Here is a 54,824-nt window from a genome sequence, read left to right as displayed (position 1 = left end):
GTCCTCGGCGACGCCCTTGACCGGCTCGCCGCCGACCTGCACACGTCCATTGAGCTCCTGCAGCGTGACGAGATCGAGCTTGGCGAACACCGGCTTCAGCAGCGTCTCGATCTCCGGGTGCTCCTTCAGTACGGATTCGCGGATGATCGGCGCCGGCTGGTAGACCGGCTGCACGCCCTTGTCGTCAGTCAACACGACGAGGCCCGATGGCGCGATGCCGCCATCGGTGCCGTAGACCATGGCGGCATTGGCGCCGCTGGTCTGGTTGGCGGCCGCCGCGATGGTCGCTGCCGTGTCACCACCCGAAAGGGTGATCAGCTGGTCAGGCTTCAGCGTGAAGCCATAGGTGGTCTGGAAGGCCGGAAGGGCTGCCGCCGAATTGACGAACTCGGCGGAGGCCGCCAGCACCACCTTGCCGCCGCCGGAGACGTATTTGCCGAAGTCCGACAGCGTGACGAGCTTGTTCTCGTCAGTCACTTCCTTGCGCAGGGCGATCGCCCAGGTGTTGTTGGCCGGCGCTGGTGACAGCCAGACGATCTTGTTGGCGTCGTAGTCAAGCTTCTTGGCCGTCTCATAAGCCTTGGCGGCATCCTTCCACGCGGGATCATCGGCCTTCTCGAAGAAGAAGGCGGCATTGCCGGTGTATTCGGGATAGATGTCGATCTCGCCGGCGGTGATCGCCTTGCGCACCACCGGCGTGCCGCCGAGCTGGATGCGATCCGTGGTCTTGATGTTGTTGGCGTTGAGGACGAGCTGGATAATGTTGCCGAGCACGCCACCCTCGGTGTCGATCTTCGAGGAGACGACGACCTGAGCGCTCGCGGAAGCCGCCGTGATGACGAGCGCCATTGCCGCGCTGGCCAGAACCTTGACTGAAAACATTGTGAAACCCCTTGCTGTGAACCGGAATGCGGTGGGCGCATATGAGCATGGCTTCAACGGCCAGTCGGGGCATACGGTTTCATAAGAAGGGGGATCAGCGCAATATTTTTGTTCCAGACGCGCCGATTTCGGCGCGGCGGCAACGGCGGGCTGGCGATCAGACGCCATCGGGTGAATAATGCCGCGAGGGGTGGGCGGCAAACACGGAGAGCGTGTCATGGCCATACACAAAGTCGGTTATCTCATCGGCAGCCTTGCCCGGGAATCCATCAACCGCAAGCTCGCGAAGGCGCTCGTTCAACTTGCCCCTCCCGAGCTCGAAATGACGGAAATCGGCTTCAAGGATCTGCCGCTCTACAGTTACGACTACGACGCCAATTTCCCACCAACCGCCCAGGCTTTCAAAAAGGCGATCGCCTCCGTCCAGGCCGTGCTGTTCGTCACCCCGGAGTACAACCGCTCGATACCCGGCGGACTGAAGAACGCAATCGACTGGGCCAGTCGCCCCTACGGCAAGAATTCATTCGCGCGCAAACCGTCGGCCGTCATCGGAACATCGCCGGGCGCCATCGCGACCGCCGTCGCCCAACAAAGCCTGCGCAGCGTTCTGAGTTTCTGCAACTCGCCGCAGATGAATGCGCCGGAAGCCTATATCCAGTTCACGCCTGAGCTGATCACGGATGAGGGCGAGGTGACGGTTGAATCCACCAAGGACTTCCTGCGCAATTATATGGCTGAGTTCCATATGTTCATAGCGCGGGTGCTTCAGGTCCTGCCGCCGGACGCATAACTTTCAAATTGGCGTCAGGCCGGCCGCAAGCTTGTGATCTTCAGCGCGCCGAGTGCCACGAAGCAAAGTGCGGCGACAGGAAAGATCATCCAGTTGAGCATCGTCCAGCCCCAGGCGTTGTAGACCATGCCCGACATCAGCGACGCGCAGGCGACGGAGCCGAACAGGACAAAGTCGTGGAAGCCCTGCACCTTGCCCTTTTCGGACGGGTTGTAGCTGGCCGCCACCATGGCGGTGGCGCCGATGAAGGCGAAATTCCAGCCGAGGCCGAGCAGGATCAGCGCCGTCCAGAATTGCCACAGCGCCAGGCCCGACAAGGCAACGACGGCACAGCCGGTCAGCAACAGCAGGCCGGTGGCGACAACGCGCTCGGCGCCGAAGCGATGGATCAGCGAGCCGGTGAAGAAGCTTGGCCCGAACATCGCCATGACATGCCAGGAGATGCCCAGCGTCGCATCGTCCTCGGACAGGCCGCAGCCAACCATGGCGAGCGGCGCGCCGGTCATGACGAAACTCATCAGCGCGTAACTGCCGACGGCGCAGAAGAGCGCCGCGACGAAACGCGGCTTTGTGACGATTTCGGAAAGGGGCCTGGCATCGCCGTCGGAAACGTCCACCTTGCTCGCGGCCCTCGCCGGCAAGCGCAGGAACGACAGGATGATGGCTCCGACCGCCGCCAGCGGCAGGATCGATGCGAAAGAACCGGCAAACATGACAGGCGCGAACAATTCGCGGGTGAAGATGACGATCTGCGGCCCGAGAATGGCGGTGATGATGCCACCGGCGAGCACGAAGGAGATGGCGCGCGCCTTGAACGCCGGCGGCGCGTTGTCGGCCGCGGCAAAGCGGAACTGCTGGACGAAGGCGCCGCCGACGCCGATGACGAGCAGCGCGAACGCGAACAGCCAGAAGCTGCCGTGGAACAATGCCAGGGTGGCGACCAGCCCGCCGAGCGCGGTGACGACGGTTCCGGTCATGAAGCCGCCCCGCTGGCCGAGCCATCGGATGATGGCCGCCGCGGGCAAGGCCCCGAGCGCCACGCCGAGATTGAAGCCGGTGATCGGCGCCGTCGCCAGGGATTTGTCGGCGCCGAGCAGATATTGCCCGGCCAGCGCGCCCATGGAAATGGCGATAGGGGCGGCCGAACCGATGATCGCCTGCGAGGCGGCGAGGATCAGCGCGGTGCGCCGCGCCTCCTTGCCCGCCTCGACGGCAATGGCCGTCATGATGCGTCCTTGCCGCGGCCCTCGCCACGCACACGGCGTGACACACGGTCGAGCACGGCGTTGACCAGCTTCGGCTCGTCCTCCTCGTAGAAGGCCTTGGCGATATCGACATATTCGGTGACGATGACCGCGACAGGCACGTCCTCGCGCTTCATCAGCTCATAGACGCCCGCGCGCAGAATGGCGCGCAGTGTGGAATCGAGGCGCGACAGCGGCCAGTCGTCGGTCAGCGCCTGGCGGATGATTGGATCAATGGTCTTCTGGTTCTCTACGACGCCTGTCAGGATAGCGCGAAACCATTGCGCGTCCGCCTCGCGATAGAGCGCACCGTCGACTTCCTTGCCGAGGCGGAACGCCTCGTACTCGGCGGTGATCTCGAACACGCCGCTGCCGGCTACATCCATCTGGTAGAGCGCCTGCACGGCGGCCAGACGGGCAGCACCGCGCTTGTTGGCGTGGCGCACCGCGGGCTGTCCTGGCGAAGCGGGTTCGCTCACGATCGCGCTCCCCATTGTTCCTTCAGCGCGATCATGGTCAGCGCCGCACGCGCGGCAAAGCCGCCCTTATCGCCTTCCGAGCGCTTGGCCCGCGTCCACGCCTGTGCATCGTTCTCCGTGGTCAGGATGCCGTTGCCGATGCAGACCGAGTACTGCACGGACAGGTCCATGAGCGCACGGCTGGATTCATTGGCGACAATGTCGAAATGATAGGTATCGCCACGGATAATGGTGCCGAGCGCGACGAAACCGTCATAGCCAGTCCCACCTTCGGCGTCGAGCGCGAAGGTGATCACCGCGGGAATTTCGAGCGAACCGGGAACAGTGACGACGTCGTAAGTCGCGCCCGCTTCATCGAGCGCGCTTGTCGCGCCGTCGAGCAGCGCGTCGGCAAGGTCGTCGTGAAAGCGCGCCTCGATAACAAGAAGGTGCGCCTTCGTCTTGGGACGAATGAACGCCTTGCCGTGTTGGGATGTGCCAGCCATAAATGTCTCCGGGGTCGCCGGTGACTTAGGCCGAAGCCGGTTTGATCGCAAGCGGAAGATTGTCTGCAGGCGTATCAGATTGCCGTGGGCCGGCCTGTTCCGCAGGCTATCAAAGCCCCTCTTTCGCCGCCTCCGCCAGCCGCGCCGCGTAGCGCGCCATGGTGTCGATCTCGAGATTGACACGGTCGCCGGCCTTGCGCTCGCCCCAGGTGGTGACGGTCAGCGAATGATGGATCAACAGCACGTCAAAGCGGGTGCCCGCGACACTGTTGATGGTGAGCGAGGTGCCGTCGAGCGCGACCGAGCCCTTCGGCGCGATGAATTTCGCCAGATCGCGCGGCGCTTCCAGCGTGAAGCGCACCGCATCGCCCTCATCCCTGCGCTCCACGATCTCGGCGGTGCCGTCGACATGGCCCGAAACGATGTGGCCACCGAGCTCGTCGCCGATCTTCAGCGCCCGCTCCAGATTGATCCTGGTACCTGATTTCCAACCCGCCGCCGTCGTCAGCCTGAGCGCCTCCTCCCAGGCCTCGACCTCGAACCAGCGCGCATTCGAGCCGCTGTCGGGCAACGCCGTGACCGTCAGGCAGACGCCGCCGCAGGAGATCGAGGCGCCAATGGCGATGGTCCCGGGATCATAGGCGGTATCGATGCGCAGCCCCACCCCTTCCCGCAGCGGCTTGACGGCGGCCACGGTGCCGATATCGGTGACAATCCCGGTAAACATCGATCGCTATCCCTGAAAATCCCTGATCCATTCGGCGTAACCGTCTTCGCCGAACCGCATCTCGCGCAGCTTGCGAAAACCTGCCGGGATATGGTCGGCATCGACAGGCGATGCAATGCCGTCTTCGCCGATCGCTTCCGGTCCCTGGAACAGCACGATGCGGTCGACCAGCCCGTCGGCCAGGAAAGCGCTCGCCACCTTGGCACCGCCCTCGACCAGCACGCTTGCCATGCCGAGCGCCGCCAGATCCTCGAGCAGTTCGGGTAATGCGACGCCGCCCTCGTGCGTTTCCGTGCCGATGAAGCGCACGCCGGCGCGCTCGAGTGCCGCCCGGCGCTGCGGATCGGCCTCCAGGCAAGCCGCGACATAAAGCGGTACGCGGTCGACACCGGACACCAGCTTCGAGCCCTCCGGCAGCCTGGCCTGGCGGTCGAGCACGATGCGTGCGGGTGAACGGTTCTCCAGTCCGGGCAAACGCACCGTCAGCGCCGGATCATCTTCCAGCGCCGTGCCGATGCCAACCAGGATGGCGTCCGCCTCGGCGCGCATCAGGTAGACTTCGCGGCGCGCCATGTCGCCTGTTATCGCGACCTGGCCGGCGCCTTCCATGCCGATCTTGCCGTCGCTGGAAAGCGCAAGCTTCAGGATAACTTCCGGGCGTTTTCTCAGAGAGCGAATCAAATAGCCCGCCATCTGTTCGGCAGCTTCGGTGGCCAAGACCTTTTCCACCACTTCGACACCGGCGTCACGCAGGATGGCATAGCCTTTGCCGGAGACCCGCGGATCCGGATCGCTGGCAGCGCCCACGACACGCGCGATGCCGGCGTTGAGCAGCGCGTTGGCGCAAGGCGGCGTGCGGCCGTGATGGGCGCAAGGCTCGAGCGTGACATAGGCGGTGGCGCCCCGCGCGAGTTCGCCGGCCTCCGCCAGCGCCTCGGTCTCGGCGTGCGGCCGGCCCCCAATCGCGGTGACGCCGGTACCCACGATCATCGGGCCTGAGCCGTCGTCACGCACGATGATGGTGCCGACGGATGGATTGGTCGAGGTGCGACCGGCGTTCTTGCGCGACAGCCGCAAGGCAGCGGCCATGAAACGGCGGTCAAGGGCCGCTTGCTCGGCCTCGTTGCGTTGCGGTGCTGCCATGCTCAGCCGGCGTCCTCTTCGCTCTTTTCCTCGTCCCCCTTCAGCTCGCCGAGCAGCTCGTGGAAATCCTTGGCCTCGCGGAAATTGCGATAGACCGAGGCGAAGCGCACATAGGCGACATCGTCGAGCGACTTCAGTGCATCCATGACCAGCCGGCCGACCTCGCCGGAAGCCACTTCCGTTTCGCCGGAACTTTCGAGCTGGCGCACGATGCCGGTCACGGCGCGATCGATGCGCTCGGGGTCGACGTTGCGCTTGCGCACCGCGATCTCGACCGAGCGCAACAGCTTGTCGCGGTCGAACGGCACTTTTCGCCCTGATTTCTTGACCACGACGAGGTCGCGCAACTGCACGCGTTCGAACGTGGTGAAACGGCCGCCGCAATCGGGGCAGACACGCCGCCGGCGGATCGCGGCGCCGTCCTCGGCGGGGCGCGAATCCTTCACCTGCGTATCTTCGGACTGGCAATAGGGACAGCGCATGGAGAGCCTTGGGTTCGCGAATCTGGTGAGGTGAAAAGGCTTAGAGCCTTTCCGGTCCGGATTGAAGCAGTTCCGTTTCTTCGACGGCCTGCCGCGCCTCAGAGATAGCGAGGCGCGAGGAAGATTGCCAGCGCGGCAAGCAGCCAGACTGCGATGCCGCCGGCAACAGCCAGGCGATAGTCGACCTTGTCGATGAACAGCCAGCAGGCGCCGAGGAAGGCGAGATAGGCCGGAATCGTCTTCATTCCGGCAAGGCAGGCATCGCGGAATCCGCCTGGATCGCCCTTGGCGCCGACAGCGAGCAACGCGATGACGGCAAAGGTCGGCGCCAGCGGCAGGATCCCGGGTAAGACATTGCCCCGCTTGGACGCCCAGACGATCAGGGCCGTCACCAGCCCGCCGACCACGCCTTTCCAGAGAATGTCCATGGCCCCGCTTGCTCCAGCCAAGCCGTTAAGGCGCAACATCCTTGGTTGGGAAGCCGCAAGATGTGCCGAGATTGCGATAGGCCTTTGTGAAACCGTCCATCGGAATGCTGGCGACGGCCTGCTTGCCGAAGGTGACGTCGAGCGATGTGACTTTTCGCATGGCCCGCAGCAACGCCAGACTTGTCTTGGCCTGGTTGTCGATCGTCCAGCTGGGACGGCCATTGACGGCATCGTTGGAGTAAACCGTCGCGGAAACCTTGACGCCCGGATCGCCGAAGATGGCCGCGATCTTCTTGTCGGCCGGCAGGGTCCGGTTGTCGATGGTGATCATGATGGCCGGATAAGCATCGGGCGGCAGCGCGTCGCCGGTCGAGATCGACAATGTCAGCGTGCCCGAATTGCCACCCGCGTCGAAGAACGCCGTGGAGGCCGCGCAGGTCTTGTGCGCATCCTGGCCGGTGTCGAGCGTATCGACCATGGTCGTCCATCGGCCGAAACTGCTGGTGGCGGGCATGTCCGGAGCGGGCTGCGTCTGCGCCAAAACGGACCCGCAAGCAGCCAGCCAACCGAAGGCGCCAAGTGAGGCAAGACAAAAATCGCGCATCATCAATTCTCCAGTTCCATGCGTCACCCGATCAGGGGTGACGCACTGCCGGCGGATAAAAGATGACGCGTCGCGCCCGGTCAACCGAGATAGGATGGTCAAGCGGGATGGTCAACCGAGATAGGGATAGAGCGGGAATCGATCGGTCAATGCGACGACCTTGGCCTTGACCGCCGCCTCGACCGCGGCATTGCCTTCGTCGGAATTGGCGACCTTGAGCCCATCCAGCACCTCGGCGATCAGCTTGCCGATTTCACGGAATTCGGCCTGGCCGAAGCCGCGCGTGGTGCCGGCCGGCGTGCCCAGCCGCACGCCCGAAGTGACGAAGGGCTTTTCCGGATCGAAGGGGATGCCGTTCTTGTTGCAGGTGATGTTGGCGCGGCCAAGGGCCGCTTCGGCGCGTTTGCCGGTGGCGTTCTTGGGCCTGAGGTCGACCAGCATCAGGTGGTTGTCAGTGCCGCCGGAGACGATATCGAGGCCCGTTTCCTTGAGGCTGGAAGCCAGCGCCTTGGCGTTGGCGGCGACGCTTTCGGCATAGACTTTGAAGCTCGGCTTCAGCGCTTCGCCGAAGGCCACCGCCTTGGCGGCAATGACATGCATCAGCGGACCGCCCTGTAGGCCGGGGAACACCGCCGAATTCATCTTCTTGGCGATGTCCTCGTCATTGCACAGGATCATGCCGCCGCGCGGGCCGCGCAGCGATTTGTGCGTGGTGGTCGTCACCACATGGGCGTGCGGCAAGGGCGAGGGATGCACGCCGCCGGCAACGAGGCCAGCAATGTGCGCCATGTCGACCATCAGATAGGCGCCGACCGCGTCCGCGATCTCGCGAAAACGCTTCCAGTCCCAGATGCGCGAATAGGCGGTGCCGCCGGCCAGGATCAGCTTCGGCTTGGTCTCGTGCGCGGTCCTCTCGATGGCGTCCATGTCCAGCAGATGGTCGTCCTTGCGCACGCCATAGGAGACGACCTTGAACCATTTGCCGCTCATGTTGACCGGCGAGCCGTGGGTGAGATGGCCGCCGGAATTGAGGTCGAGGCCCATGAAGGTGTCGCCGGGTTGCAGCAGCGCCAGGAACACCGCCTGGTTCATCTGGCTGCCGGAATTGGGCTGGACGTTGGCGAAGTTGCAGCCGAACAGCTTTTTCGCGCGCTCGATGGCCAGTTCCTCGGCCACGTCGACGAACTGACAGCCGCCATAGTAGCGCTTGCCCGGATAGCCTTCGGCATATTTGTTGGTCATGATCGACCCCTGCGCTTCGAGCACGGCGCGAGAGACGATGTTCTCCGAAGCGATCAGCTCGATCTCGTGGCGCTGGCGACCGAGTTCATTGCGGATGGCGCCGAAGATCTCCGGATCGGCATCTTCCAAAGTGGTTTCGAAAAAGGATTCGAATTTGTTGGACGCCGCCGCTGCTGTTGCCATGGCCTGAGTTCCCCGGGGTTGGAAGGGCAAATTCGTGGATGCAGTCGTCCCAAACCACTGGGCGGTTCTGGGCGACATGCATTGCGTTCGCCGGCCATTAACACAGTTGTTTTGGGCTCGCCACGTTTGCGGCGCGAAATTTGCTGGCCGGTTTGCGGCAAAGGATCGGGGCGGACCGCTATTTCCTGTCCCGCCGCTGCTTCAGCAAGGCCTCGGCCAATGTGATTTCGGAAAACAGGGCGCGCATCGTGTGATCATTGATCTCTTGGCTGCGGAACATGTCGCGTAGCGCGGATCGCTCGGCTTCGATGCCCGCCGCCCTGAGTTCGAGCTCCAGCCTGCCGGCCTCACGGGCCTCTGCGCGGGCCTCGTCGGCTTCGTCGGAAGCCGCGATGCGCCGCCGGTAGCCGGCCACGATGCTGTCGGCGACGGCCAGCCGGGCCTCGACCGCCTCGCCCTCGCCTGCCTCGTTGGCGATGCTCTCGATCCTGGCGATCGCCGCACTGGCGGCGCCGACGCGCGCCCGGCGCTCCTCCGCGGCGGCCGGATTCTCGCCTGGCTCGACCAGTCCCCGCGCGATCCTGGGCAAGGCAAAGCTGGCAATGACGAGCGAGCAGATGATGACGCCGGCGGCGAGGAAGATCACGACATCGCGTGCCGGAAAGGGCGAGCCATCCTGCAAAGCCAGCGGCAATGACAGGATGCCCGCCAATGTGATGGCGCCGCGCACGCCGGCCACGGAGCCGGCGAGCCGGACGCGAAATCCGAACGGCTCGGCCTTGCGCTTGCCCGCACGCGCCGCGATCGCCTGGGCGATGTCCCCGACCCAGATCCACAGGAAGCGCAGCCCGATCAGGCAGAGCGTCAGGATCAGCACCGTCGCCACCGGCTCGATCAGCCAATGCCGGCTGGACAATTCCGGCGGGATCTTGCGGATGATGTCGGGAAGCTGCAGGCCGAGCAGAAGGAACAGAGCGCCATTGAAGACGAAAGTGAGCGTCGCCCAGAGCGACAGGATCTGCATGCGCGCCGACACGCCGAGGAAACGGAACATGCCGCTGACCCCGGTCAGCAGGCCGGCGGTGACCGCCGCCAGGATGCCCGAGGCTCCGACATGTTCGGCGCCGAGATAGGCGACGAAAGGCAGCAGGATCATCACGAGAACCTGCGCCTCGGCCGGCACGCCGCCGATGCGGCTGAGCAGTTGCAGCGCCTTGGCGGCGATGAACAGGGCCGCGACACCGGCCAGGATGCCAGCGGCGACGGCGTAGAGGAAGCTGAGCGAGGCTCCCGCGAAAGAGAAGCTGCCGGTCAATGCCGCCGCCACCGCAAAGCGGAACATGACGAGACCCGACGCGTCGTTGAGCAACGACTCGCCCTCCAATATGTGCATCAGCCGGGCCGGAACCACATTCCTGTCGACGATCGAGGACACCGCCACGGCGTCGGTCGGCGACAGCACGGCGGCCAGCGCGAAAGCGACGACGAGCGGAATGCTCGGCACGAGCCAGTGCAAGGCATAGCCGAAGCCGACAATGGTGAAGAAGACCAGGCCGATGGCGAGATCGAGTATGGGTCCGCGCAAGGCGACGAGTTCGCGCTTGGGCGCCGCGAGGGCGTCACCGAACAGAAGCGGCGGGATGAACACCAGCAGGAAAAGTTCGGGATCAATCTCGACATGCAGGCCCCCGGCAGGCCAGGCCAAGGCCGCGCCGATAGCGATCTGCAGCACCGGCAACGGCACCCGAACCAGCCGGACGAGCGCGCCGGAAAGCGCCACGGAGACAAGCACGACGAGAATGAAGATGGCGACGTCCATGGCACGATTCCGGCTGTCTGCCGACCATGCGCAATAGCCGGAGCTTCGTCCAGCCGGTCGAACGGCTGGAAATGGCGACGTCCGCAACAAAAAAAGCCGCCCAGTGAGCGGCTTTTTTGCAAAAATATCAGCTCGTTATAGCGACGACGTGATCTGCAGTTCGCTGGCGCCGTCGAGCGCGTAGACGTCGTCGCGGAACTGGACGACGCCGGGTCCTGTCGACCACGCCGAGAGATAGAGGAAATGCACCGGCACCGGGTTGGTGACTTGGATCGGCGTGTTCTGGCCGGTCTTGATAGCCGCCTCGAAATGCTGGCGGTCCCAGCCGGGCGTGTCGCGCAGGATCCAGGTGACGAGATCGCGCACGTTCTGGACGCGCACGCAGCCCGAGGAATCGAAGCGCATCATCTTGCCGAACAGGCTCTGCTGCGGCGTGTCGTGCATGTAGACGCCGTCCGGGCTCGGGAAATTGATCTTGACCGACGCCATGGCGTTTTCCGAACCGGGATCCTGACGGAAACGGTACTTGGCGGCATCGTCGGTCGACCAGTCCACATTCATCGGGTCGACTTCGCTGCCATCGGGCGCGAACAGGCGGATATGGCTGTTCTTGAGATAATCGGGATCCTTCCGCATCAGCGGAATAATGTCCTTGCGCACGATCGAGACCGGTGCGTTCCAGTACGGATTGACGATGATCTCGTTGATCTTGGAATTGACGATCGGCGTCTGTCGATCGATCTTGCCGACGATCGCGGTGTGGCGAAGCACGACGCGGTCGTTCTCGACCGCTTCGATCTGTGCGGCAGGAATATCGACCAGCACATAGCGGCTGCCCAGCGTGCCGGCCTTCTCTTTCAGCCGCTGCAGATTGGTCTGCAGCTGGCCGAGCCGGATTTGCGCCGAAACATTCATCGCGGCGTAGGTATACTTGCCCATCGAGCCGTCAGCCGGCAGGCCATGGCGCAACTGAAAGCGCTTGACCGCCGAGTCGACATAGGAATCGAAAGCCGTCGAAATGCCGGCGCTCTGCGACAGGTCGCCCGCCATCATCAGGCGCTTGCGCAACGGCACCACGTCCGGGTCATCGACGCCGAGTTGCAGTTTCTTGGTCGCGGGAACGTCCGTCCAGCCGCCCTGGGAGACGATGTTCTGATACTGCGCGACCGCCTGCTCAGTGAAGGCAACGGTCTGCAGGCTGAAGATCGGCAGCGTCGAGGCCACCTTGCCGCCTTCGCTGGCGCGGGCATCGAACTGATCATCCCAATTGCCGCGGGCCGAGGATTTCAGGATATCCCCGATCACATCCTGCGCACTGGCACGGCCGGCCACCATGGCGGCGGCGAGCGCGGAGGCTCCGGAAAGGAAAAAGCGGCGGCTGGTTCTCATGGACGTTCCAGACATTCTTGTAGCGTTCGATCACTTGCTGCGTCGATCATCGCGCGATCTCGCCCGCACTCTAAAATCGGCAATCTTAACAATTAGCCAACCATGGTCCGTATCACATTGGCGACAAAGGCAAGAGGCGCGATGCGGTTGCGGGTGGACGCATGGTCTTCACCACAGCATCACTGCCACTCTCGGTTCCACTGGAATATGGCGGCAACGTGGCCTTGGCCCGTAATTTGCTTTGGCCGGACGCAAGAAAGAAAAGACCGGTGCTTTTCGGCACCGGCCCTGACTGGAGGTCGCTGTTATGGCCACGCTTCTGCGGCGCGGCTCCGTTTCCTGGATGGTCTTACATCCGGTAGGCGATGGTGTCGTTCCAGAAGCGGTCGAGCCGCTGCAGGGCGCGGTTCATCTGCTTGAACTCGTCGGTGTTGATGCCTCCGACCTGTTCGATCGAGCCGACATGGCGTTCATAGAGACCGGCGACCACATCAGCCACTTCATTGCCTTTCGGCGTCAGCGAGACGCGGACCGAACGGCGGTCGATGCGTGAGCGCTGGTGGTTGATGAAGCCGAGATCGACCAGCTTCTTCAGATTGTAGGAGACGTTCGAGCCGAGATAGTAGCCACGTGAACGCAGCTCGCCGGCGGTCAGTTCGGAATTACCGATGTTGAAGAGCAGCAGCGCCTGGATGGCATTGATGTCGGAACGGCCGTTGCGGTCGAATTCGTCCTTGATGACATCAAGCAGACGGCGGTGCAGACGCTCGACCAGCTGCAGCGATTCCATGTACAGGGAACGGATAGCCTCGCGGCGATCGTCGGAAACGTTGGCGGTCTTGGCCGCCGGACGCGAATTGATCATTGTCTTTGCCTCTCGTTTGTCGCCCTGGTGATTTTTTGTTTTTCACCTTGATCGCGACACTATCGAATACTCATAAAATTCGACTTAAACGCTAGGGCTAACAAGAGCTTACCGGTAAGAGGTTTCGGAAGACGCTTAACGAACGGTCACCCGGGCAAGGATGATTAACCTAAAGATTTAGGCAATGATCGCCGGGGCGGATTCGAGCGGTCGCCAGGTCGTCAACACGTACAATGGCTTAGTGTCGTGCCGGGCGTTTCTGCAGATAGATGACGACGCGAAAGACGATGTAGAGCAGCGCCACGCAGGCATGCGAGACGATGATCAGGAGACGGTGGCCGAAAAGCTCGGGAAAGCCGGCATACATGACGGTCTCGGTGACCGCGCATATGAACCAGATCACCGGACCCCAGGACGCCAGCATCCACAACCCGGCCGCGGCGAAGGGAAAGAACACGGCGAGCATCACCGCCGCCACCTGCCAATGCACCGGCATAAGATCGAAGCGCCACAGCGAGCCCGGATAGAATCCGATCAGCTTGATCCAGTACAGGATGCCGAACATCAGGCAGTAGCCCGCGATGACGCGCTGGAACCAGGCGAAGATCACCTCGACCGTCGAGGGCTGCAGGACGACGCGTCTCGATGTCACTTCGCTCACAGCCCAAGCTCCCGATCGCCGAGCGGAGCGAAATAGGCCTCGACATCCGCCTCGCTGACGGCATCGATCTTTGCCGGCCGCCATTGCGGCTTGGAGCCCTTGTCAATGATGGCGGCACGGATGCCTTCGTAGAAATCGTGGCCGGCCAGCATGCGGTTCAGGATACGGAACTCCATCCTCATGCAGTCGTCCATCGACAATGTCTGCCCGGCGCTGATCTGCCGCCAGGCGACGCGAAGGCTGGTCGGCGAGCGCATGCGGATCGTCGCCAGCGTCCTGGCCGCGAATTCGTCCTTGTCCGCGCGATCCAGGCTGTCGATGAGGTCCGGCAGCGAGGGTTGGGCGAAATGGCGGGAGATCGCCTCCAGGATGGGCCTGTCGGTCTCCCGCTTGGCCGGAACAAAGAACCCGCGCAGCACCGATTCCGGATCGCCCGTCAGCGCCAGCCGGTCGAGGAAGCTCGGCTGGTCCTCGGCCTTGATGGTGTGGGTGGCCAGCCCCGACCACAGCGCATCGCCATAGCGGATGCGGTTGCCGGTCAGCGCCAGATACATGCCGAAGGAACCGCCAAGATCGGGCAGCAGATGACTGGCGCCGACATCGGGGAAAAAGCCGATGCCGACCTCCGGCATGGCGAACTGGGCATTCTCGGTCATCACCCGGTGCGAACCGTGGAAGGAAATGCCGACCCCACCGCCCATGACGATGCCGTCGATGAGCGCCACATAGGGTTTCTTGAAACGGGCGATGTAGGCGTTGAGCCGATACTCGTCGGCGAAAAACTCGACCGGCGGTTTTCCGGCCCGGCCGGCTTCGTAGATGTGCAGGATATCGCCGCCGGCCGAAAACGCCCTGCCCTCGGCCTTGACCACGACGACATCCACGCCGTCGTCCCGCTCCCAGGAGCGCAGGGCCTCGCCCAGCGCCTTGACCATGCGATGGGTGACGGCATTGAGCGCCAGCGGCCGCGTCAGGGTGACGACGCCGGCCCTGCCCAACCTTTCGAAGCGAATTTCGTCGCCTCCACCAAAATCCATCGCCAGAGAATCCTTCCCCGCGCCTGCGGGACTGAAGTGCTAAAGGCGGCGCATGGGTGCGTCAATGGCAGCAGTCTGTCCGCCGCGGTCTTGGCGGCAAGTGGCGGCCGATGCTAGACGTTGGCGGCCATTACGGCAGGCCAAGAGCCGGATAGTGAGCCATGCCGCAGTTTTTGCGCCTTGTCCTTGTTCTGAGTTGCCTGTCTGCGTTGTGGGCAACCAATGTCCCCGCGGGGGCAACCGACCTTGGCGATCTTTACCAATCGCAGACCATCGTAACCGGCCAGGGTGAAGAAAACCGCCAGCTCGGCTTCAGGACTTGCCTCGACAAGGTCCTCGTCCGTGTTTCGGGCGATCAGCGGCTGCTTGCCAGACGCGAAATGGACGCGTTGCGCGACAAGGCCGGCAGCTTTGTCGACTCGTTTCGCTACCATGACCGGCTGGAGGGTATTCCGATCCATGACGAGCAAGGCACGCATGACCGGCCGCATGACCTCACCTGCCTCTACAAGCCCGATGTGATCGACAAGGTGCTGGCATCGCTCGGCAGCAGGCCCTGGCTTGGCGAGCGGCCCGCCCTGTCGGTACTTTTGGCTGTGGAACGCGCAGGGCGTGGCTTCGTACTCGCGAGCGACGGGGACGAGAGTCCCTATATGCGGGACTCGTTCGAGGCGGCCGCCAAGCCCATGGCGATGTCGATCGTCATTCCAAACAAGGCCACGCTCACCAAAGGTGGGTTCATCTTTGAAGAGGTAAGCGCTACCTCGCCTGAACTGCTGGGCGGCATTGCAAGAGACCTTGGCGGCCGACCACTCCTTTTCGGCAACATCTGGTGGCGCGACAAGGAATTGGGCTGGATCGTGGACTGGTGGCTTGCGATCGATGGCAAAACCTATGAATGGCAAGTACGCGGCGTCAGCTTCGACGAGGCGTTCCGCGTCGCGATCCGTGGCGCGGCACAGATCCTGTCCGGTAATGGTCAACCCGGCTGACAGCGCGACCGACACTGGCACAAACGTGTCGCATTGGTCAGCACCAAGGGCTCGTGCTAAAAGCCGCCGATCCGGAGTTTTGGCCATGAACAAATTCACCCCAGCGAAACCTGCCGGCGCGCGCAGCGTCGACGACGTCACCGGCAGCCGCCGCCTGCGCCGCATGCGCAAGGCCGACTGGTCGCGCCGGCTCGTGCAGGAGAACAGGCTTTCGGTCGACGACCTGATCTGGCCAATCTTCGTCGTCGAGGGTAGGAATGTCCGCGAACCGATCGCCGCCATGCCCGGCGTCTTCCGCCTGTCGGTCGACCTTGCCGTCAAGGAGGCCGAACGCGCGGCCAAGCTCGGCATCCCGGCTCTTGCCACCTTCCCCAATGTCGACCTGGGCCTGCGCGACCAGACCGGCTCGCACATCCTCGACCCGGAAAACATCATCAACCGCGCCACCCGCGCGATAAAGGAGGCGGTGCCCGAGATCGGCATCATCACCGACGCGGCGCTCGATCCGTTCACCAGCCATGGCCATGACGGCATTCTGCGCGACGGCATCATCGTCAATGACGAAACCGTGGAACAGGTCGCGGCGGCGGCCGTCATTCAGGCGGCTGCCGGCGCCGACATCATCGCGCCATCAGACATGATGGACGGCCGTATCGGTGCCATCCGCGACGCGCTCGACGCCAACGGTTTTCAGGACGTGGCGATCATGTCCTACGCCACCAAATTCGCCTCGGCGTTCTACGGCCCCTATCGCGAAGCAGTCGGCACCGCCGGCCTGCTCAAGGGCGACAAGAAGACCTATTATATCGACCACGCCAATTCGGACGAGGCGGTGCGCGAGGCCGAACAGGACATCGCCGAGGGCGCCGACATGCTGATGGTGAAGCCCGGCCTGCCCTATCTCGACATCATCCGCCGGCTGAAGGACGAATTCCAGATGCCGACCTTCGCCTATCAGGTGTCGGGCGAATATTCGATGATCAAGGCGGCCGGCGCCAATGGCTGGATCGACGGCGAGAAGGCGATGCTGGAATCGCTGCTCGCCTTCAAGCGTGCCGGCTGCGACGGCATCCTGACCTATTTCGCTCCCGAAGTGGCGGAAATGCTGAAAGGCTAGCCTCAACGTCCCGGGCAAGGCCTTTCAGTAGATGTCACCGCTCTTCGATCGGTCGGCAATTGCTTCGAATTCCCGCTGACAAAAACCGGCAGCTGCAGCTACAATAACAGCACTGCCGGAGGCTGCCGGCAGCCCGCACCTCGGCCAAGAGGTATGGCTAACGCCTCCAGAGGATGCTTCCTGACCCGGTTCCCTGTCGGGGTCGGGCGTCGTCAATGCGGGCACCACATCCGCTTCGTGAAATTTACAGGCGAATGAGTTGATATTGCGGCTGACTCGACGGCCGCCACTGGCCGTCCGTGCCGACCGCTACACAACAGTCTGGACATCGCTTGGTGCAGAGGTCTGGATAGATGTCTTTCGATCCGAAAAAATACCGCTTGCAATTCACAATCAGTTTGCTAGAAGAAAACCACTTGCAAAATACAACTGGTTATCGAGGAGGTCTTCATGTCCAAGCTTCGCGTCAACGCTTTCAGCCTGTCCCTCGACGGCTACGGCGCCGGGCCTGATCAGAGTCTGGAAAATCCGCTCGGCGTCGGCGGAATGGCCCTGCACAAATGGGCTTTCAGCACCCGCACCTTCCGCAAGATGTTTGGCGAGGAAGGCGGCGAGACAGGCGTCGACGAGGACTTTGCGGCGCGCAGCTTCGAGAACCTCGGCGCCTGGATCCTCGGCCGCAATATGTTCGGCCCGATCCGGGGTGAATGGCCTGACGACAAGTGGAAGGGCTGGTGGGGCGACAACCCGCCCTATCATGTGCCGGTGTTCGTGCTGACCCACCACGAGCGGGCGCCCATCACCATGAAAGGCGGAACGATTTTCCATTTCGTCACCGGCGGGATCCATTCGGCGCTAGAGCAGGCAAAATCAGCGGCCAGCGGCAAGGACGTGCGGGTCGGCGGCGGCGTCTCCACCATCCGGCAATATCTCCAGGAGCGGCTGATCGACGAGATGCACCTGGCGATCTCACCGGTGCTGCTGGGCAAGGGCGAAAACCTTTTTGCCGGCCTCGACATGCCCAACCTTGGTTATCAGTGCACCGAACAGGCGGCAACGGCACTTGCCACACACGTGGTCATCAACAGGGCTTAGGCCGAGCGCTTTGGCGCAGCTCCTTTCTCCCCGTCACCGTACCAGGAGAAAGGTCCGGCAGGACAATGAGGGCGGTGCTGCCGAACGAAGATGATGCTGGCGTAGTCCTGCGAATGGCGGTCTAACCAGTTAGCCCTGCGCCCCTCTCATCCGCCCTTCGGGCACCTTCTCCCCGTGAAACGGGGAGAAGGAAAGGTTTCTCAATATTTCTCCGGCACGTAAAGTTCGCGCGGCAGGACCTGGCGTTCGTATTCGGGGTTGAAGACGCGCTCCGGCAGCGTGATCTCCTCGTGCGGCACGTCTTCGTACGGCAGCTGCTTCAGCAGATGATCGATGCAGTTCAGGCGCGCGCGCTTCTTGTCGTTGCCCTCGACGATGAACCAGGGCGCTTCGGGGATGTTGGTGCGGGCGAAAGTCTCCTCCTTGGCCTTGGTGTACTGTTCCCAGCGCACACGTGACTGCAGGTCCATCGGCGACAGCTTCCACTGCTTCATCGGATCATGGATGCGCATCAGGAAGCGCATCTGCTGTTCTTCGTCGGTGATCGAGAACCAGTATTTGACCACGGTGATGCCCGAGCGCACCAGCATGCGCTCGAACTCCGGCACGTCATGGAAGAACTCCTCCACCTGCTCGGGATTGGCAAAACCCATTACCCGTTCGACGCCGGAGCGGTTGTACCAGGAGCGGTCGAGCAACACGATCTCGCCGCCTGCCGGCAAATGCGGGACATAGCGCTGGAAATACCATTGCGACTTCTCGCGTTCGGTCGGCGCCGGAAGCGCCACGACGCGGCAGATGCGCGGATTGAGCCGCTGGGTGATGCGCTTGATGACGCCGCCCTTGCCGGCGGAATCGCGGCCTTCGAAAATCACCACCAGTTTCTTCTTGTGATAGGCGACCCAAGATTGCAGCTTGATCAATTCGGACTGCAAGCTGATCAGGTCGCGAAAATATTGCATGCGATCGATCGAAGGCGGATGCGAGTTCTTGTAGATCTTGGCGATCTCCATCGACAGCGCCGGCTCCGACATTTCGAGCTCATAATCTTCGTCGAGCGTGTCGGCGAGTTCGGCTTCGAGCCAGTCCTTGGCAGGGGAATTCTGTTTTAGCTCGGTCATATCAGCTGCTCCGCTTGCAAGCCCTGTCGGTTACCACTGGGCGCCCCCAAATTGCTGGCCGGTGGCCTGGAATGGAAACACCTGAGCCGACTTCAATATAGGCCGGCGGTGACGGTTTTATTGCAGCCCGGGCGCAATTGCCGCCACGGCGGATTCGGCGATGTGTGATCGATCCAACTCATTCTGCGGCGACAAGCCGGCCGAATTGTCCTACAAATCCGCGGTCGCGTTCCAGGCCTGCCCCTTGGCGGCACGCCTCTTCAACGAAATCGTGAGGATCTGACATGGAATACCGCACCCTTGGCCGTTCGGGCCTGAAGGTTTCGACACTGACGCTTGGCACCATGACCTTCGGCGGCGCCGGGCCCTTCGCCGCGGTCGGCAACAGCGATCTCGCCGAAGCCAAGCGGATGATCGACATGTGCATCGACGCCGGCATCAACCTCATCGACACCGCAAATGTCTATTCGAACGGCCTGTCTGAAGAGATCTTAGGCGAAGCGCTCGGCGGCAAGCGCAAGAACGATGTGCTGATCGCGTCCAAGGCGCGGATGCGGATCGGCAAGGGCCCGAACGACGAAGGCCTGTCGCGCCACCATCTGATCCGCGAATGCGAGAGAAGCCTGAAGCGGTTGAAGACCGATGTCATCGACATCTATTTCGTCCACCAGTGGGACGGCCTCACCCCGCTCGAGGAAACCGTTGCCGCGCTCGACACTTTGGTCAGCCAGGGCAAGGTGCGCTACATCGGCTGCTCCAACTATTCCGGCTGGCAGGTGATGAAGGCGCTTTCCATCAGCGACAGCCGTCACCAGCAACGCTTCGTCACCCAGCAGATCCACTACACGCTGGAAGCGCGCGAGGCCGAGTACGAGCTGCTGCCGATCTCGGTCGACCAGGGGCTGGGCGTGCTGGTCTGGAGCCCGCTCGCCGGCGGCCTGCTGTCGGGCAAATACCGCCGCGACAGCCCGACCGCCCGCCAGCTCGCCGGCTGGTCCGAGCCGCCGATCCGCGACGCGGACCGGCTGTGGCGGATCGTCGATGTGCTGGTCGACATCGGCAAGGATCGTGGTGTGTCGGCGGCGCAGGTGGCGCTTGCCTGGCTGCTCGGCCGCCCTGCCGTCTCGTCGCTGGTGATCGGCGCCCGCAACGACGTCCAGCTGAAGGACAATCTCGCGGCCGCCGCCCTGGAGCTCGGCACCGAGGAACGCCAGCGCCTCGACGCCGTCAGCCGACCGCCCCTGCTCTACCCCTACTGGCACCAGCAACTGACGGCGAAGGATCGCTTCGGCCCCGCCGACATGGTTCTCGACCGCAGCGACATCTGATCAGCGGCGTCGGGCCGAGCACAAGAGCTAGGTCCCGATGAACCGCCAGAGCTCGGGATCGGGTTCGATCTGGCCGCTGAGCACGAAATATTTGTAGAGGACGAGGAGGGAGATCGCCTGCTCGTCCCGTTCATTGGAAAATTTGCGGCAATAGGCATTGGCCGCGGCGATGATGCGCTCCGCCGCGGCCGGATGCTGCTCGAAATAATCTACTTTTTCACGAAGATCGGAGAAGTCCGGGTCGAGCGGCGCATAGTGGACACCGGCCTCGAGCTGGCTCTCGCCAAACCATGTTTCGTAGGTCGGCGGCGGCATCAGACAGAGCGAGTTGGAATTCATGATCCATTTGAGATTGGTCGCCACGTCATTGCCCTCCAACGAGACGATGTAGCGATAGCGCAGATGCTGGCTGATGCTGAGGAAAGGCTTGCTGTACTCAGCCGGTGCACTGCGCTTGTGCGAACCGACGTCGCAGAACGGCAAGCCGCGCGCGACATCCAGGAACCGTGTCCTGATCGGATTGTTGAGGTCGCCGCGCCAGACCACGACCGGGCGTTTGTCGGCGAAGGCGACGGTGTCGACAGGCATGTGGAAGTGGCGAAACTTGTTGAACTTCATAACGACAGCGTTGCCGTTGTCGACGCTGATCGGCCGATCCTTGACGAGCGTCGGCAGCTTGGGCACGCCTTTGACGTCGCCGAACTTCAGGTCGATGAGCAATGACGGATCGAAATAGCGGGCAAATTCCTTCAGGTCGTAATAATACATGCTCGGTTCAAAAGGCATCTTGTCGATGCGCACGGCATCCGGGCTTGGCGTAAAAGCGTTCTGCAGCTTGTTGTAGTGATTCAGCCGTCGGCGCACGGCTTCATTCGAGAGCCTGGCCTGTTCCAGGCGGCCCGCCAACCGTCGTCGGAAGATCGCCTGGGGTGCGATATCGCGCATGACGTTTCGCGCGTAGTAGAAGACCCTTGCCGTCGTCCGTTGTATGGTGGCCATCGTTCTCGTAGTCTAAACAAGCGCCACTAAACAGACAACAGCCGGGATGGTTCCCGCAGCGTGATTGCGCATCGTTAGTGCACGCATTCCGGCAGTGCCCGAACACGTGATGGCCGGCCTCGACGAGACGCGCCGGGGATGCCGCGGCAACTACAGCATGTCGCGGCGAATAGGATTCGCCCGACCTGCTGTAAGCTTCTGATTTTATGCATGTCGTTATCCCGGAACCGAGGACACTTCCGGGCGACATGCATTAGCCCGTTATGTAGCGCCACACCTCGGCATCAGGTTTGATCTGGCCAGAGAGCACGAAGTATTTGTAGAGCACCAGCAGGGAGATCGCCTGTTCGGTCCGCTCGTCGTCGAATGTCCGGCAATAGGCGTTCGCGGCGGCGATGATGCGCTCTGCCTTGGCCGGGTGCCGCTCGAAATAGGCGACGTTTTCGGCAAGATTGGAGAAGTCTGCCTCTAGCGGCACATAGTGGACATTGGCTTCGAGCTGTCGCTCGGCAAACCATGTCTCGTAGGTTGGCGGCGGCATCAGGCAAAGCGACTTCGAGTTCATGATCCATTTGAGGTTGGTCGCCACATCATTGCCCTCGAGCGAGACGATGTAGCGATAGCGCTGGTGCTGGCTGATGCTGAGAAAAGGCTTGGCGTATTCCGCAGGCGCGTTCGGCTTGTGCGAGCCGACATCACAGAACGGCAGGTCGCGCACGGCTTTCAGGAATCTTGTCCTGATCGGATTGTTGAGATCGCCGCGCCAGACCACGGCCGGCAGCTTGTCGGCGAACGAGATGGCGTCAGCCGGCATCTGGAAGTGGCGAAACTTGTCCAGCTTCATGATGATCGCATTCTTGTCGTCATCACAGATCGGCCGATCCTTGACGATCGTCGGCACCTTCGGCACACGCCTGACGTCGCCGTATTCGAGGTCGATGAGCAAATCCGGATCGAAGTAGCGGGCGAATTCCTTCAGGTCATAATAGTACATGGTCGGCGTGAAGGGCAGCTTGCTGATGCGCTTGGCATTGGCGCTTGGCGCGAAACCTTCCTGCAACTTGTTGTAGTAATTCAACCGCTGGCGCGCCGCCTCACCGGAGAGCCTGGCCCTTTCGAGACGGCCGGCCAGCCTGGCGCGAAACAGCGCTTGCGGAGCCACATCGCGCGCGGCGTTTCGCGCATAATAGAAAACTCTTGCTGCGGTCCGCGAAATTGTGGCCATCGGTCACTTGATCAAAATTAACAGGCAGCTCTCAATTCATTGGCGCCCCGGGTTTCCTACATCATTGTGGCGCCCATCTGGCAAGCCCCGGCATCTCTTCGACGCATCGTCGCTTCGGCTGTTGTGTTTGACGGCTAATGCTCCTAGGCAGGTTCAGGGCCGCAAGGCAGTGACAAAAGGAGCCGATATGGCGCGAGCACCAAACTACGATCAGGAACGCAAGGAGCGCGACCGCCAGAAGGCGGCCAAGAAGGCTGAAAAACTGGCGGCCAAGGTTGCCGCGCGCGAGCGTTCGAAGCCTGAGACCGAGACGGAGAACGAAACCGAGGAATAACGGCATGCGGCCCGCGAATGCGGGCCGTGCCTCAATCCGAATTGTCGGTATCAGCCTATGTCAGGCTGGCGCCTTGTCGCTGATGAAAACATCCACCTCCCGCGCCGCGGCGATGAAAGCGCGTCGGGCATTCATCGCCGGCTTGTCGCCGGCGAGTGCGTCGTGGCAGGCCTGCAGCGCCGCACGATGCTTGGCGCTGCGCTTGCCCGGCCAATTGTTGAGGAGGTAGTCGGAAGCCTCCCTTGCCGAACGCAAGAGCTGAGTGCTTCCCGCCGTGACGGATTTGACGGTCACGGGTGTTTCAAAGCGATTGTTTTCCATCGCCGCTCTTACGCCATCGGCTTGCATGAAGCGAGGCTGAAAGTGCGCTTCGCGTCGGATGCCGCCTGTTTTCCGGCGAGCGGGCTGCCGCGCATAGGCCGTACTAAGCGGCGACGACGGCAAATCCCCTCGCGCGAAGGCCACGTCGGTCGTTGGCAAGCGACGTCACCAGCCGGTCGCGGCTGCCGACGATGTGGGCCGACAGGAGCCGCGCGGCTTCATCGGCCTGAGCAAGGCGTGTAGCGGCTAGGATGGCGCGATGCTCGAGCCAGGCACGGCCAAGGGCCCTTTCGTCACGCACTTCCAGCCAGCGGGCGCGCGACAGGCGCGTCATGGCGTCACGAACCGCCCGGAACAGGAATTCGTTGCCGGAGAGCCGCGCCAGTTCGATGTGAAAATCCATGCCGACACGATGCCATTCCTCGCGCGGGGTGTTTTCGTCGCAGGAATCGAGCATCGCCTCGATGACATCGATGGCGCTCTTGTCCGCTTGCCCGCATGTCAGCCGCAGCGCCGCGACCTCGACCGCCTCGCGATAGACCGCAATCTGCTCGAGCTCGGCCAAGTTGATTGGCGAGACCGTCCAGCCGCGCCCGTCCCTGCCGACCAGCCCCTCGGTCTCCAGCCGCAGAAGTGCCGCCCTGACCGGCGTGCGCGAGGCGCCGAAACGGCCTTCGATCCAGCGTTCGGTCAGCCGCTCTCCCGGCCCGATCTCGAGCGCCAGGATCATCTCGCGAAGCTGCCGTTCGACATTCTGCATCATCTGCGACATCGCGCATCCTTTCCGAAGCCGCATTGACAGCAACCGGCTTGAAGTTCATGACGGATACCAGGTTGGTATCCCAAAATGGTATCCGCAACAAGCAGTGATACCGGGCAGGCAGGACATGACGCAGGAAGACACGCGGCAAAGCGGCTACAACATCCATTGGCGGCGCAATCTCGCCGTCTGTTTCGCGGGGTCGTTCAGCACGCTCATCGCCATGACCCTGCTCCTGCCCTTCTTGCCGCTCTACGTCGAACAGCTCGGCGCACAGGGTCATGCCGCCACCGTACAATGGTCTGGCATCGCCTATGGCGCCACCTTCTTCGCCGCGGCGATGGTCGCGCCGTTGTGGGGACGCCTGGGCGACCGCTACGGCCGCAAGATAATGCTGGTGCGCGCCTCCTTCGGCATGGCGATCTGCATGTCGCTGACGGGCATGGTCGAGACGGTCTGGCAGTTGGTGCTGCTGCGCCTGCTGATCGGCTTCGCCGGCGGCTATTCCTCGGGTTCAACCATATTGGTGGCCATGCAGACGCCGAAGGAGCGCTCCGGCTGGGCGCTTGGCGTCCTGTCGGCGGGCATCACGGCGGGCTCGCTGGTCGGCCCGCTGCTCGGCGGCGTGCTGCCGCCGGTGATCGGGATTCGCGCCACCTTCCTCTTGTCAGGCGGGGTGATCTTCCTCGCCTTCCTGGCGACGACCTTCCTCATCAAGGAGAGTCCGCGCCCGAGCCCGAGGGCTGCCAAAGCCGCGTCGGCGACAAAACCGAAAAGCGGCTGGTCGCAGATCCCGGACAAGCGCCCGGTCGTGGCCATGCTGACCACCGGCATGCTGCTCGCCTTCGCCACGATGTCGATCGAGCCGATCATCACCGTCTATGTGCAGCAGCTCATCGGGGACCAGAACCGGGTGACGCTCGTCGCCGGCATGGTAATGTCGGCGGCCGCCCTCGGCACTATCTTGTCGGCGTCCTGGCTCGGCAAGCTCGCAGACCGGACCGGGCACTGGAACGTTGTCGTGGGAGCGCTTGCTGTCTCGGCGCTGTTGCTCATCCCGCAGGCTTTTGTCACCAACAGCTGGCAGCTTATCGGCCTGCGTTTCCTGATGGGCCTGGCGCTGGGCGGCCTCCTGCCCTGCATCACCAGTGTCATCAGGCACAACATCCCCGACGGCGTCGGCGGCAACGTGCTTGGCCTTGCGATCTCGGCACAGTATGTCGGGCAGGTCGCGGGGCCGCTGGCCGGCGGTTTCGTCGGCGGCCATTTCGGAATGCCGGCGGTGTTTCTCGGCACGTCGGTGCTGATGGCGCTCGGTGCCGCCTACAACTGGATCGTCCAGTCGCGGCGGATGCGGCATATGGCGCTGGAAGCGGGCAAGCCCTGAGCTTGCCTGGCCTGCAAAAGAAGGAGCACGCCGACCATGAACCTCGCCAATCCGAACGGCAGCCGGCTCCTCGTGCTTGCCGGCGGTCTCGTCGGCGCGGCGGGGGTGGCGCTTTCGGCAGCTGCCGCGCATCGCGGTGGCGCCTTCACCGGCCCGGCCGCGTCATTCCTCCTGATGCATGCGCCGGTCTTTCTCGCCATCGGCCTTATCGGGACAAACCGCTGGCTGCGCATCGCAAGCCTCGTTCTGCTCCCCGGGCTGCTGCTCTTCGCGGGTGATCTTCTCGCCCGCGATTTCTGGGGCTCAAGACTGTTTCCGATGTCGGCGCCGATCGGCGGCACCCTGCTCATTGCAGGCTGGCTGGCGATAGCGATTTCGGCCGTGGCGCGTCCACGACCCTGAAATGATCGCTCCACGTCAATCCTGGCGGCGTTCCGGGCGGACCCAAAGTTCGCGATCGCGCGCGGCGGGTTTTGTCCGGCGCCGCGCCTCCGGTCGCTCCGTGGCCGGCGCGATGCCCCAGTAGTTGCGATAGATGTCCTCGAACAGATGTTTAATGGGGTGCATGACTCATCCTCCTTGTCTTTGAATCGATCCAATTCAGCCCCGCTTGCGGGCCACGAGGAAACGAAGGTCGCGAATCCATGGACCGGCTTCGCCACGGCGCCTGACTTTGTTGGCGGCTGTCCTGATATTCCAGTCGTTGCGATAAATGTCGTCGAACAGATAGTTGACGGGATGCATGGCGCTCCTCCCCTTCGGTTAAACAAGCAGGCCAAGCCTGCCAACTTGGATCGATTCAAGCATATGACTCCAGCCATGGCCGGTCAAGCAAAATTTGAATCGATCCAACGAAAATGCTAGATGCGGCCCAGGAACGTGCTAAATGCATGTCAGGAGGCACGCGCAAATGGCGTCACTCAGTGCAGGCAATCGACGACCCGTCCGACTGGCCGATATCGCAAAGGCCGCCGGTGTTTCGCACGGCACCGCGTCCAATGTATTCAGCCGCCCCGAGATCGTGCGCGAGGAAGTCCGCGACCGGGTTCGCGCGGCAGCCGAGGCAATGGGTTATGGCGGACCCGATCCAAAGGGCAGGCTGCTGCGGGCCGGCAAGGTCAACGCCATCGGCGTTGCCACCGCCGAGCCCCTCTCCTATTTCTTCGACGATCCGTTTGCGCGCGTTATGATGGCAGGCATCTCGCAGGCTTGCGATGCGACGGGAGCCGGCATTTCCCTGGTCTCGGCCGCCAACAACGAGCAGCTTGCCTGGAACATCCAGAGCGCCCTGGTCGACGGCTTCATCGTCTTCTGCATCGAAGGCGGCTCGCGCCTGGTGGAGTTGGCACGCGAGCGCAAGCTTCCCTTCGTCGCGCTCGACCTCGATTCCGAGGACGGGTCGGTCGCCGCGATCGGTGTCGACAACATCGCCGGCGCCGGCATGGCGGCCCGCCATCTCACCGATCTCGGACATCGCCGCTTCGCCGTTCTGGCCCTGCCCTTCGCCGACGACAGGACAGGCCTTGTTTCGGCCGAACAGGTCCGGGCGGCAACCTATGCAGGGACGCGCGACCGCCTCACCGGCTATCTCCGGGAGCTTTCGCGGGTTGGCATCGATACATCCAAAGTATCCGTCTACGAGACCGCCAACGACGTGGCGAGCACGAAAGCAGGGCTCGAAACCATCTTCGCCTCCGACGCACCGCCCACCGCCCTCCTGGCCATGTCGGACAGAATAGCCCTGGTGGCGCTCGAATGGCTGAGCGCACGCGGGCTCAACGTGCCTGACGATGTTTCCGTCGTCGGGTTCGACGGTGTTTCGGAAGCAGCGGTGTCCGAGCCGCCATTGACCACGATCGCCCAGCCGATTGCCGAGATGGGCCGCCTTGCCGTCAGGGCGATCCTAGAGAGCGACGGACCGGTCAGCCGGCAGCAACTGCCGGTCGAACTGATCGTGCGGGGCTCGTCGGGTCCGCCCCGCGGTTGAACCGCACGCCCGAACCGACTACCGATTGGCTCTTGCCATGGCAGAGAGGCCCAAAGGCGCACGAACCGGCGCGGGATCCTTTTGGGCCGTGCGGGCTTTGCCCAAACCGCCGATGGTCGACAGCCATTCGAGATAGAAGGCGAGCGCGAACTGCATGGCAATGCCGGCCGATATCAGCAGGCTGTCATAGACGAACCCGCCCGGATTGATCACCTTCATCACCTGCGCGACCATGGCGATCACCGTGCCCGCGATGAAGACCGGCAGCGATCGTTTGCCCAGTATCGCCAGCGGATGATCGGGGCTGGTGCGCAACAGGCCGGACAGCGCCGGCAGGGCGACGACGAGATAGCTGACCGCCAGGATGTGCAACAGCCGCGGCAGCGACAGGAAGGTCTTGTCGAAGCCGCCGATCACCACCGGCAGGTTGAACCACGTTATATGTCCCCAGAGCGGGCTATGCACCCACACCAGCGCCGCCAGCACATAGGCGGCGGCCGCGCCGATCAGCCAGCGGTTGACCGGAATGATACCGCCGCGCCTGACATGCAGCATGGCGGCAAGGCCGATGTTGAACAGGAACTGCCAGGACAGCGGATTGAGGAACCAGAAACCGGGCTCGGGATAATTGGGCGGTGCGATCTGCCAGATTCCGGCAACGAGCCACAGCATGCCGGACAGGAGAAGGGCCGCGACGGGCCTGTAGCTGACAAACAGCACGAAGGCCGGCGCCATCAAAAGCAGCGCGGCATAGACCGGCAGGATGTTGTTGTAGCCGAGCTGGTGGCCAAGCGTGACGATGCCGACCAGCACTTGCGGCGTGTCCTTCATCAGCGGCTCGATATTGATGAGCTTCAGCAGTTCCGGCCGCTTGGCAAACACCGACACGGCGCAGAACAGGGCCATCACCACCATCGTCGTGACGATATGGGCGATGTAGAGCAAGCCCGCCCGCCGCCACATCTTCAAGGTCGCCAGAAGCCGGCCTCCCGGCCGGAATTTCGTGCCGTAGGCGAGCGCGACCGAGATGCCGGAAATCAGCACGAACGCTTCGGCCGCATCAGAAAAACCGAAATTCTTGTAGGTCAGGGCCTCGAAAGCCGTGCCCGGCACATGGTCGATGAAGATCGTGAGCAGGGCCAGCGCGCGCAGTACATCGATACGCGTGTCGCGTTCCAAGATACGCGAATCGCGATCTAGGATACGCGTGTCGCGATCTAGGATACGCGTGTCGCGTTCCAAGATACGCGAATCGCGATCTAGGATACGCGTGTCGCGATCTGGGATACGCGAATCGTGATCTGGGATACGCAACTCGCGATCCGGCGAAACAGGGGTGGTCATCGACAAAAGGCCTCAAAGCTGGTTGTTCATGTCCAGCAATGCGACCCCCGACGCACCGCTTCGATTCCTCCCGCAGGGAGTATATCGGCGCAGAAACGGGCTGGAATGCGCCTGGTTCAATCAACTTTCGCGGAGCATGAAAATATTGCGTTTTGAAGCCGGCAAATTGAGCGAAACCTCATATAATCAACGGGATGCGATATGATTGGCGCCAGTGTCGAAAATGGTCCGCCGATGCTGGACCTGGCCTTTCCCTATCGTCTCCTCGGCGCCGGCGGAGGCGGCCGTGAATGCCTGTTCCTGCTGCATGGATCGGGTGTCGACGAGACAAGCATGGTGGCGCTGGCGAGACGCATGGCACCAGATGCCGCACTGGTCGCGGTGCGTGGCCGTATCCCCCAGGAGGACGGTTTTCGCTGGTTCGAGCGAATCACGCCGACGCGCTTCGACCAGGAAAGCATCCGTGTCGAAACCGCCGCGTTCGCGGCATTCGCAACCGAAGCCGCCGCGCGCCACGGGCTTGATCTCGGTCACGCGACATTCCTTGGCTATTCGAACGGCGCCAATCTAATTTCAAGCCTGATGCTGCTCCATCCCGGCATCGTCCGGAACGCGGCGCTGCTGAGGCCAATGCCTGTGCTCGACAAGGCCCCGGCGACGGACCTTGCGGAGACACGAACGCTGATCATTGCCGGAGCCGCCGACGAGACCTACGGGCCTTTCGCGCCGGCGCTGGTGACGCTGCTCAGCCGGCACGGCACGGAGATCGACGCCCGGATTGTTCCATCGGGCCACGAAATCGGTGACCCCGACGCAGCAATTATCAGGCACTGGCTGGCGGGATCGGCGGTGCTGCGCAGGTAGGCTGAGTGTCTTTCGGACCGCTCCCTTCGCAGGTGCGCAGCGTGATCGAGCCAGCGACCGCTGAATAGCCGTCGCGCCCTACCCGCGTCCCATTCTGTTCCAGGCATCGAGGCCGGCGATTTTGTAGGCCTCGGCCAGCGTTGGGTAGTTGAAGGTATTGTTGACGAAGAAGTCGACCGTGCCGCCGAGGTTGATCACCGCCTGGCCGATGTGAATGAGTTCGGTGGCGCCCTCGCCGACGATGTGCGCGCCGAGCAGGCGTCGCGTCTCGATCGAGAACAACAGCTTCAGGAAGCCGGTGTCGACGCCCATGATATGGCCGCGCGACGTCTCGCGGAAGCGCGCGACACCAACCTCATAGGCGCCGCCGCTTTGACGTACCTGTTCCTCGGACTGGCCGACCGTAGAGATCTCCGGCACCGCATAGATGCCGTAGGGAAAGGTCTCCGGCGGCGCCGGCAGGGTCACGCCAAAGGCATGGCAGGCGGCCACCCTGCCCTGCTCCATCGAGGTGGAGGCGAGGCTCGGAAAGCCGATGACGTCGCCGGCGGCGTAGATATTGGCCACGCTGGTCTGGAAGGTCTGCGGATCGACCTTGATACGGCCCCTGGAGTCGGCTTCGATGCCGACCACGTCGAGGCCGAGGCTGCCGACATTGCCGGTGCGGCCGGCGGCGTAGAGCACGACCTCGGAGCGGATGGTTCGGCCATCGGCCAGTTCCACCTCGGCGGCTTCCGGCTTGGAGCGGATTTCCTTGACCGCGCTGCCCAGCCTTATCGTCATGCCGCGGTCGCGCATCTGGTGGATGAAATCGTCGACGATCTCCCGGTCGACGAAATCGAGGATGGAGTTGCGCGGCTCGACCAGCGTCACCGGTACGTCGAGCGCGGAAAAGATCGTCGCGTATTCGACGCCGATGACGCCGGCGCCGATCACCGTCAGCGTGCGCGGCAGCCGGTCGAGTTCAAGCATCTCGTCGCTGTCGAAGACACGGGTCTTGTCGAAGGGCACGTCGCGCGGCCGATGCGGCCTGGTACCGACGGCGATCAGCGCGTTGGCAAAGCCGACTTCGCTGTAATCGCCATTGTCCGATGTCAGACTGACCTTGTTGGGGCCGAGAAATTTCACCGCCGCGCGCGCACTTTTGACCGTGTTTCGCATGAACTGGTGTTGCAGCACCTCGACCTCGTGATCGAGCGTCTTGTGCAGGCGCTCGATCAGGTCGCCGACCGAGATATCCTGCTTGACCCGATAGCCGCGTCCATAGAAGCCGCGCTCGCGCCAGCCCGAGAGATTGAGCACGGTTTCGCGCAGCGTTTTCGAGGGGATGGTGCCGGTGTGCACAGAGACGCCGCCAAGACGCCGGCCCCGGTCGACCACCAGCACCGATTTGCCGAGTTTGGCCGATTGCACCGCCGCGCGGCGGCCCGAGGGGCCGCTGCCGATGACCAGCATGTCATAGTCCATATTACCCCGTCCCCTCGGCGTCTTGTTGCGCCGCAGCAAGCTAACGCCATCCACGCTGCAAATTCAACCGGTTCAGACCGTCAGCCCATTCTACCCTGCCCGGTGCGCGGCGAAACGGCCCGATCTTGATTCCACCATCAGCCTTCACCATTTCTGATGAGGTGGGCGCAGGCTAAGCAGGCCCCTGTTACGAGGAAATGACATGGACGCTCGCGTTCTCGACGGCGAAATCATCGACACCCGGCTTGACGATTTCAGGGCTTATGAAGGCGTGCGCACAAGACGCATCCTGGCCTTCGTGCTCGACTATATCATCGTCGCCCTGCTCACCATTCCGTTCGCCATCCTGGTGTTCTTCCTCGGGCTTTTGACCCTCGGTCTTGGCTGGATGCTGTTTGGCGTCCTGGTGCCGGCAGTCGCCATCCTCTACATCTGGAACACGCTGGGCAGCGCCGACCAAGCCACTACGGGCATGAAGATGATGGGCATCCGCCTCGACCGTCTGGACGGCAGGCCGATCGACGGCCTCACGGCGGTCGTCCATTCCGTGCTGTTCTGGGCCGGCAACGTCATCCTGTCGCCGCTGGTCCTGCTGGTGACCCTGTTCTCCGACCGCAAGCGCACGCTGCACGATCTTTTGCTCGGCACGGCCGTCAGCCGCACTGGCCGCTAGAACCGGCGCCTCAAGAGAAAACACAGCCCCTTGAGCGCAAATGTGAAGGTGTTCAGTCAACCGCGCCTTCACTATCCTATTGAATTTTTCGCCGCCGGAGCCAAAGGTAGAGCGATTCGAAGGAGTGTTTCCAAGGCTCGATGACGCAGCACCCGACCCAGTCGCCGCAGTTTTTCCTGACCGCGCCGTCGCCGTGCCCCTACCTCGACGGCCAGTTCGAGCGCAAGGTGTTCACGCATCTGGTCGGCGACAAGGCCTCGGAGATGAACGACCTGCTCACGCAAGGCGGCTTTCGGCGCTCGCAGAACATCGCCTACAGGCCAGCCTGCGAGACCTGCCGTGCCTGTGTATCCGTGCGTATCCTGGCCCAGGAGTTTACCGCCAGCCGCAACATGAAGCGCGTGCTGCAGCACAATTCCGACCTCGTCGGCGCCATGCACAATGCCGAGCCCTCGACCGAACAATATTCGCTGTTCCGCGGCTATCTCGATGCCCGCCACCGCCGCGGCGGCATGTCGGACATGACGGTGCTCGACTACGCCATGATGGTCGAGGATACCCATGTCGACACCAAGGTGATCGAATACCGGCGGCGGGGACCCGATACTTTCATCACCGGCAAGGGTCAGGGTGAACTCATCGCGGTGGCACTCACCGACAAGATGGCCGACGGCCTGTCGATGGTCTATTCCTATTTCAATCCCGATTTCGAAAGCCGCTCGCTCGGCACGTTCATGATCCTCGACCACATCGCCCGTGCCAAGGCGATGGGACTGCCCCATGTCTACCTTGGCTACTGGGTCAATGGTTCGCGCAAGATGAATTATAAGATGCGCTTCATGCCGCAGGAGCATCTCGGCCCAAAAGGCTGGGAGCGCTATACCCACGAAGCGGTCTGACGCTGAGTTTTCCCACGATCCACGCTTAACTGTTTCAAGGCAGGGGATGCTGGTCTTTCAGCCGCTCGGATGGAGAGAGTGCGCGATTGCGCCGGTCGGCCACCGCCTGCATTTCATTGCGAAAGTTCCTGCATGTCCTCTCACCAAGACCACCAGAAGGGCCTTCTGATAACCGCCATCGGCGGGCTGATACTGACTGTCGACATACCGTTGATCCGCCTTGCGGATGGCGGCGCGTGGACGATCCTTTTGCTGCGGACCGGAACCACCTTCATCGCCGCGATGATCATCTGGTCGGTCTGGCGCGCGCTGAGCCGGAATGTCCCGCCGCTCATCCCCGGCTGGTCCGGGCTGATCGTGGCGATATGCTATGGGCTGACCTCGATCACCTTCGTTACCGCGGTCTTTCATACCTCGACCGCCGATCTGGTGTTCATCCTGGCCTTCAACACCGTGTTCGCCGCACTGCTGTCCTGGATATTCCTGAAGGAAAGACCGCGGGCGGTGACGATTGTGGCGATGCTGGTCATGATCCTCGGCGTGCTGGTCATCGTCGGCGGTTCGGTCGGCACCGGCAAGCTGTTCGGCGACTTCATGGCGCTCTGCTCGGCATTCTTCATCGCGGTCGCCATCACCATCTCGCGCGCCAGCGGCAAGGATATGGGATTCACCTCGCTCATAGGCGTCCTTCTGCCGCTTGGACTGGCCGCCTTCATGGTGACAGGCGAAGGCTTCCACGTGAACGCGCCATGGTGGATCATCTTCAACGGCGCCGTCATCATGCCGATCTCGTTCTTCTGCCTCGCCGCAGGGCCGAAATACATTTCGGGACCGGAAGTGGCGATGTTCTACCTGCTCGAAACGGTGCTGGCGCCGATCTGGGTGTGGATGATCTTCGCCGAGACGCCGACGCGCAACAGCCTGATCGGCGGCGGCATCCTGATCGTCACGCTGGTCGCCCATTCGCTCTGGCAGCTGCATGATGGGCGCAGGCGCCGGGGCACGCTTGCATTAAGTCACCCCGTTTAGAAGCCCTCGGCACAAGAGGTGCTGGATTTAGAATCCTGGCCGCCGTTAGCGCGCTAGTAACAGCTCGCCTTCAGGATGGCTCGTATGAAGTCGAGTGAGCCGTGAAATCAACTGTGCGCGTTGGGATCAGTCGAGAGGCGACCATTTCGACCGTGGTCGTCCTGCTGCTAATCGTGGCGGCATTTGGGGTTGCGCGAGGCTTCGACGCCAGTGCAGCGACACTATTTTCCAGTTGGTTCGTCCGAAAAGTAGACCTCGGGCAGTGCGGCTTGCCGTTTGCTCGCAATATCATTGGAGCGACTTTGTTCATGGCAATGGCCGGAGTAATCCATCTCGGCGTGCTGGTGAAATGTTGGATGATCGCACGACCATGGGAAGGCAAATATGCCATGGGCACCTTCTGGTGGTGCCTATTTTTTGCATTCTCTTACTTCTTGATGATCTTTATTGTGCGCCAACAAGGGGGCTGGTTGTCGAAAGGATTCCGCCTCCCGGAAGGGCCGGACTTAACCGAGGCGTGTCAACTCAGCCACTTCTGGAATGGTGCGGAATCGATTTTCTTGCCGGGCTTCATTTTCATGATGCTGGCAGCCTTCTCGACGTGGGCCACACTCGTGTGGGCGCTTGTCTTTCCACAAGTGATGACACAAGGCCGGCACAAGCCGTAGTCAGGCCTTGGCTCTTTTTTCTGCTGTAATCTCGATCTGTGGCGGCCCGCGTTCGAGCTCGGCTACGGGATCGGGAGCGGTGTCGTCGGCCAACTCCACCTCGCGCAGCCACTCGCGCCAGATCGCGACCAGCAGCGCCATCAGCACCGGGCCGATGAACAGGCCGAGAAAACCCATCGTCTTGACGCCGCCGATCAAGCCGAAAAAGGTCGGCAGGAAGGGCAGTTTTATCGGTCCACCCACGAGCTTGGGGCGCAATGTCTTGTCGACGATGAACAGCTCGACCGTTCCCCATATGAACAGCGCCAGGCCGGCCATCGGCGAGCCGCTGGCGGCGAGGTAAATCGACACCAAGGTAAAGGACAGCGGCGCACCACCGGGGATGAGCGCCATCACGCCTGTCAGCGCGCCCAGCGTCACAGGCGACGGCACGCCGGCCAGCCAGTAGGCGACGCCCAGCACCAGACCCTCGCCGATGGCAATCACGGTCATGCCGGTCACGGTCGAGGAAATGGTCGCCGGCACGACGCGCGAGATCCGCTCCCAGCGGGTCGGCAGGATGCGTTCGCCGAGGCGGTCGATCTGGCCGGCGAAATTCTCGCCATCGCGATAGGCGAAAAACAGGGCGATCATCATGAACAGCAGCGTCAGAAAGAGGCTGAAAGCGCTGCCGCCGGCGGCGAGCGCGCCGCGGTAAATGCTGCCGATATTGGCGCCGCTGACCAGCTGGATCAGTTCGCCGATGCCGCCGGGATGGCCGAGATTGGTCGTCCACTGCTCGTTCAGCCACTCACCCACCACAGGCAGGGTGGCGATCCAGTGCGGCGTCACCGCACCGTGCCGATTGGTCTCGATCGCCCAGCCGACCCACTCGCGCACCTCGTTGATTGCATAGGTGCCGGCAAGCGCGATCGGTATCACCAGGAAGGCGAGGATGAACAGGATGGCAAATGTGGCGGCGATGGTTCGGTTACCGCCGACGCCGACCAGCAGGCGCCGATAGAGCGGCCAGCTGGCGAAAGCGATGACGAGCGCGGCCAGCACTGGGAACAGGAAACCATGGAAGAAATAGACACCAGCGGCAACGATCAGCACCAGCAGCCAGCGCGCCGCCGACAGCGGCGGTATGACGGCCGACCGGAGCGGTGTGGACAGCCCGAAGAGGCGCTGCTGCCGTTCCGGTTTCTGTATCTTTGCTTCCTTCAAATGCCCTGTTCTCCCCGACCCGTCCGGTCAGTTATGCACTGATATAGTGCAGCAATCGTGACGATAGTCCAAATGGTGATGGTGGCGCTGTGTTTCCTTCTCCCCCTGTGGGAGAAGGTGTCGCCGAAGGCGAGGATGAGGGGTGTTCCAGCGGAGCGAGGCGTTGGTGTTCCATGGAACACCCCTCAACCGTCTCGGCGCTACGCGCCGATCCACCTTCTCCCACAAGGGGAGAAGGAAGAAGCGCCCCGTTACCCGAACTTGCCAGTCCTGGGGAAACCCTTCGGCACCATACGCCCTGCCGATGCCCTCGCGCCGATCCACTCGGCCAGTTCCTCGCGCGACCGCGTGAAGGTGCGGTCGGCCGAATCCTGCCAGGAAAGACCGGTCTCCAGCGTGAACGGCTTGAGGTCGAGAAGGCCGCCATCCTTGTATTTCTGCAGCCGCACGCCCTTACCGCGACCCATCTCCGGAATTTCCGAGAGCGCGAACACCAGCATCTTGCGGTTCTCGCCGACGATGGCCAGATGATCGCCAGTGACCGGCACGCAGCGCTTGGCTTCGTCCGGGGCCTTGACGTTCATCACCTGTTTGCCCTTGCGGGTGTTGGCGACCACCTCTTCCTCCGCAACGATGAAGCCGTTGGCGTCGAGAGAGGCGAGCAGCAGCTTGCGCTTGGGATCGTGGACGAAGGCGGTGACGATGTCCTGGTCATTGTCCATGTCGACGATGATGCGGATCGGCTCGCCATGGCCGCGGCCGCCGGGCAGCCGGTCGGCGCCGATCGTGTAGAATTTGCCGCCGGTGGTGAAGACCAGCACCTTGTCTGTCGTCTGGGCATGGAAGGCGAGCTTGAGACTGTCACCCTCCTTGAAGGTCAGCGTCGAAAGATCGGCCAGATGGCCCTTCATTGCCCGCAGCCAGCCTTTTTCCGAAACCACGACGGTGACCGGCTCGCGCTCGATCATGGCATGCGCGATGTCGGTCAGGTCGTGCTCGGGCGCATCGGCGAACTGGGTACGGCGCTTGCCGATCTCGGTCTCCGGGCCGAACTTGTCGCGAACCTGAGTGATTTCCCACTTGATCGTCGACCACTGCTTTGCATCGGACGCCAGCAGCGCCTCGATCTGCTTCTTCTCTGCGGTCAGGCCATCGAATTCCTTGCGGATCTCGAATTCCTCCAGCTTACGCAACGCGCGCAGCCGCATGTTGAGGATCGCTTCGGCTTGGGTGTCGGTGAGCGACCAGCGGGCCATCATGACCTGCTTTGGCTCATCCTCCTCGCGGATGATCCTGATCACCTCGTCAATGTTGAGGTAGGCGATCAGGTAGCCGGCAAGGATTTCCAGCCGCCTCTCGATCTCGCCGAGGCGATGTTTCGAGCGACGGATGAGGACGTCGCGGCGGTGATCCAGCCATTCCTGCAGCACGCCTTTCAACGACAGCACGTTGGGCACCTTGCCGCGCGACAGCACATTCATGTTGAGCGGGAAACGGCTCTCGAGCTCGGTGAGCTTGAACAGTGATTCCATCAGGATGCCGGGGTCGACGGAACGGCTCTTGGGCACCAGAACGACGCGGATGTCCTCGGCACTTTCGTCCCTGATATCCTCGAGCAGCGGCAGCTTGCGGGCCATCAACAGCTCGGCGATCTTCTCGATCAGCCGCGCCTTCTGCACGCCATAGGGGATTTCGGTGACGACGATGCTCCAGGTGCCCCTGCCCTGGTCCTCCTGGTTCCATTTCGACCGCACGCGAAAGCCGCCGCGGCCGGTCTCATAGGCTTCGTGGATGGAGGCGCGGCTGTCGACGATGATGCCGCCGGTCGGGAAATCCGGACCCTGGACGAAATCCATCAGCTTCGCCACCGGCGCGTCGCGATGCTCGATCAGATGCAGTGCGGCGTCGCAAAGCTCGGCCGCGTTGTGCGGCGGGATCGACGTCGCCATGCCGACCGCGATGCCGGACGAGCCGTTGGCCAGCAGATTCGGGAAGGCGCCGGGGAGCACGACCGGCTCCTCGTCCTCTTCATTGTAGGTCGGCCGATAGTCGACGGCATCCTCGGTGATGCCGGCAAGCAATTCGGTCGCCACGTCGGTCATGCGCGCTTCGGTGTAGCGCATGGCGGCGGCGTTATCGCCGTCGATGTTGCCGAAATTACCCTGGCCGTCGACCAAGGGGTAGCGCATCGAAAAATCCTGCGCCAGCCGTACCAGCGCATCATAGATCGACTGGTCGCCATGCGGGTGGAACTTGCCCATCACCTCGCCGACGATACGGGCGCATTTGGCAAAACCCTGGTCGGGATTGAGGCGCAGCAGTCGCATGGCGTGCATGATACGGCGATGGACCGGCTTCAGTCCGTCGCGAACGTCGGGCAGCGCCCGGTGCATGATGGTCGACAACGCATAGGCGAGATAACGCTCTTCCAGCGCCTTCTTCAGATCGACCGGTTCAATATGATCGCCGCCGCCATTGTCAGGCGGCAAAAGCCTTTTTCCCATGGGCTGGGACTAGCCGAGCGGGTGATTCGCGGCAAGGGGCGCGCACCGGACCGGTCGATTTGCGCACTTTTCTGCAACAGGAGACCGCAAGATCGAGCTTGCCGGCCAACATCAGTCTGTTACATCCCGCATCTATTGCGAAGCACGCAGGCGGCCCGACCTTCATGCCAAATTCACTGCATTGTCCAATAGCGTTCGGATCGGGTTTGCCTTTCACCGCGATTTTCGACCATTGTGCCGGGACACGCCTTTTTCCCGTCCAGTTCGTCACGGAATGGTGATGGCGCAAAGAATTGAAAAATAATTTCAGGACACTCTCAGGGACCTTGCGATGACAATCAACCGCTCAACTCTCCGGAAATTCGCTCTTTCGACCTTCTTGCTCACACTGCCGCTGAATGCTGCCCTTGCCCAGGACGCCGCGGTCGCGGACCGGCTGAAGGCTGCGCTCTCCGCACAGGGCGTCGACATCTCCTGGACCGGCGTGACCGGCGACAACACCAGCATGGTGCTGCAGGGCGTGTCGGTGAAACCGGCCGCGGAAAAGGAAGCGCTGACGATCGGCGACGTCAAGCTCGAGAACATCACCGAAGCCAATGGCGGCTATGATATCGGCACCGTGTCGACCTCGGCCTTCGAACACAGCAAGGACGGCGTCACCCTCGATCTCAGCCCCTTCATCATCCACGACATGACGGTGCCGGCCGACGGCTCCACCAGCCCGCTTGGCTCGCTGATGATGTATAAATCCGCTGAACTGTCGAACATGACGGTCAAGGTCGCCGACAAAACCGCATTCTCGATGGACGGCCTTGCCATCGAGATCACGCCGCCCGCCGACGGCAAGGCGATGGAATTCACCGCCAATACGGAGAAGTTCACGGCCGATCTCTCGCTGGTCGACGATCCCAAATCCAAGGAGGTCATCAGCGCGCTCGGCTACCAGAACATCTCGGGCAATCTCGAAATGGCCGGCACCTGGCAGCCATCTGACGGCAAGATGGAACTGTCGAAATACGACATCTCCGTCGAGAATGCCGGCACGCTCGGCATGACCTTCGACCTCGGCGGCTACACGGTCGACTTCATCAAGTCGCTGCAGGAAATGCAGAAGAAGATGGCCGCACAGCCGGAAGGCGCCGACAATTCGGCGCAAGGCATGGCCATGCTCGGCCTGTTGCAGCAGCTTTCGTTCAACAGCGCCTCGATCCGCTTCGACGACGATTCGCTGACCGGCAAGGTGCTGGACTATGTCGGCAAGCAGCAGGGCATGTCGGCCAAGGACATCGCCAACCAGGCGAAGGCGATCGTGCCGTTCGGCATGGCGCAGCTCAACAATCCGGAACTCACGGCTCAGGTGACCGCCGCGGTCAGCAAATATCTCGACGATCCGAAGAGCCTCGAAATCTCGGCCGAGCCGCCGGCATCGGTGCCGTTCGCGCTGATCATGGCGGGCGCCATGTCGAACCCGCTGGACCTGCCGAAGACGCTCGGCGTCAGCGTCAAGGCAAACGAGGACTGATCGAAACGGCCTCAGGACACGAAAAACCGGCATCGCTGCCGGTTTTTTGTTGGCGAATCGGAAGAACCGGTTCGAGCAAGTTCCTGAAGTAAAGCCCGAAGCTTCCGGTCAGGCGTCCTTCTTGGTTGGCGCGACGCGCAGCGCCAAATCGCGAAGCTGCTGCGGGCTCGCTTCCGACGGCGCGTTCATCAACAAATCATAGGCCTGCTGGTTCATCGGGAACATGGTGATTTCGCGCAGGTTCTTGGCGCCGACCAGAAGCATGACGACGCGGTCGACACCGGCGGCCATGCCGCCATGCGGCGGCGCGCCATACTGGAAGGCGCGATAGAGGCCGCCAAAGCGCTCCTCGACCGTGGCGCGGTCCAGCCCGACCGTCTCGAATGCCTTGACCATGGTTTCTGGCAAATGGTTGCGAATGCCGCCGCTGGCGATCTCGAAACCGTTGCAGACCATGTCGTACTGAAAGGCCTTGATGCCGAGCAGGTCCTCGCCGTTCAGCGCATCGATGCCGCCCTGCGGCATCGAGAACGGATTGTGGGCGAAGTCGATCTTCTTCTCCTCCTCGTTCCATTCGAAGAACGGGAAGTCGACGATCCAGCACAGTTCGAAGCGCTCGCGGTCGACAAGGTTCAGCTCCTCGCCGGCGCGCGTGCGCGCGGCGCCCGCAAAGGAGACGAACTTCTTCGGGTCGCCGGCGACGAAGAACGCGGCATCACCATCGGCAAGGCCAAGCTGCAGGCGGATCGCCTCGGTGCGCTCCTCGCCGATGTTCTTGGCGAGCGGGCCGGCGCCTTCGAGCTTGTCGCCCTCCTTGCGCCAGAAGATGTAGCCCAGCCCCGGCTGGCCCTCGCCTTGCGCCCAGCTGTTCATGCGATCGCAAAAGGCGCGGCTGCCGCCGGTTTTTGCCGGAATGCCCCACACCTCGGCCTTCGGGTCGTTGGCCAGGATGTTGGCGAACACCTTGAAGCCGGACTCGCGAAAATGGTCGGAGACGGCCTGCATCTCGATCGGGTTGCGCAGGTCCGGCTTGTCGGAACCGTATTTGCGCATGGCGACATCGTAAGGGATGCGCTGGAATTTCTGCGTCACCGGCTTGCCGTTGGCGAAGGTCTCGAAGACGCCGCGCATCACCGGTTCCATGGTCGACAGCACATCGTCCTGCTCGACGAAACTCATTTCGACGTCGAGCTGGTAGAATTCGCCAGGCAGACGGTCGGCGCGCGGGTCTTCGTCGCGGAAGCACGGCGCGATCTGGAAATAACGGTCGAAGCCGGACACCATGATAAGCTGCTTGTACTGCTGCGGAGCCTGCGGCAGCGCGTAGAAGGTGCCAGGATGGATGCGCGACGGCACCAGGAAGTCGCGCGCGCCTTCCGGCGACGAGGCGGTAAGGATCGGCGTCGAGAATTCGGTGAAGCCGACCTCGCCCATGCGCTTGCGCATCTCGGCGATGATTTTCGTGCGCGCCACGATGTTCCGGTGCAGCGTCTCACGGCGCAGGTCGAGGAAGCGGTATTTCAGCCTGATGTCCTCGGGGTAGTCCGGTTCGCCGAATACCGGCAGCGGCAATTCCTTGGCCGCCGACAGCACCTCGATCTCGCGGGCGAAAATCTCGATCTCACCGGTCGGCAGGTTGGCGTTCGTGGTTTCCGGCAGGCGTGCCTTGACCTCGCCGTCAACGCGGATCACCCATTCGCCGCGCAAGGTCTCGGCGACCTTGAAGGCAGGCGAATCCGGATCGGCGACGATCTGGGTCAGCCCGTAATGGTCGCGCAGATCGATGAACAGCAGGCCGCCATGGTCGCGCACGCGATGCACCCAGCCCGACAGGCGAACGGAATTGCCGACGTCGCTCTTTCGCAACTGGGCACAGGTATGGCTGCGGTAACGGTGCATGGTCATGGATAAAAAGTCCGGGATTGTGGGTTGCGGGCCAAAGCATCGCAGCCCGGCCCAAAATTTGCGCGAAAAGCGCATGAGAGGCATGGTTTGTCAAGGCAAACGGATGGAGCGGCAGTCTCTCAGTCTGGAACTTCGGGTTTCAATCCATAGCCGGTCATGTGGCGGAACCGTAAACCGCCTCTCGCGTTGGCGCATGATGGAGTGAGAGGAGGCAAACATGTTTTCCTGGAAGGGCACTTGGCGCAATCAATACGGTTCGGTTGTAGTTATCGAAGACGATAGCGATGGTTTGATCCGCGGTGTCTTCAAGACAGCATTGCCCGACAGCAGCTTTTCCGGGATGGAAGTGCCTCTCCACGAGGCCGCTCATGGAGATGTGATTGGCTTTACTTCCGCGGCGTTAGGAAAAACGGGCCCGGCGGCGGTCAGCTACACCGGCATTTTTCGAGACGGCAAGATGGAGATGTTGTGGCACACAGTGGCTGGACTGGCACTTTCAGCCGATGCCGAGGGTGAGCCCGCAAAGCTGACCCAGGTCGGAACATGGCGCGCCTTCGGGACCAGCCTAGACACCTTTGAGCGCGTCGATTGAATACTCCGACCGCCGGCGAGTTCGTGCTGATCAAGGCGGCCCTGATGCTGTTCTATTCCTTCGGCGCCATTGGCGGCCCGTTCGCGGCCTCGACAGCGATGCAGTATTTCGGGCCAAGCGCGCTGTTTGTCTTCAGCGCCATGGTCTAAGCGGTCTTCACCGCCGTCATCCTCTCCGGCATGCCGGCCGGCAAGCGCAGCGCTTCACCGCGCTGTTGCGCACCTCGACCATTTTTGCGCGGCTGGCGAGGAGAAATAGTGATCCAGACAGTCCGGAAGGGCCGTCACGGTGGCACCACAGCTTGACGAAAGCCTTCCCGGCTGAAATCTAGGAAGACCCTACTCCTGCCAAAAGCGATTTGATGCACGTCATCACCACCCAGAAAGAACTCGAGACCGTTCTCGCCGCTTTCGAAAAGTCGGATTTCGTCACCGTCGACACCGAATTCATCCGCGAAACGACCTTCTGGCCCATCCTGTGCCTGATCCAGATGGCCGCGCCCGACGTAACGGCGCTGATCGATCCGCTGTCACCTGATATCGACCTCGCTCCCTTCTTCAGATTGATGGCCAACGAGGCGGTGGTCAAAGTCTTCCACGCCGCCCGGCAAGACATCGAAATCATCGTCCATCTCGGCGATCTCGTTCCGCACCCGGTGTTCGACACACAGGTGGCGGCGATGGTCTGCGGCTTCGGCGACAGCGTTTCCTACGACCAGCTCGTGCAGCGCATCACCGGCGCACGACTCGACAAGTCGTCGCGCTTCACCGACTGGCGCCACCGCCCGCTGTCCGACAAGCAGCTCGACTACGCGCTGGCCGACGTTACCCATTTGATCGAGGTCTACCAGCACCTCAACGCCGAGCTGGCGCGGGAAAACCGCGCCCACTGGCTGAATGAAGAGATGGATGTCCTGACCTCGCGCGAGACCTACGATCCGCATCCCGAGGACGCCTGGAAGCGGCTGAAGATGCGGCTTCGCAAACCGCAGGAGCTGGCGATCGTGCAGACCGTGGCGGCCTGGCGCGAACGCGAGGCGCGCGAGCGCGACGTGCCGCGCGGCCGCGTGCTCAAGGACGACGCGATCTACGAGATCGCGCAGCAAGGGCCGCGCGATGCGGCAGCCCTTGCCAAGCTGCGCACCACGCCCAAGGGCTGGGAACGCTCCTCGACGGCGACGGCACTGCTCGGCGCGGTCAACACCGCGCTCGCCCTGCCCAAGGAGCAGATGCCGAAACTGCCGAAAAGCTTCCAGCCGCCCGAGGGGTCGAATGCGGCCGCGGAGCTCTTGAAAGTGCTGCTCAGGATCATCGCCGAAAAACAGGGCGTCGCCTCGAAGGTGCTCGCCTCCAGCGACGATATCGATCGCATCGCCGCCGAAGGCGAGGATGCCGATGTGCCGGCGCTGCAAGGCTGGCGACGCGCCGTGTTCGGCGAACAGGCGCTGAAACTTGTGCGCGGCGAGATCGGCATCAAGTTCGACAATCGAAAAATAGCAGTGTTCGACCTGTAGGTTCAGTCTCTCTTCTTCCGTCGCGGAGAAGAGAGCTGACGCCAATTCTGCTCAAATCACCCCGAGCAGGTGAAGAGCGAGCCAGATCCAGCCCAACAGGACAATGACCGCTCCAAGGAAGAAAGAGCGGCTGCGCCAGCGCAGATCGTTGCTGGTCAGGTGAACCCAGGCGTGGAAGTAGCGGGTCACCACGAAAGCCCACATCAGCGCCAGTGTCAGATAGTTGACGCCATTGGTGACGTGCAGCGCCAGGCACAGCACATAGAAAAGCACCGGCAGTTCGAACTGATTGCTGAGATTGCCGGCAACGGTCGCGCAGGAGACCGGTTCTGTCGAGCGGGCCTTGTACTGGCTCGCCTTCGCCTCGCCCGACTTGACGGCAACATATCGGCGCCGGCCCAGTACGCAATAGACGATATAGATCAGCAGTACGTGGGCGAGCATCGGCCAGAAGATCGCGGTCTGGTTCATGCAGTCGCCCCTGCCCTGTTCGGCTTCAATTCTGACGTCTTTGGCCCGCCAACCAGAAAGCGGCAATGACGATGACCGGGACGGCGAGAAGCGCGAATTTGGTGACGATCAGCGCCGAGGCGAAAGACAGCGAATCCGGGTTGGCGTAGAGGAAATCGGACAGAAGCCGCGCCACGGCGATGTTCTGGGCGTAGTCGGCGAGCGTGTAGGGCAGCACCAGGACCAGCGCGAAGATCGCCTGCATCTGAGCCGGCAGCACGCGGAAATTCTTCAGTCGCCGGCCAGTCGCCAGGATCAGGCTGACCAGCGTCAGCGACAGCAGCGCCGGAAACAAAAGATCGAAGGTCAGGTAATGCCAGACCAGGATGATCTCGCTGCCGCGCCGGCCAAGCGCCGTCAGCCAGGCCATGCCTTCGTCGGGCGTGAATCCGAAATAGCGCATGTCGAGCGAGGCCAAGCCCCCGCTCAACTGGCGGAAATAGAAGAACTCCATGCCCGTCATGGCGATGAAAACCGCCGCCGAGAGAAAGCAGAGCGCCCCGACATGGCGCGACAGGCGCAGCACCATGGCGGTCAAGTTGCGCCAAAGCCCGGAAGAATCAGGCTCCGCCGGGATAGTTGGGGCTTTCGCGGGTAATCGTGACGTCATGGGCGTGGCTTTCACGAAGTCCAGCGTTGGATATGCGCACAAAAGTGGCGCGGTCGCGGAAATCGGCAAGGTCGCGGCCACCAACATAACCCATAGCGGCTTTCAGCCCGCCCGCAAGCTGGTGCAACACGCCAGACACAGGTCCTTTGTAGGGAACCTGCCCTTCAATGCCTTCCGGCACCAATTTCAGCGTGTCGCGCACCTCGGCCTGGAAGTAGCGATCGGCGGAGCCCCGCGCCATGGCGCCGACCGAGCCCATGCCGCGATAAGCCTTGAAGGAGCGGCCCTGGTGCAGATAGACCTCGCCCGGGCTTTCGTCGGTCCCGGCAAGCAGCGAGCCGATCATGGCGGCACTGGCGCCGGCGGCGAGTGCCTTGGCGAGATCGCCGGAATATTTGATGCCACCGTCGGCGATCACCGAGGCGCCCGATTTATGCGCTGCCTCGACCGCCGACATGATGGCCGAAAGCTGGGGAACGCCGACCCCGGCCACGATGCGGGTGGTGCAGATGGAGCCCGGACCGATGCCGACCTTGACGGCGTCGGCGCCGGCGTCGATCAGCGCCCGCGTGCCTTCCGCGGTGGCGACATTGCCGGCCAGGATGCGCACGGAATTGGAAAGCTTCTTCGCCCGCGTCACCGCGTCCAGCACCCGCTGTGAGTGGCCATGCGCGGTGTCGATCACCAAAAGGTCTACGCCGGCCTCGATAAGGCGCTCGGCGCGTTCGAAGCCGTCATCGCCGACGCTGGTGGCGGCCGCGGCGCGCAGGCGCCCCTGCGCATCCTTGGTGGCATGCGGGTTGAGCTGCGACTTCTCGATGTCCTTGACGGTGATCAGCCCGACGCAATTGCCCGTTTTGTCGACCACAACCAGCTTCTCGATGCGGTGCTGGTGCAGAAGCCGCTTGGCCTCGTCCTGGTCGACATTCTCCTTGACCGTGATCAGGTTCTCACGGGTCATCAATTCGTAGACCTTTTGCGCCGGATCGGAAGCGAAGCGCACGTCACGGTTGGTCAGGATGCCGACGAGCCGGCCGGTCTTGTGGCCGCCGGCGCCACCATTCTCGACCACCGGAATGCCCGAAATCGAGTAGGTACGCATCAGCGACAATGCGTCGGCGAGAGTGGCGTCGGGACCGATCGTGACCGGGTTGACCACCATGCCGGATTCGAATTTCTTGACCTGGCGCACCTGCTCGGCCTGTTCGGCGGGCGAGAAATTGCGATGGATGACGCCGATGCCGCCGGCCTGCGCCATGGCAATGGCGAGCCTTGCCTCGGTGACCGTGTCCATCGCCGCCGACAGGATCGGCACGTTGAGGTCGATGTCGCCGGCGATGCGGGTGCGGATGTCGGTCTGGCCGGGCATCACCTCGGAATGACCGGGCTGCAAGAGCACGTCGTCAAAGGTCAGCGCCAGTGCGCCGGTGGAGGTTTCGATGATTTTTGCCATGGCCAGCCCTTTGAATGCAGAAAGGCGCTGGACCGGAATGGACAGCGCCGACTCATTATTCCCTTTCAGGATTGGCGGTGGCTGGTAACACGTCGCGGCGGCGTTGAAAAGCCGATCGTTGAGTGGACGTTAAGGATCGGTTCAGTGTCGACAGGGTCGCGGGACCGATCCAACTTCCTGTTTCTACGCAGTTCCAGGCGGAAAAACCGGTTCACACTTTGCCTGGAGCCTAGTCCGCGCCCAGCAGGGTATCGAGCAATTCATGACGTGGCGATGCGAAAGGATTGACAACGGTTACGCCACCCCAGGTGAAGCCATGTTGCAGATCTTCCGACAGGAGCAGCCGGCAACTCGATTGGGAGGCAGCTGATAGGATGACCGCATCCCAGATACTGAAATGGTGGTCGGCCGCAAGATCGACCGCCATCATCATAACCTCGGGCGACGTTCCAGCAACCGGGAAGGCGTCGCGCCAGCCCAGGAGTGCATCCCGAGCTTCCTGCGAAGATCGTCCAGCCTTGCGAACAAGCACGTTGAACAGTTCGCCAAGCACTTGAACCGGAATGACAGCTGCCTCTTGCGGAACGTTGCGCAGCAACTCCAGAACAGCGTCACGCTTGTCGGCGTTGTTCACGCCTTCTGCATAAGCAAGGATGTTGGTGTCGAGCGCGATCTTCACCGGTCGTAAAGCTCGTCGCGGGTCCATTGCCCGGCATCGACGACAGGCTGCCGCTCAAGCCGTGACAGCAGCGCGGTGCGCGAGCGCGAGGCCACCTGACCGCGATTGTCCGCGGGTACGATCCGCGCAACCGGCCGCCCGTGACTGGTCACCACAAAGTTCCGCCCTTCCCGCACACCACGAAGAATGAGCGAAAATTTTCGATTGGCGTCGGCGGCTGAAACGGATTCGTCCATGATTGCATCAAAGTAGTTATTTTAACTAGAATAGCTATAGCTTGGCTCCTTGGCAAGCTATCTCTGATCGCTGCCCAGGCCCTCCGCGGCGTCGAAGTCGCACAAAAGTGACAGCAAATTAATGCGACATCGGCCCAAAGGCATGATAACCGCCCATTGTATCGGCATGCCCCCGGCCGGCAGGCAATTTCGACCAATTCGGACGCGTTCGTTGAACCGCACTATCCCGCTTATCCTTGCGGTCGCTCTCTTCATGGAAAACATGGATTCGACCGTCATCGCGACATCGCTGCCGGCGATCGCGACCGACATCCATACCAGCCCTATCGCGCTGAAACTGGCGCTGACGGCCTATCTGGTGTCGCTGGCGATCTTCATTCCGATCAGCGGCTGGATGGCCGATCGCTTCGGCGCCAAGAACATCTTTCGTGCCGCGATCGCGGTGTTCATTGCCGGTTCGGTCGCCTGTGCCCTCTCCGGTTCCCTGCCGGCCTTCGTGGTGTCTCGCTTCCTGCAAGGCATCGGCGGCGCCATGATGACCCCGGTCGGACGCCTGGTTCTGGTTCGTGCCACGCCCAAAAGCGAACTGGTCGCCGCCATGTCCTGGCTGACCGTTCCCGCGCTGGTCGGGCCGCTGGTGGGCCCGCCGATCGGCGGCTTCATCACCACCTACTTCACCTGGCACTGGATTTTCCTGATCAACGTGCCGATCGGCCTGATCGGCATCTGGCTGGCCACCCGCTTCCTGCCAGAAACTGAATCGATGGAGACGCCGCCGCTCGATTTCGTCGGCTTCGTGCTGAGCGGGCTGGCCGCATCCGGCGTCGTCTTCGGCCTGTCGGTGGTCAGCCTGCCTTATCTGCCGCCGGCGACCGGCTTCATCACGATCGCCGTGGGGCTGCTGGCGGGCGCGCTCTACCTGATGCATGCGCGCCGCGCCAGGAATCCGCTGCTCGCGCTTGAGTTGTTCCGCAACCAGGTGTTCCGCTCGTCGGTGCTCGGCGGCAGCCTGTTCCGCATCGGCATCGGCGCGGTGCCGTTCCTATTGCCGCTGATGTTCCAGATCGGCTTCGGGCTGACCCCGTTCCAGTCCGGCATGATCACCTTCGTCTCGGCGATCGGCGCCATCGGCATGAAATTCGTCACCGCGCTGATCTTCCGCGTTGTCGGCTTCCGCCGCGTGCTGATCCTGGGCTCGCTTGTCGCCGCCGCATCGATCGCCATCTATGGTCTCTTCACCCCAGAGACGCCCTATGCGTTGATGCTGGCCATATTGCTGGTCGGCGGTTTCATCCGCTCGATGTTCTTCACCGGTGTCAACGCACTCTCCTATGCCGAGGTGTCGGCCGAGGATACCAGCAAGGCGACGCCGATCACGGCGGTGTTCCAGCAATTGTCAATCGCGCTCGGCGTGGCGCTCGCCGGCGGCGTTCTGGAAGTCTCGACCTCGATCCATGGCGGCCCGCTGACGCTGGGCGACTTCCATATCGCCTTCTTCATCGTGGCGGCGGTATCGGCGGCGGCGTCGCTGTCGTTCATGCGGCTGGCACCCGATGCCGGCAACGCCGTCTCCGGCCATGGCCGGCTGACAACGCCCAAGACACTGGAACAGGTGAGATCGCCGGGAGAGTGAGGCTCTCTCCCTGCTCCCCTTGTGCAAGAGGAGAAGGGAAGGCGTTACTCCCTGCTCGGCTCTCGCCCCTTGAAGTCCTTGGCCAACAGATAAAGCTCCACCGACTCATCGCGCGATGCCGGTGGCTTGACGTGGTGGACGGAGCGGAAATTCTTCTTGAGCATGGAGAGCAGCTCGTTCTCGGCGCCACCCTGAAAAGTCTTGGCCAGGAAATGGCCGCCGGGCTTCAAGACCGACAGCGCGAAATCGGCCGCCACCTCGCACAAATGCATGGTGCGGATATGGTCGGTCCGCTTGTGGCCGGTGGTCGGTGCGGCCATGTCGGACAGCACGACATCCGGATCCCCGCCCAGCGCTTCGGAGAGCTTTTGCGGAGCCTGCGGATCAAGAAAATCCAGCAGCAGCACCGGCGCGCCAGGCACGGCGTCCATTTCGAGATAATCGATGCCCACGACATGCGGATGCTCGGCCGTCGATTTCGTGCGCGCGGCCGCGACCTGACACCAGCCGCCGGGGGCGGCACCGAGGTCGATCACCTTCATGCCGGGCTTCAAGAGGTGGTGCTTGTCATCGATCTCGATCAGCTTGTAGGCCGCGCGCGAGCGATAGCCGTCGGCTTTGGAGCGCTGGACATAGGGATCGTTGATGTGGCGCTGCAGCCAGCGGCGCGACGATTCCTTCAAGCCGCTTTTCTTCTTGATCCGCGTTTTCAGCACGCGAATGCTGGCGGACCCTGGTTTTTCCGGTTTCTTGGTCATTGCCTGATTTCTTGTTTGAGCATGATCATGCCCTAGCACGCCCGTCGTTACGCCAGACGCCGTCATCGGCCATCAGCTCGCTCAATATGCCCTCGCGCAGGCCCCGGTCGGCGACGCGAAGCCGCTCCGAGGGCCAGACGGCGCGGATTGCCTCGAGGATAGCACAGCCGGCCAGCACGAGATCGGCGCGGTCGGCGCCGATACAGGGGTTGGCGCAGCGCTGCTGGAAATCCCAGCCGACAAGTCTCTCCACCATGCGGTCGACGCTGTCGCGGTCCATCCACAGGCCGTCGACCCGGCGGCGGTCGTAGCGTTCGAGGTCGAGATGGACGCCGGCCAGCGTCGTCACCGTCCCCGAAGTGCCCAACAGATGGAAATTCGGGCTGGCCTTGAGATGGCTCAACCGATCGCGGCCGTCGAAAGCGGCCAGCCTGCCGGCGACGTCGTCGACCATGGCGGTGAAGATCTCGCGCGTTACGGTGCGGCCGCCAAAGCGTTCCGCCAACGAGACGACGCCGACCGGCAGCGATGTCCACGAAACGATATGATTGGCGAGGCGTGGCGAACGGCGGCCGGTGAGATCAATCAGCGCTATCTCGGAGGAGCCGCCGCCGATGTCGAACAGGACGACGCCTTGCGTGTCGCGCTCGACCAGCGAACCGCAGCCGGAAACCGCAAGGCGGGCTTCGGTCTGGCGGTCGATGATCTCGAGCTTCAGGCCGGCTTCGCGTTCGACACGATCGAGGAACTCGACGCCGTTTTCGGCGGTGCGGCAGGCTTCGGTGGCGATCAGCCTTGCCTTCCTGATCTTGCGGCCGCGCAGTTTGTCACCGCAGACCTTCAGCGCCTCAACCGCGCGGTCCATCGCCGGCTGGCCGAGCCGGCCATTGGCGGTGAGCCCCTCGCCCAGCCTGACGATGCGCGAGAAGGCATCGATGACGCGGAACTGGCCGTGACGCGTAGGGACGGCGACCAGCAGCCGACAATTGTTGGTGCCGAGGTCTAGCGCCGCAAAGACCGGAAGCTCGTGCACCGGCGGCCTGCGGTGTCCTTGCTCGGGGCGTGGGATTGGAACGACGGGCGAGATCGCCGCAGCGGCAATAGGCTTCAGCTCTACTGCCGCGACAGCGGCCTTGCCTTGTGCCGGCGCTCGATTGTCCCCGGGGCGCGCATCGTCGCGCGCAAAAACCTTGCGCCCACGCCTTCGCTTGCGCCGTTTCTTGGGCTTGCCCTTCTGGTTGTGGGTCGCGTCGCCCGCCTGCCCATTCACGGAGCGAGGCTCCGTCGGGCGGCGTTGCTGCCAACCGGCTGTCCCCGGGCCTGGCGATCCCGGGGAAGCGCTGGACGCGCCCACCTCCGGCGCGCCTGCGCCGGTGTCGCGGTCTTCCACTGTCGTTCCTTCCGGCGCCGCGCGAACCGGTGACGGACGCAGCAGGCGCTTTGGCATGTTTCAAGTTACGGCCAGACTAACAGTGCTGTGGCCGATCACCAAGAGCCGCATGCTGAATTTTGCCGGCTGGGGCGCGAACCGCCTTTTTCTGCTGCACCGCCTTAATGTACCCGCAAGGCTGGATTGATAACGCGACGCCTGAGGAGACCGCGCCCGTCGAAGCCGATGCCCTCACGCTTGTCAGCGTTTTGCGCACCGTCCAGTGCAGGCAGGTCTTGCCGGCATCAGGCGCGACAAGTGTTCGCGGTTGAATAGCCGGCTTCAATGAGGCATTTCTGAAATGAATGGGGAATGCGGGGCGGTTGGCCTCTCGACAGAAAAGGAAGCGGATACACAAGGCATGGCAGTCTGGCAATGAACTGGAAACGCTATTTCTGGCCGGTCGTCGGCATCGGCGCGGTGATCTTCTCGCTGCTGCTGCTCTGGCATGAATTGCGCGGCATCTCGCTGGATGACGTCTGGGACGGGCTGGCGGCCATTCCGGCTCGCGACTGGATACTGGCAGGCTTGAGTTCGGTCGTCGCCTATGCCGCGCTCGCCGGCTACGATCACATCGCGCTGCTGCATATCGGCAGACGAGTGTCGTGGCTGTTCGTCACGCTCTGCTCCTTCACCACCTATGCGCTGTCGCACAATATCGGCGGTTCGGTGTTTTCCGGCGCCGTCATCCGCTACCGCGCATACGGCACCAGGGGCCTGACCGGCCAGGAAGTCGGCGTATTGGTGGCGGTCTGCTGGATAACCTTCGTGCTGTCGACGATACTCGCCTCGGGCCTTGTGCTGGTGTTCGAGCCGCAGATTATCGACCGATTCTCCGGCATCGCCCATCACGGCCTGTCGGAGGCCGCAGGCATCGCGATGCTGATCCTCATCGCAGCCTATATATTCGGCAGTTGGCTGCATCTGCGCCCGTTGACGATCGGCAGCTTCCAATTGCACTATCCGGCGCTGCCGATCGTCGCACGGCAATTGCTGATCGGCCCGATCGAACTGCTCGCCGCCGCGGCGATCATCTTCTTCGCCCTGCCCGGAGTGCACAATCCAGGCTATTTCGTCGTGCTGGGCGTCTTCCTCGTCTCCTTCTCGGTCGCCCAGATCTCGCACGCGCCGGGTGGCCTCGGCGTGTTCGAGGTGGTGTTCCTGGCCGGGCTTTCCGACATGGACCCGGTCGGCGTGCTGGCGGCGCTGCTGGTGTTCCGGCTGTTTTATCTGATCATCCCGCTGTTTCTGGGCCTGGGCATCGTGCTGTTCTTCGAACGCTCGCAATTCAGCCGCAAGGAGAGCTGAGGCATCGGATCGGACTTTGCACCCGCGTTGTGCGCGCCATATGAACTCGGCGCCTGATACCAGCGGCCGAAACGTTGCGATTGAACCGCAGAGCAGGCTTGACTATTTTCCGCTGGCGGCTACAAGGCAGCGCTCAAGCGGCTCAGCCGTTCGGCCCGCGCAGTCCATGACCGCGCCTGCTGGGGAATAGGTTAACGGTAGACCCACGGACTCTGACTCCGTTAGTCCTGGTTCGAATCCAGGTTCCCCAGCCACTCCTCTTTTCAACAACAAAATCAAGCAGTTAAGGCGCGTTAGAAAACGCTAAGTGTTACATGCTGGTTGACTAATTTTGCTATGCTGCCGCGGCCACCGTTTCCGCAGGTCAATCAAACGGTTGCCTGAAGGGCACAGACTTCGCCTCGATTCCATTCACAGTTCGACAGCACCAGATGTAGGAGCTTCTCGTTAGGAAGCTGCCGGACGAACAGTCGGCTGGCTTCGCGACCCAGTCCAGGAGCCAAACGCCGTCGTCCATGGATGATTCTTCACGTTGCCCATAAACGTCGGCCACGTTGATCGCGACAGACGCACATGCGCCGGCCCTTGCAATCAGCGGTGCCATCACCAGTTCCGGGCCGATGGCGGCGACACCATTATCGGTGCGATCGCAGAAGCGATCAAACGACGAACACGTCGTGATAGGTCAGGGCCGCCCCGGGCTCCAGATGGGCGATTTCCACCTGCGGGGCCGATTTCGAGCCGTCGGGATCATAGGACAGAACGCCCGTGGTCCGGTCGTAGAGCAGGTAATCGTTGCTGTGGGCGGCGTGTTCTCGTAACTCGAAATACGACGAGTTCACCTGTGTCGGGCTGGACAAGGAACCGGGGCCGAGCTTGGTGAAGACAGCACTGTCGAGATAAAGCGCGTCATGTACCGCGTCGAAGTCGGTGATTGTGGCGACATTGCCGGGGCCATAGGCCGTGTCAAACACGAAGGTGTCCTCGCCCCTGCCACCGGTCAGCACGTCGTTGCCACCCAGGCCCCGCAGTGTATCGTTGCCAGCCTGGGCGTCAAAGGTATCGGCCGCGCCAGTGCCGATAAATGTATCGTTCCCGGCCGTTCCGTGGGTCGGGTCGGTCGGAGGTGGCGGTGTCGGGTCGGTCGGCGGGGTCGGAGGTGACGGTATCGGGTCCGTCCCGTCATGGGCTGCGTGCCAGGCCGCCTTGGCGTGGTCCCAATAGTCGCGGGCCGCCTGGCCTTGAAGGATCGTCCAGCCGGCGGGCGGCTTTGGATAATCCGCCGGCAGCGGCGTGTCGGAGAGGTTGAGATAGTAATTGCCGTGCGACTCGACCGTCTTGTCCCAGGCGTGCTGCAGCCGCCCCTGGCCGTTGTGGTGAACGTCGGTGATCGCCACCACGCAGTCGATAAAGTGCAGGCTGGGCGAGATATCGTTGGCGCCTGTGCCGTCGTCGAGTTTGAATGGCGAACCGTGGGTGATCACGCCTTTGCGAAGGTACTCTCCCATGCCCAGAAGCATGCCATCCATGGTAACCGAGTTGTCAGACCCATCCACTTCACCGTCGCCAAGGCTCACTCCGGAAAACACGTGGTCGAACAGGGAATCCTTGATGGTGCCGCCGATGACGTCGTCGTCCTCGACCGCGTCGTCTCGTGAGTTGCCGACATAGCTATCCTCGATAAGGAAGGTGCCAGTGCCGCCGACACGGATGCCATCCCAGGGCTGGGTGATCGTAAAGTCGTCGATGACAAAGCTGTGGGCTGAATTCACACGGACTGCGGCGGAGTTGACGTAGATGTTCTCCCAGTCGCCGGTTTGGGAGACCGTGCCGTTGATCGTGCCGCCCAAAGCCGTGAGGTTGTCGCCGGGGTTGACGACCGCGAAGGGATAGAGGTTGGTGGGGCTTCCCTGATTGGCAACGATCCATGAGGCGCTGGTGGCATCGATTGTGGTGTCGGCGGGCAGACCGGATACCTTATATTGGCGGTAGCCATAGTCGTCGCTCAAGACAATGGTGTTCGCATTGGCCATGTTCGGCCACCTTTCACACCCCGCCCTTTTTTCTGCCCAAACGCCTGAAGCCAGAAAGGCCTGCACCTACCAGAGCCCCGTTAACCATATCGTGCAAATCACAAAATGTAAAAATAATGGACGTCCCTCGCAAAAAGCTGTCGCGCAGCGATTTCAGCGGGGCCCGACGTCCTATATGCCTATATGCTTGGCGCATTAGCACGGGAGAAAGGTGTGTCCCGAGAGCGTGACGCGCATATGTGGCGCGAAGCCGGGAAGCTTGCGGCGTCTGGCGACTATGAAGGATGGCTTGCCATTGAATGGGAGCTTCGTAGCAGAGGATTCTCACGCGCCAAGCTGCTGTTTGATAACGACCGGGTCCGCGAAAAATTGGATGACATCTGTAAGAAGGCACAGGAGCAACGCGCCCACACCAACCGGACCTAAAGGCCCGAAGCGGCGATCCTGCCCTTCACCGATCGCATGTGGGCTGCCATTCCCGTATAAGGCCGCCTGATGGTCACTGACACCGAGTTCATCCGCGAAAGCATCAGCCAAGGCTGCGTGATGCTGGCCGATGGCGAGTCCTTCATCGACAGGTTGGTGAAGTATGTCGGCAACGGGAGGGTCCGGTGGCACGTCGAATTTCGTGGACATCGAATCGAGCTGACGACCGGCCAGCTCAAGAAGCAGCCTACGTTCCGAAGGAAGATGCTCGAACAGGCCGGCGTGCTGCCGGCTCAGCGTACCGGGGCCAATTACAGGCGATGGGCTATCGATCTGAGGAAGAACGCTATCGAGCTTCCTTGGCGCGATAGACCGGTCGATGCCGGATTCGCCGTAGACAGGCTTGTCAGCCATGGGAGCGACCGGTGGATAGTTGA

At 62.5% G+C, this 54,824-nt stretch carries 56 protein-coding genes, 1 tRNA gene and 1 pseudogene (2 of these 58 only partly in view); 23 read left to right on the top strand and 35 right to left on the bottom strand.

Annotation, left to right across the window (positions count from 1 at the left end):
- Positions 1 to 882 carry the 5' portion of a glycine betaine ABC transporter substrate-binding protein OsmF gene (gene osmF / locus O7A60_RS18990; protein ID WP_415926835.1) on the bottom strand. Its footprint begins 30 nt before the window's first position, so the window shows 882 of its 912 coding nt (coding positions 1-882); it begins with the start codon at positions 880 to 882; its stop codon lies beyond the left edge, outside the window.
- A gap of 217 nt (positions 883 to 1,099) precedes the next feature.
- On the opposite strand from osmF, the gene O7A60_RS18985 reads away from it, so the two are divergent.
- Positions 1,100 to 1,672, top strand: coding sequence for an NADPH-dependent FMN reductase (locus O7A60_RS18985; protein WP_027143582.1), 573 nt, complete (start codon positions 1,100 to 1,102; stop codon positions 1,670 to 1,672).
- A 14-nt stretch (positions 1,673 to 1,686) separates the two neighbouring features.
- On the opposite strand, the gene O7A60_RS18980 is transcribed toward O7A60_RS18985, so the two are convergent.
- From O7A60_RS18980 to O7A60_RS18915, 14 genes are all read right to left on the bottom strand, one after another.
- Positions 1,687 to 2,898, bottom strand: a complete 1,212-nt coding sequence (locus O7A60_RS18980) for an MFS transporter (protein ID WP_337107540.1) — start codon at positions 2,896 to 2,898, stop codon at positions 1,687 to 1,689.
- The gene (gene nusB / locus O7A60_RS18975) at positions 2,895 to 3,395 is read right to left on the bottom strand and encodes a transcription antitermination factor NusB (RefSeq protein ID WP_015318243.1); all 501 of its coding nucleotides are present in this window, start codon (positions 3,393 to 3,395) and stop codon (positions 2,895 to 2,897) included. Before nusB ends, O7A60_RS18980 begins: the two co-directional genes overlap by 4 nt.
- Entirely contained in the window at positions 3,392 to 3,880 is a 489-nt protein-coding gene (gene ribH / locus O7A60_RS18970; RefSeq protein WP_337107539.1) for a 6,7-dimethyl-8-ribityllumazine synthase, read from the bottom strand. Before ribH ends, nusB begins: the two co-directional genes overlap by 4 nt.
- 109 nt (positions 3,881 to 3,989) lie before the next feature.
- Positions 3,990 to 4,607, bottom strand: coding sequence for a riboflavin synthase (locus tag O7A60_RS18965; RefSeq protein ID WP_337107538.1), 618 nt, complete (start codon positions 4,605 to 4,607; stop codon positions 3,990 to 3,992).
- 6 nt (positions 4,608 to 4,613) lie between these two features.
- A complete protein-coding gene (gene ribD, locus O7A60_RS18960) occupies positions 4,614 to 5,750 on the bottom strand; it encodes a bifunctional diaminohydroxyphosphoribosylaminopyrimidine deaminase/5-amino-6-(5-phosphoribosylamino)uracil reductase RibD (protein WP_337107537.1) in 1,137 nt (378 codons plus the stop codon).
- Between the two features lie 2 nt (positions 5,751 to 5,752).
- Positions 5,753 to 6,232, bottom strand: coding sequence for a transcriptional regulator NrdR (gene nrdR / locus O7A60_RS18955; protein WP_015318247.1), 480 nt, complete (start codon positions 6,230 to 6,232; stop codon positions 5,753 to 5,755).
- 98 nt (positions 6,233 to 6,330) lie between these two features.
- Complete coding sequence (locus tag O7A60_RS18950; protein WP_140769125.1) at positions 6,331 to 6,660, bottom strand: GlpM family protein; 330 nt, start codon at positions 6,658 to 6,660, stop codon at positions 6,331 to 6,333.
- Positions 6,661 to 6,685: 25 nt separating this feature from the next.
- The gene (locus tag O7A60_RS18945; protein ID WP_337107536.1) at positions 6,686 to 7,264 is read right to left on the bottom strand and encodes a hypothetical protein; all 579 of its coding nucleotides are present in this window, start codon (positions 7,262 to 7,264) and stop codon (positions 6,686 to 6,688) included.
- A 111-nt stretch (positions 7,265 to 7,375) separates the two neighbouring features.
- Complete coding sequence (gene glyA, locus O7A60_RS18940) at positions 7,376 to 8,689, bottom strand: serine hydroxymethyltransferase (RefSeq protein ID WP_337107535.1); 1,314 nt, start codon at positions 8,687 to 8,689, stop codon at positions 7,376 to 7,378.
- 178 nt (positions 8,690 to 8,867) lie between these two features.
- The gene (locus O7A60_RS18935) at positions 8,868 to 10,508 is read right to left on the bottom strand and encodes a Na+/H+ antiporter (RefSeq protein ID WP_337107534.1); all 1,641 of its coding nucleotides are present in this window, start codon (positions 10,506 to 10,508) and stop codon (positions 8,868 to 8,870) included.
- Between the two features lie 135 nt (positions 10,509 to 10,643).
- Positions 10,644 to 11,897, bottom strand: coding sequence for a L,D-transpeptidase family protein (locus tag O7A60_RS18930; protein WP_140506523.1), 1,254 nt, complete (start codon positions 11,895 to 11,897; stop codon positions 10,644 to 10,646).
- A gap of 349 nt (positions 11,898 to 12,246) precedes the next feature.
- Positions 12,247 to 12,762, bottom strand: a complete 516-nt coding sequence (ldtR, locus tag O7A60_RS18925) for a transcriptional regulator LdtR (RefSeq protein WP_013896002.1) — start codon at positions 12,760 to 12,762, stop codon at positions 12,247 to 12,249.
- Positions 12,763 to 13,000: 238 nt separating this feature from the next.
- Positions 13,001 to 13,423, bottom strand: a complete 423-nt coding sequence (locus O7A60_RS18920) for a DUF6163 family protein (RefSeq protein WP_027143571.1) — start codon at positions 13,421 to 13,423, stop codon at positions 13,001 to 13,003.
- Positions 13,420 to 14,460: an enoyl-CoA hydratase/isomerase family protein gene (locus O7A60_RS18915; RefSeq protein ID WP_337107533.1), complete on the bottom strand. Its 1,041-nt coding sequence runs from the start codon at positions 14,458 to 14,460 to the stop codon at positions 13,420 to 13,422. Before O7A60_RS18915 ends, O7A60_RS18920 begins: the two co-directional genes overlap by 4 nt.
- Positions 14,461 to 14,621: 161 nt before the next feature.
- On the opposite strand from O7A60_RS18915, the gene O7A60_RS18910 reads away from it, so the two are divergent.
- From O7A60_RS18910 to O7A60_RS18900, 3 genes are all read left to right on the top strand, one after another.
- Complete coding sequence (locus O7A60_RS18910) at positions 14,622 to 15,452, top strand: DUF2066 domain-containing protein (RefSeq protein WP_337107532.1); 831 nt, start codon at positions 14,622 to 14,624, stop codon at positions 15,450 to 15,452.
- Positions 15,453 to 15,537: 85 nt separating this feature from the next.
- Positions 15,538 to 16,569, top strand: a complete 1,032-nt coding sequence (gene hemB / locus O7A60_RS18905; protein WP_027143568.1) for a porphobilinogen synthase — start codon at positions 15,538 to 15,540, stop codon at positions 16,567 to 16,569.
- A gap of 450 nt (positions 16,570 to 17,019) precedes the next feature.
- Positions 17,020 to 17,664 (top strand): dihydrofolate reductase family protein, encoded by a 645-nt coding sequence (locus O7A60_RS18900; RefSeq protein WP_337107531.1) that lies wholly within the window; start codon positions 17,020 to 17,022, stop codon positions 17,662 to 17,664.
- A 200-nt stretch (positions 17,665 to 17,864) separates the two neighbouring features.
- On the opposite strand, the gene ppk2 is transcribed toward O7A60_RS18900, so the two are convergent.
- Complete coding sequence (gene ppk2, locus O7A60_RS18895; RefSeq protein ID WP_027143566.1) at positions 17,865 to 18,785, bottom strand: polyphosphate kinase 2; 921 nt, start codon at positions 18,783 to 18,785, stop codon at positions 17,865 to 17,867.
- A gap of 284 nt (positions 18,786 to 19,069) precedes the next feature.
- Between ppk2 and O7A60_RS18890 the strand changes: the two genes are divergently transcribed.
- Entirely contained in the window at positions 19,070 to 20,113 is a 1,044-nt protein-coding gene (locus O7A60_RS18890) for an aldo/keto reductase (RefSeq protein ID WP_337107530.1), read from the top strand.
- Positions 20,114 to 20,140: 27 nt separating this feature from the next.
- Here the strand turns inward: O7A60_RS18890 and O7A60_RS18885 are convergent, their stop codons facing one another.
- Together O7A60_RS18885 and O7A60_RS18880 are read right to left on the bottom strand one after the other, a co-directional pair.
- Complete coding sequence (locus O7A60_RS18885; protein WP_337107529.1) at positions 20,141 to 21,112, bottom strand: glycosyl transferase family 90; 972 nt, start codon at positions 21,110 to 21,112, stop codon at positions 20,141 to 20,143.
- A gap of 253 nt (positions 21,113 to 21,365) precedes the next feature.
- Positions 21,366 to 22,337 (bottom strand): glycosyl transferase family 90, encoded by a 972-nt coding sequence (locus O7A60_RS18880; RefSeq protein ID WP_337107528.1) that lies wholly within the window; start codon positions 22,335 to 22,337, stop codon positions 21,366 to 21,368.
- 187 nt (positions 22,338 to 22,524) lie between these two features.
- On the opposite strand from O7A60_RS18880, the gene O7A60_RS18875 reads away from it, so the two are divergent.
- On the top strand, positions 22,525 to 22,671 hold the full coding sequence (locus O7A60_RS18875) for a hypothetical protein (RefSeq protein ID WP_140506538.1): 147 nt from the start codon (positions 22,525 to 22,527) through the stop codon (positions 22,669 to 22,671).
- Between the two features lie 60 nt (positions 22,672 to 22,731).
- On the opposite strand, the gene O7A60_RS18870 is transcribed toward O7A60_RS18875, so the two are convergent.
- A complete protein-coding gene (locus tag O7A60_RS18870) occupies positions 22,732 to 22,965 on the bottom strand; it encodes a DUF982 domain-containing protein (protein WP_415926834.1) in 234 nt (77 codons plus the stop codon).
- Between the two features lie 130 nt (positions 22,966 to 23,095).
- Complete coding sequence (locus tag O7A60_RS18865; RefSeq protein WP_337107527.1) at positions 23,096 to 23,764, bottom strand: GntR family transcriptional regulator; 669 nt, start codon at positions 23,762 to 23,764, stop codon at positions 23,096 to 23,098.
- 115 nt (positions 23,765 to 23,879) lie between these two features.
- On the opposite strand from O7A60_RS18865, the gene O7A60_RS18860 reads away from it, so the two are divergent.
- Both O7A60_RS18860 and O7A60_RS18855 read left to right on the top strand, forming a co-directional pair.
- Complete coding sequence (locus O7A60_RS18860) at positions 23,880 to 25,139, top strand: multidrug efflux MFS transporter (RefSeq protein WP_337107526.1); 1,260 nt, start codon at positions 23,880 to 23,882, stop codon at positions 25,137 to 25,139.
- 36 nt (positions 25,140 to 25,175) lie between these two features.
- The gene (locus O7A60_RS18855; protein ID WP_337107525.1) at positions 25,176 to 25,541 is read left to right on the top strand and encodes a DUF423 domain-containing protein; all 366 of its coding nucleotides are present in this window, start codon (positions 25,176 to 25,178) and stop codon (positions 25,539 to 25,541) included.
- A 15-nt stretch (positions 25,542 to 25,556) separates the two neighbouring features.
- On the opposite strand, the gene O7A60_RS18850 is transcribed toward O7A60_RS18855, so the two are convergent.
- Both O7A60_RS18850 and O7A60_RS18845 read right to left on the bottom strand, forming a co-directional pair.
- Positions 25,557 to 25,706 (bottom strand): hypothetical protein, encoded by a 150-nt coding sequence (locus O7A60_RS18850; protein ID WP_084637064.1) that lies wholly within the window; start codon positions 25,704 to 25,706, stop codon positions 25,557 to 25,559.
- Positions 25,707 to 25,739: 33 nt separating this feature from the next.
- The gene (locus O7A60_RS18845; protein WP_337107524.1) at positions 25,740 to 25,883 is read right to left on the bottom strand and encodes a hypothetical protein; all 144 of its coding nucleotides are present in this window, start codon (positions 25,881 to 25,883) and stop codon (positions 25,740 to 25,742) included.
- 166 nt (positions 25,884 to 26,049) lie between these two features.
- On the opposite strand from O7A60_RS18845, the gene O7A60_RS18840 reads away from it, so the two are divergent.
- A complete protein-coding gene (locus O7A60_RS18840; protein WP_337107523.1) occupies positions 26,050 to 27,126 on the top strand; it encodes a LacI family DNA-binding transcriptional regulator in 1,077 nt (358 codons plus the stop codon).
- Between the two features lie 18 nt (positions 27,127 to 27,144).
- Here the strand turns inward: O7A60_RS18840 and O7A60_RS18835 are convergent, their stop codons facing one another.
- Positions 27,145 to 28,470, bottom strand: a complete 1,326-nt coding sequence (locus O7A60_RS18835) for an OpgC family protein (RefSeq protein ID WP_337107522.1) — start codon at positions 28,468 to 28,470, stop codon at positions 27,145 to 27,147.
- 201 nt (positions 28,471 to 28,671) lie between these two features.
- Between O7A60_RS18835 and O7A60_RS18830 the strand changes: the two genes are divergently transcribed.
- Positions 28,672 to 29,334, top strand: a complete 663-nt coding sequence (locus O7A60_RS18830) for an alpha/beta hydrolase (protein ID WP_337107521.1) — start codon at positions 28,672 to 28,674, stop codon at positions 29,332 to 29,334.
- Positions 29,335 to 29,412: 78 nt separating this feature from the next.
- Here the strand turns inward: O7A60_RS18830 and sthA are convergent, their stop codons facing one another.
- A complete protein-coding gene (sthA, locus tag O7A60_RS18825; RefSeq protein ID WP_337107520.1) occupies positions 29,413 to 30,801 on the bottom strand; it encodes a Si-specific NAD(P)(+) transhydrogenase in 1,389 nt (462 codons plus the stop codon).
- Positions 30,802 to 31,003: 202 nt separating this feature from the next.
- On the opposite strand from sthA, the gene O7A60_RS18820 reads away from it, so the two are divergent.
- The 4 genes from O7A60_RS18820 to O7A60_RS18805 all read left to right on the top strand — a co-directional run bounded on the left by O7A60_RS18820 (position 31,004) and on the right by O7A60_RS18805 (position 34,070).
- On the top strand, positions 31,004 to 31,474 hold the full coding sequence (locus O7A60_RS18820; RefSeq protein ID WP_337107519.1) for an RDD family protein: 471 nt from the start codon (positions 31,004 to 31,006) through the stop codon (positions 31,472 to 31,474).
- 140 nt (positions 31,475 to 31,614) lie between these two features.
- A complete protein-coding gene (locus O7A60_RS18815; protein WP_337107518.1) occupies positions 31,615 to 32,373 on the top strand; it encodes an arginyltransferase in 759 nt (252 codons plus the stop codon).
- Positions 32,374 to 32,505: 132 nt separating this feature from the next.
- Positions 32,506 to 33,402: a DMT family transporter gene (locus tag O7A60_RS18810; protein ID WP_337107517.1), complete on the top strand. Its 897-nt coding sequence runs from the start codon at positions 32,506 to 32,508 to the stop codon at positions 33,400 to 33,402.
- Positions 33,403 to 33,503: 101 nt separating this feature from the next.
- A complete protein-coding gene (locus tag O7A60_RS18805; protein ID WP_337107516.1) occupies positions 33,504 to 34,070 on the top strand; it encodes a hypothetical protein in 567 nt (188 codons plus the stop codon).
- On the opposite strand, the gene O7A60_RS18800 is transcribed toward O7A60_RS18805, so the two are convergent.
- Both O7A60_RS18800 and parC read right to left on the bottom strand, forming a co-directional pair.
- The gene (locus O7A60_RS18800; protein ID WP_337107515.1) at positions 34,071 to 35,276 is read right to left on the bottom strand and encodes an AI-2E family transporter; all 1,206 of its coding nucleotides are present in this window, start codon (positions 35,274 to 35,276) and stop codon (positions 34,071 to 34,073) included.
- A 251-nt stretch (positions 35,277 to 35,527) separates the two neighbouring features.
- Positions 35,528 to 37,780 carry a DNA topoisomerase IV subunit A gene (gene parC / locus O7A60_RS18795; protein ID WP_337107514.1) on the bottom strand — a complete coding sequence of 751 codons (2,253 nt, stop codon included), beginning with the start codon at positions 37,778 to 37,780 and terminating at the stop codon, positions 35,528 to 35,530.
- A 331-nt stretch (positions 37,781 to 38,111) separates the two neighbouring features.
- Here parC and O7A60_RS18790 point away from each other — a divergent pair, with 331 nt between their 5' ends.
- Positions 38,112 to 39,302, top strand: coding sequence for a hypothetical protein (locus O7A60_RS18790; protein WP_140507228.1), 1,191 nt, complete (start codon positions 38,112 to 38,114; stop codon positions 39,300 to 39,302).
- Between the two features lie 108 nt (positions 39,303 to 39,410).
- Here the strand turns inward: O7A60_RS18790 and aspS are convergent, their stop codons facing one another.
- Positions 39,411 to 41,201 carry an aspartate--tRNA ligase gene (gene aspS / locus O7A60_RS18785; RefSeq protein WP_337107564.1) on the bottom strand — a complete coding sequence of 597 codons (1,791 nt, stop codon included), beginning with the start codon at positions 41,199 to 41,201 and terminating at the stop codon, positions 39,411 to 39,413.
- 223 nt (positions 41,202 to 41,424) lie between these two features.
- On the opposite strand from aspS, the gene O7A60_RS18780 reads away from it, so the two are divergent.
- The 3 genes and pseudogenes from O7A60_RS18780 to rnd all read left to right on the top strand — a co-directional run bounded on the left by O7A60_RS18780 (position 41,425) and on the right by rnd (position 43,312).
- Positions 41,425 to 41,799, top strand: a complete 375-nt coding sequence (locus O7A60_RS18780; RefSeq protein ID WP_337107513.1) for an avidin/streptavidin family protein — start codon at positions 41,425 to 41,427, stop codon at positions 41,797 to 41,799.
- Between the two features lie 14 nt (positions 41,800 to 41,813).
- Positions 41,814 to 42,130 (top strand): annotated as a pseudogene (locus O7A60_RS18775) (hypothetical protein); the annotation flags it as partial.
- A gap of 30 nt (positions 42,131 to 42,160) precedes the next feature.
- Positions 42,161 to 43,312 (top strand): ribonuclease D, encoded by a 1,152-nt coding sequence (gene rnd, locus O7A60_RS18770; protein WP_337107512.1) that lies wholly within the window; start codon positions 42,161 to 42,163, stop codon positions 43,310 to 43,312.
- A gap of 51 nt (positions 43,313 to 43,363) precedes the next feature.
- Here the strand turns inward: rnd and O7A60_RS18765 are convergent, their stop codons facing one another.
- The 5 genes from O7A60_RS18765 to O7A60_RS18745 all read right to left on the bottom strand — a co-directional run bounded on the left by O7A60_RS18765 (position 43,364) and on the right by O7A60_RS18745 (position 46,800).
- Positions 43,364 to 43,783, bottom strand: coding sequence for an MAPEG family protein (locus O7A60_RS18765; protein ID WP_337107511.1), 420 nt, complete (start codon positions 43,781 to 43,783; stop codon positions 43,364 to 43,366).
- A 25-nt stretch (positions 43,784 to 43,808) separates the two neighbouring features.
- Positions 43,809 to 44,351: a hypothetical protein gene (locus O7A60_RS18760; protein WP_337107563.1), complete on the bottom strand. Its 543-nt coding sequence runs from the start codon at positions 44,349 to 44,351 to the stop codon at positions 43,809 to 43,811.
- A gap of 31 nt (positions 44,352 to 44,382) precedes the next feature.
- Positions 44,383 to 45,885 carry an IMP dehydrogenase gene (gene guaB / locus O7A60_RS18755; RefSeq protein WP_140507237.1) on the bottom strand — a complete coding sequence of 501 codons (1,503 nt, stop codon included), beginning with the start codon at positions 45,883 to 45,885 and terminating at the stop codon, positions 44,383 to 44,385.
- A gap of 229 nt (positions 45,886 to 46,114) precedes the next feature.
- Positions 46,115 to 46,564: a PIN domain-containing protein gene (locus tag O7A60_RS18750; protein WP_337107510.1), complete on the bottom strand. Its 450-nt coding sequence runs from the start codon at positions 46,562 to 46,564 to the stop codon at positions 46,115 to 46,117.
- Positions 46,561 to 46,800 carry a type II toxin-antitoxin system Phd/YefM family antitoxin gene (locus O7A60_RS18745; protein ID WP_337107509.1) on the bottom strand — a complete coding sequence of 80 codons (240 nt, stop codon included), beginning with the start codon at positions 46,798 to 46,800 and terminating at the stop codon, positions 46,561 to 46,563. Before O7A60_RS18745 ends, O7A60_RS18750 begins: the two co-directional genes overlap by 4 nt.
- Before the next feature lie 211 nt (positions 46,801 to 47,011).
- Here O7A60_RS18745 and O7A60_RS18740 point away from each other — a divergent pair, with 211 nt between their 5' ends.
- The gene (locus O7A60_RS18740; protein WP_337107508.1) at positions 47,012 to 48,433 is read left to right on the top strand and encodes an MFS transporter; all 1,422 of its coding nucleotides are present in this window, start codon (positions 47,012 to 47,014) and stop codon (positions 48,431 to 48,433) included.
- Between the two features lie 44 nt (positions 48,434 to 48,477).
- Here the strand turns inward: O7A60_RS18740 and O7A60_RS18735 are convergent, their stop codons facing one another.
- A complete protein-coding gene (locus tag O7A60_RS18735) occupies positions 48,478 to 49,191 on the bottom strand; it encodes an RlmE family RNA methyltransferase (protein ID WP_337107507.1) in 714 nt (237 codons plus the stop codon).
- A 25-nt stretch (positions 49,192 to 49,216) separates the two neighbouring features.
- Complete coding sequence (locus O7A60_RS18730) at positions 49,217 to 50,638, bottom strand: Ppx/GppA phosphatase family protein (protein WP_415926833.1); 1,422 nt, start codon at positions 50,636 to 50,638, stop codon at positions 49,217 to 49,219.
- A 357-nt stretch (positions 50,639 to 50,995) separates the two neighbouring features.
- Here O7A60_RS18730 and O7A60_RS18725 point away from each other — a divergent pair, with 357 nt between their 5' ends.
- Both O7A60_RS18725 and O7A60_RS18720 read left to right on the top strand, forming a co-directional pair.
- On the top strand, positions 50,996 to 51,928 hold the full coding sequence (locus tag O7A60_RS18725) for a lysylphosphatidylglycerol synthase domain-containing protein (protein ID WP_337107505.1): 933 nt from the start codon (positions 50,996 to 50,998) through the stop codon (positions 51,926 to 51,928).
- A gap of 180 nt (positions 51,929 to 52,108) precedes the next feature.
- Positions 52,109 to 52,182 (top strand) — tRNA-Gln (locus tag O7A60_RS18720).
- 405 nt (positions 52,183 to 52,587) lie between these two features.
- On the opposite strand, the gene O7A60_RS18715 is transcribed toward O7A60_RS18720, so the two are convergent.
- Complete coding sequence (locus O7A60_RS18715; protein ID WP_337107504.1) at positions 52,588 to 53,961, bottom strand: calcium-binding protein; 1,374 nt, start codon at positions 53,959 to 53,961, stop codon at positions 52,588 to 52,590.
- Between the two features lie 237 nt (positions 53,962 to 54,198).
- Between O7A60_RS18715 and O7A60_RS18710 the strand changes: the two genes are divergently transcribed.
- Together O7A60_RS18710 and O7A60_RS18705 are read left to right on the top strand one after the other, a co-directional pair.
- Positions 54,199 to 54,387: a hypothetical protein gene (locus O7A60_RS18710; RefSeq protein WP_337107503.1), complete on the top strand. Its 189-nt coding sequence runs from the start codon at positions 54,199 to 54,201 to the stop codon at positions 54,385 to 54,387.
- 69 nt (positions 54,388 to 54,456) lie between these two features.
- A protein-coding gene (locus O7A60_RS18705; protein ID WP_337107502.1) for a hypothetical protein crosses the window boundary here: on the top strand, positions 54,457 to 54,824 show its 5' portion. Its footprint extends 262 nt past the window's final position; only the first 368 of its 630 coding nucleotides appear in the window; its start codon is at positions 54,457 to 54,459; its stop codon lies beyond the right edge, outside the window.

The organism is Mesorhizobium salmacidum (SeqCode) (genome assembly GCF_037179605.1).
Classification (GTDB): domain Bacteria; phylum Pseudomonadota; class Alphaproteobacteria; order Rhizobiales; family Rhizobiaceae; genus Mesorhizobium; species Mesorhizobium salmacidum.
Note: the sequence above shows the minus strand (reverse complement) of the source record. Positions and strands in the feature narration are given on the sequence as shown.

Excerpts from the sequence above, each read along its gene's own strand:
- parC (WP_337107514.1), bottom strand. The coding sequence starts at position 37,780 with ATGGGAAAAAGGCTTTTGCCGCCTGACAATGGCGGCGGCGATCATATT.
- O7A60_RS18875 (WP_140506538.1), top strand. The coding sequence starts at position 22,525 with ATGGCGCGAGCACCAAACTACGATCAGGAACGCAAGGAGCGCGACCGC.
- O7A60_RS18860 (WP_337107526.1), top strand. The coding sequence starts at position 23,880 with ATGACGCAGGAAGACACGCGGCAAAGCGGCTACAACATCCATTGGCGG.
- O7A60_RS18830 (WP_337107521.1), top strand. The coding sequence starts at position 28,672 with ATGATTGGCGCCAGTGTCGAAAATGGTCCGCCGATGCTGGACCTGGCC.
- O7A60_RS18850 (WP_084637064.1), bottom strand. The coding sequence starts at position 25,706 with ATGCACCCCATTAAACATCTGTTCGAGGACATCTATCGCAACTACTGG.
- O7A60_RS18985 (WP_027143582.1), top strand. The coding sequence starts at position 1,100 with ATGGCCATACACAAAGTCGGTTATCTCATCGGCAGCCTTGCCCGGGAA.
- rnd (WP_337107512.1), top strand. The coding sequence starts at position 42,161 with ATGCACGTCATCACCACCCAGAAAGAACTCGAGACCGTTCTCGCCGCT.
- sthA (WP_337107520.1), bottom strand. The coding sequence starts at position 30,801 with ATGGACTATGACATGCTGGTCATCGGCAGCGGCCCCTCGGGCCGCCGC.
- O7A60_RS18835 (WP_337107522.1), bottom strand. The coding sequence starts at position 28,470 with ATGACCACCCCTGTTTCGCCGGATCGCGAGTTGCGTATCCCAGATCAC.
- O7A60_RS18910 (WP_337107532.1), top strand. The coding sequence starts at position 14,622 with ATGCCGCAGTTTTTGCGCCTTGTCCTTGTTCTGAGTTGCCTGTCTGCG.
- O7A60_RS18820 (WP_337107519.1), top strand. The coding sequence starts at position 31,004 with ATGGACGCTCGCGTTCTCGACGGCGAAATCATCGACACCCGGCTTGAC.
- O7A60_RS18945 (WP_337107536.1), bottom strand. The coding sequence starts at position 7,264 with ATGCGCGATTTTTGTCTTGCCTCACTTGGCGCCTTCGGTTGGCTGGCT.
- O7A60_RS18735 (WP_337107507.1), bottom strand. The coding sequence starts at position 49,191 with ATGACCAAGAAACCGGAAAAACCAGGGTCCGCCAGCATTCGCGTGCTG.
- O7A60_RS18765 (WP_337107511.1), bottom strand. The coding sequence starts at position 43,783 with ATGAACCAGACCGCGATCTTCTGGCCGATGCTCGCCCACGTACTGCTG.
- O7A60_RS18930 (WP_140506523.1), bottom strand. The coding sequence starts at position 11,897 with ATGAGAACCAGCCGCCGCTTTTTCCTTTCCGGAGCCTCCGCGCTCGCC.
- O7A60_RS18980 (WP_337107540.1), bottom strand. The coding sequence starts at position 2,898 with ATGACGGCCATTGCCGTCGAGGCGGGCAAGGAGGCGCGGCGCACCGCG.
- O7A60_RS18855 (WP_337107525.1), top strand. The coding sequence starts at position 25,176 with ATGAACCTCGCCAATCCGAACGGCAGCCGGCTCCTCGTGCTTGCCGGC.
- O7A60_RS18890 (WP_337107530.1), top strand. The coding sequence starts at position 19,070 with ATGGAATACCGCACCCTTGGCCGTTCGGGCCTGAAGGTTTCGACACTG.
- O7A60_RS18790 (WP_140507228.1), top strand. The coding sequence starts at position 38,112 with ATGACAATCAACCGCTCAACTCTCCGGAAATTCGCTCTTTCGACCTTC.
- guaB (WP_140507237.1), bottom strand. The coding sequence starts at position 45,885 with ATGGCAAAAATCATCGAAACCTCCACCGGCGCACTGGCGCTGACCTTT.
- O7A60_RS18965 (WP_337107538.1), bottom strand. The coding sequence starts at position 4,607 with ATGTTTACCGGGATTGTCACCGATATCGGCACCGTGGCCGCCGTCAAG.
- O7A60_RS18730 (WP_415926833.1), bottom strand. The coding sequence starts at position 50,638 with ATGCCAAAGCGCCTGCTGCGTCCGTCACCGGTTCGCGCGGCGCCGGAA.
- O7A60_RS18880 (WP_337107528.1), bottom strand. The coding sequence starts at position 22,337 with ATGGCCACAATTTCGCGGACCGCAGCAAGAGTTTTCTATTATGCGCGA.
- O7A60_RS18760 (WP_337107563.1), bottom strand. The coding sequence starts at position 44,351 with ATGGTGCTGCGCCTGTCGCGCCATGTCGGGGCGCTCTGCTTTCTCTCG.
- O7A60_RS18810 (WP_337107517.1), top strand. The coding sequence starts at position 32,506 with ATGTCCTCTCACCAAGACCACCAGAAGGGCCTTCTGATAACCGCCATC.
- ldtR (WP_013896002.1), bottom strand. The coding sequence starts at position 12,762 with ATGATCAATTCGCGTCCGGCGGCCAAGACCGCCAACGTTTCCGACGAT.
- ribH (WP_337107539.1), bottom strand. The coding sequence starts at position 3,880 with ATGGCTGGCACATCCCAACACGGCAAGGCGTTCATTCGTCCCAAGACG.
- O7A60_RS18780 (WP_337107513.1), top strand. The coding sequence starts at position 41,425 with ATGTTTTCCTGGAAGGGCACTTGGCGCAATCAATACGGTTCGGTTGTA.
- O7A60_RS18915 (WP_337107533.1), bottom strand. The coding sequence starts at position 14,460 with ATGGATTTTGGTGGAGGCGACGAAATTCGCTTCGAAAGGTTGGGCAGG.
- O7A60_RS18710 (WP_337107503.1), top strand. The coding sequence starts at position 54,199 with ATGTGGCGCGAAGCCGGGAAGCTTGCGGCGTCTGGCGACTATGAAGGA.
- O7A60_RS18865 (WP_337107527.1), bottom strand. The coding sequence starts at position 23,764 with ATGTCGCAGATGATGCAGAATGTCGAACGGCAGCTTCGCGAGATGATC.
- O7A60_RS18935 (WP_337107534.1), bottom strand. The coding sequence starts at position 10,508 with ATGGACGTCGCCATCTTCATTCTCGTCGTGCTTGTCTCCGTGGCGCTT.
- nrdR (WP_015318247.1), bottom strand. The coding sequence starts at position 6,232 with ATGCGCTGTCCCTATTGCCAGTCCGAAGATACGCAGGTGAAGGATTCG.
- O7A60_RS18900 (WP_337107531.1), top strand. The coding sequence starts at position 17,020 with ATGTCCAAGCTTCGCGTCAACGCTTTCAGCCTGTCCCTCGACGGCTAC.
- ppk2 (WP_027143566.1), bottom strand. The coding sequence starts at position 18,785 with ATGACCGAGCTAAAACAGAATTCCCCTGCCAAGGACTGGCTCGAAGCC.
- aspS (WP_337107564.1), bottom strand. The coding sequence starts at position 41,201 with ATGCACCGTTACCGCAGCCATACCTGTGCCCAGTTGCGAAAGAGCGAC.
- O7A60_RS18815 (WP_337107518.1), top strand. The coding sequence starts at position 31,615 with ATGACGCAGCACCCGACCCAGTCGCCGCAGTTTTTCCTGACCGCGCCG.
- O7A60_RS18840 (WP_337107523.1), top strand. The coding sequence starts at position 26,050 with ATGGCGTCACTCAGTGCAGGCAATCGACGACCCGTCCGACTGGCCGAT.
- O7A60_RS18950 (WP_140769125.1), bottom strand. The coding sequence starts at position 6,660 with ATGGACATTCTCTGGAAAGGCGTGGTCGGCGGGCTGGTGACGGCCCTG.
- O7A60_RS18885 (WP_337107529.1), bottom strand. The coding sequence starts at position 21,112 with ATGGCCACCATACAACGGACGACGGCAAGGGTCTTCTACTACGCGCGA.
- glyA (WP_337107535.1), bottom strand. The coding sequence starts at position 8,689 with ATGGCAACAGCAGCGGCGGCGTCCAACAAATTCGAATCCTTTTTCGAA.
- O7A60_RS18845 (WP_337107524.1), bottom strand. The coding sequence starts at position 25,883 with ATGCATCCCGTCAACTATCTGTTCGACGACATTTATCGCAACGACTGG.
- O7A60_RS18715 (WP_337107504.1), bottom strand. The coding sequence starts at position 53,961 with ATGGCCAATGCGAACACCATTGTCTTGAGCGACGACTATGGCTACCGC.
- hemB (WP_027143568.1), top strand. The coding sequence starts at position 15,538 with ATGAACAAATTCACCCCAGCGAAACCTGCCGGCGCGCGCAGCGTCGAC.
- ribD (WP_337107537.1), bottom strand. The coding sequence starts at position 5,750 with ATGGCAGCACCGCAACGCAACGAGGCCGAGCAAGCGGCCCTTGACCGC.
- O7A60_RS18745 (WP_337107509.1), bottom strand. The coding sequence starts at position 46,800 with ATGGACGAATCCGTTTCAGCCGCCGACGCCAATCGAAAATTTTCGCTC.
- O7A60_RS18725 (WP_337107505.1), top strand. The coding sequence starts at position 50,996 with ATGAACTGGAAACGCTATTTCTGGCCGGTCGTCGGCATCGGCGCGGTG.